Source organism: Undibacterium sp. (assembly GCF_030683615.1).
Lineage (GTDB): Bacteria > Pseudomonadota > Gammaproteobacteria > Burkholderiales > Burkholderiaceae_D > Undibacterium > Undibacterium umbellatum.
Genome location: NZ_JAUXQE010000033.1, coordinates 113336 through 157131, shown reverse-complemented (window position 1 = coordinate 157131; position 43796 = coordinate 113336). Strand labels below are relative to the sequence as shown.

Below are 43796 nucleotides of genomic sequence, written 5' to 3'. Positions count from 1 at the left end.
CAATTCGTTTCGAGATAAATGGACGCTTGCCTCAGCATATGTCCATTTTTTTGCTTCAATAAATGGACGTAGGGCGATGCGTCTATTTGCTCCCCCCGTCTATGGCTTGTCCCTGTCCATTTTTCACCAACTTATTCGTACTAAACTGCATATCACCATGGTTGCTGGTTTGTTCGCTGGCCTGGTGTTTTATTTTTGGCGGCATTCTTTCTTTCTGAATCTGGCATTACCCTTGCGTTTGCCTGCACAAAAGGCGGCTGCTTTGGCAGGTGCGCTGATGGCACTGGTTTATGTTGCCCTGGCTGGTTTTGGTTTGCCCGCCCAAAGAACCCTGATCATGCTCAGTGTGGTTGCAGTGGCTGTGTGGACTGGGCGTATCAGCAGTTTTTCTGCAGTCTTGAGTCTCGCACTTGGTCTGGTTGTGCTGGCCGATCCCTGGGCGGTTTTATCGCCGGGATTCTGGTTATCTTTTTCTGCTGTCGCGATTATCGTATTTGCCACAAGCGGGGATGAGCGTCCCAAACCACCGGAAGGGCATACCCAAGGATTACTCTACACCTTGCGCTTAGCATCCTTGATGCAATATGCCGTGACGATAGGCATGATTCCACTCACCATGTTTTTATTTGGGCAAATGTCACTCATCAGCCCTTTGGCGAACGCGGTTGCGATACCCCTGGTCAGCCTGGTGGTCACGCCGCTGACATTGATAGGGAGTGTCATGCCAGATCCCTTGTCGGCGTGGCTGCTGCAAATTTCACATGTTCTTGTGGATTTCCTGGCACGCTTCCTGACTTACTTCAGTGCCTTGCCCTATGCCGTGTGGACTGCACCCATACCTTCATTCTGGCTGTTTGTCCTCGCCATGCTGGGGGTGTTATGGTTATTGGCACCCAAAGCATGGCCTTTGCGTGGTCTGGGCCTTATCTGCTGCTTACCTTTGTTGTTACAAGCGGCAAAAAGGCCGTCAGAAGGCGAATTGCATGTCACCGCGCTGGATGTAGGGCAGGGCATGGCCCTGTTGCTGGAAACCGCACATCATCGGCTGCTGTACGATAGTGGTCAGGGTTTTGGGCTGGAAGCGGATAGCGGTAACCGGGTGATTTTGCCGTATTTGCATGCGCGCGGGATTAATGAGCTGGATGTCATGATGATTTCCCATAATGATAGCGATCATTCTGGTGGTGCCTTAAGCATACTCAAGAATTTGCCAGTTGAGCTATTGAGCAGTTCCCTGAGCCTGGACAGCCCCATCGTTCAAGCCGCAAAACAGCACCGGCGCTGCGTGGTTGGCCAATCATGGCAGTGGGACGGCGTGCATTTTGAAGTGTTGCAACCGGTCGCCGCCAGTTATGAAAGCACGAAATGGAAACCAAATGCCCGTAGTTGCGTGCTAAAAGCGTCAACCAGAATGCATACCATCTTGCTGGCGGGCGATATCGAGGCAATACAGGAAGATGAGTTGGTGAATACCATCCCGCAAAAGCTGAAGGCTGATGTGTTGCTGGCTCCACACCATGGCAGCGGTACATCTTCCACTGCACCTTTCCTGAAGATTGTGCAGCCTGAACTAGCTATCTTTCAAGTCGGCTACCTGAATCGCTATCATCATCCCAAGCCAGAAGTCTTCCAACGCTATGCTGATTTTGGAATAAAACGTCTAAGAACAGATGAATCAGGTGCAATCAGCATACAATTTGGCGCATCATTGAAAACTTCACAATTCAGACAGGAAAATGCGCGTTATTGGTTTGGCCGGTAATGCTATACCCTTAGCTATGAACGAGACTACCGTAAAACCCATCATCCATTTTGTCCACGGCAATAGCTTCCCTTCCGGGACATATCGTATGTTCCTTGATCATTTACGCGCTGACTATGAAGTTCACGCGACCGACATGGTCGGTCATGATCCGGCCTATCCTGTGACAGATGGCTGGCGGAATCTCGTCCAGGAATTGATTGATACCCTGCAGGCAAACTATCAGCAACCTGTGATTTTACTGGGGCATTCGTTGGGTGGAATATTGTCCCTGATGGCCGCCAGGGCCAGGCCAGACCTGGTGCGTGGCGTGGTGGTACTGGATTCGCCTGTAGTGTCTGGCTGGCGGGCGATGCTCTTGCGTATATTTAAGTCCCTTAGACTGGATAAAAAGTTTTCGCCTGCGCGGTTTTCAGAAAGGCGCCGTCATCTCTGGGCAAACGAAGAGGCGGCTTATCAGCACTTCGCCTCCAAAGAAATGTTTGCCATCTGGCCACCAGAAGTCTTGCGTGACTACATGAAAGCAGGGCTTAAACCACATACTGAGGGCGTCACCCTGCGCTTTACCCGCGAAGTGGAAACGGCAATCTACCGTACTCTGCCACATGGTCTCGGTCGGTTGAATAAACGCCCACCTAATGTGCCAGTCGGTTTTGTTGGCGGGACTGAGTCTATCGAATGCCGGCAGGCAGGCCCTCATGCGACAAAGAAATTAATGGGTGATAATTATGTCCTTATTCCTGGCGGTCACCTGATCCCCATGGAAGTGCCCGGCCATACAGCCGCTGCCGTGCTGAGCATGCTGGAGCGCATGAAGCTGAGCTCCAGGTAAATTTCATACAAACCTTATCGCGACAAAATACATGAATCAAATCAAGCCTTTATTGAAATTTTCCACCTCAGTGGCAGCATTGCTTTTCACAGCCAGCGTCTTTGCCCAGGAGTCCTTGCCATCCTGGAACGAATTTACCCAGGTACGCCAGACTGGCAAGACTACTTTGCTAGTGGATATTGATAATGATAGTCTCTTGTTCAAGAAGGATGACGGTTTTTATACCAGCGGCAACAGAATAGGGCAGAGCTTTACCAAAGGGGATGCAGCGCAGGCGCTGACTTATGGCTGGCGACTGGGTCAGGAATTGTATACGGCTTCTGATATCAAGCTGATGCCAAACCAGATTTCCAGAATTGACCACCCATACGCTGGCTGGTTGTTTGCAGGCATCTATCGCGAAAAGAATGAAGCCAATGGCAAAAGCCAGCGCCTTGGGCTAGATATAGGATGCATGGGTCCATGCGCCGGTGGTGAATGGACACAGACGCATTTGCACAGATTGCTGAAGCAACCCCTGCCACAGGGCTGGAGCACGCAGTTGCGTAATGAGTGGGGCGCAGTCCTGTCGGGCGAATATTCGCCAGGCCGTTTTTTAGCTATGTCCAATGTGGATATTTCCCCACGCCTGAAGGGTCGTTTCGGCAATATCTTTACTGATGCCAGTGCTGAGTTGACGCTGCGTGCGGGCAGTCTGAATGCATTGCCTGAACAGCCAGCCAGTTATGGTTTCTTGCGTACAGAACTCAAGGCTGTTGCCTACAATGCAAGCATACAGGGCGGCTATTTTAATAATCAAACTACCGCAGTCAAGCCCAAAAGCCTGGTTGGGGAGTTTGAAATTGGCTATTTTTGGCGTAGTGAAAACTACGGTGCATCAGCATCGTTCATTCGTCGCAGCAATGAAATCAAGGAATTGAGCAACGGTCAGGGTGCGCAGAATTTTGCAAGATTGCAAATTATTTATGCAATGTAAGCCAGACAGTTCCTGAAATTTCCCAGGATTTGCAGGCGGGAATTTTCGCACATCACGGCTTAGTGATGTATAATTCGAATTTCCCGCTTGTGCCGTTCGGCACCTTCTGCAATGACTAAGTTTGTATTCGTTACGGGGGGCGTAGTCTCCTCTTTAGGCAAAGGCATTGCTGCTGCCTCTCTCGCTGCGATCCTTGAATCGCGCGGTCTCAAAGTCACTATGCTCAAACTTGATCCCTACATCAATGTGGATCCAGGTACCATGAGCCCATTCCAGCATGGCGAAGTTTTCGTGACCGATGACGGCGCTGAAACTGATCTGGATCTGGGTCACTATGAGCGTTTCATCACGGCCAAAATGAAAAAGGTGAATAATTTCACCACTGGCCAGATCTATGAATCCGTTATCCGCAAAGAACGCCGTGGCGAATACCTGGGCAAGACTGTGCAAGTTATCCCGCACATCACCAATGAAATCCAGGAATTCATCCATCGTGGCGCAGCTGGTGCTGACGTTGCCCTGGTTGAAATCGGCGGTACGGTTGGTGATATTGAGTCCCTGCCTTTCCTTGAGGCTGCCCGCCAACTGAGCTTGCGTGCTGGCCGTAATGCGGCAGCTTTCGTGCATCTTACCCTGGTGCCTTATGTTGCTGCTGCAGGCGAACTGAAAACCAAGCCCACTCAGCACAGTGTGCAGAAGCTGCGTGAAATCGGTATTTTCCCTGACGCCTTGTTGTGCCGAGCTGACCGTCCTATCCCTGATGATGAACGCGCCAAGATTTCCCTGTTCGCCAATGTGGCTGAAGAAGCCGTGATCTCTGTATGGGATGCGGATACCATCTATAAGATTCCACAGATGTTGCACGATCAGGGTTTGGATAAAATCGTCTGCGATAAACTGGGTCTGTCACCAAAACCAGCTGATCTGGCCATGTGGGACAAATTGATCTATGCGCTGGAAAACCCGAAAGAAGAAGTCACTATCGGTATGGTCGGTAAATATGTCGACCTGACAGAGTCTTATAAGTCTTTGACAGAAGCCTTGCGTCATGCCGGTATCCACACTGAAAGCCGTGTGAATATTGAGTACGTTGATTCTGAAGAAATCGAAGCGCACGGCACCAAGTCGCTGGAAAAATACGATGCCATCCTGGTGCCAGGTGGTTTTGGCAAACGCGGCGTAGAAGGCAAGATTCTGGCAGCCCGCTATGCCCGTGAAAATAAAATACCTTACCTGGGCATTTGCCTGGGTATGCAAGTTGCCCTGATTGAATATGCCCGTAACAAGGCAGGCCTGACCATGGCGAACTCGACAGAATTTGATGCAGAGACAGAGCAGCCTGTGGTTGCCCTGATCAATGAATGGCAGAACCATGATGGTAAAGTCGAAACGCGGGATGAAAATTCTGACCTTGGCGGTACTATGCGCCTGGGTGCACAAACTTGTGCGGTTATTTCCGGTACGTTGGCTTCAGAGATTTATGGCAATGTCGTGACTGAACGTCATCGTCATCGCTATGAAGCCAATAATCATTATCTGGGCCGCGTTGAGGCAGCAGGTCTGATTGTATCTGCCCGTACGCCAACAGAAGATTTGTGCGAAATCATGGAATTGTCACGTGATGTGCATCCTTGGTATCTGGGTGTGCAGTACCACCCTGAATTCAAATCGACACCGCGTGATGGCCATCCCTTGTTTATTTCTTTTGCCAGAGCGGCGATAGACCATAAAAAGGCGCAGGGTAACAAGGCATGAGATGTAAGGGATTTGATGCAGATACCCAGTCGGGTAGTTTGAATGCTGGTTTGTCTGTTATCTGCAAATTCTGATTAAAAAGGCGAGCCACTTTTGCGGCTCGCCTTTTTTGCAAGTTGGTATGTAGTTGCCTGAGGGAATGTTGTTGACATGCCCCCGGTGACTGTACCGACAGGGGATAAGCCAGGCTTTTTGAGCCTGCGTTTGCATGATTTGATCTGTGGTGAAGGTTTTTTTGCTTATCAGCGTAAAAAGCCGCAAGAATAAAGTTTTGTCCGGCTCGAAGTGTCGCCGTAATGGGGTATTATCTGCACCATCATTTTGGCTGTATCAAAGTCATTACAGCAGCCAGCTTTATTTATCTGCAGGCATATCCGGCCAGCAGATGTTTTGCAAATCAGATTCGTATTATTTGTTAGATATTTTGTTCGATATTTTGATTGTTTAGGAGAATTGAATGAGTGCCATCGTTGATATTATCGGTCGTGAAGTTCTGGATTCGCGCGGTAACCCAACTGTTGAATGTGATGTCTTGCTGGAATCCGGTGTCATGGGCCGTGCTGCCGTGCCTTCTGGTGCATCCACTGGTTCCCGCGAAGCGATAGAGCTGCGTGATGGCGATAAGTCCCGCTATCTGGGTAAGGGCGTCCTGAAAGCCTGCGAACATATCAATACTGAAATCGCAGAAGCCATCATGGGCCTGGATGCGAATGAGCAGGCATTCCTGGATCGTACCCTGATCGATCTGGACGGTACTGAAAACAAGAGCCGCCTCGGTGCAAATGCCATGCTGGCCGTTTCAATGGCTGTCGCCAAAGCAGCTGCTGAAGAAGCTGGCCTGCCGCTGTACCGTTATTTCGGCGGTTCAGGCGCAATGCAATTGCCAGTACCGATGATGAACGTCATCAACGGTGGCGCGCATGCTGACAATAATCTGGATATTCAAGAGTTCATGATCATCCCGGTTGGCGCTCCATCTTTCCGTGAAGCGGTTCGCTACGGCGCAGAAGTCTTCCATGCACTGAAAAAAATCCTGCATGACAAAGGTTTGACGACAGCGGTTGGTGATGAAGGTGGTTTTGCTCCTTCCGTAGATAATCACGAATCTGCGATCAAACTGATCATTCAGGCGATAGAAGCTGCTGGCTACGAGCCAGGTACGCAAATCGCTCTGGGCCTGGATTGCGCTGCCAGCGAATTCTACAAAGACGGCAAATACCACCTCGAAGGTGAAGGCCTGACTTTGTCTTCCGCTGACTTCACCAATCTGCTGGCAACCTGGGTTGACAAATATCCTATCATCTCCATCGAAGATGGCATGGCTGAAGGCGACTGGGATGGCTGGGCTATCCTGACTGAAAAACTGGGTAAGAAAGTCCAGATCGTTGGCGACGACTTGTTCGTCACCAACACCAAGATCCTGAAAGAAGGCATACAAAAAGGTATCGCCAACTCCATCCTGATCAAAATCAACCAGATCGGTACTTTGACTGAGACTTTTGCTGCGATCGAAATGGCAAAACGTGCTGGTTATACAGCCGTTATTTCTCATCGTTCCGGTGAAACAGAAGACAGTACTATCGCTGATATCGCCGTTGGTACTAATGCCCTACAGATCAAGACGGGGTCTTTGTCCCGTTCTGACCGTATGGCAAAATACAACCAATTGCTGCGTATTGAAGAAGATTTAGGCGAAATTGCCAGCTATCCTGGTCGCGACGCCTTCTATAATTTGAAGTAATCTGGTATTGTGGTAGCAAAAAGGGGAACGATGTTCCCCTTTTTCTTGTTAGTTTCTTCTTTTGATATTCATTGTTTCAATAGCCCGTGCGTTTGATTGCTCTCTCCTTTGTTGCATTGCTGATGTTGATCCAATACCCGCTGTGGTTGGGTAAGGGGGGCTGGTTGCGTGTGTGGGAGTTGGACAGGCAAGTCGCTCTAGTGAAAAGCAATAATGAAAAATTGAAAGAACGTAACGGCAAACTTGAATCCGAAGTGCAGGATTTAAAAAACGGAACCGATGCTGTGGAAGAGCGCGCCCGCTTCGAATTAGGCATGATCAAGAAAAACGAAATCTTCGTACAAATTCTGGATGCAAATTCTCCCGCGCCCACGTCCGCTGAGCGCGCATCTCCAGCAGTCAAGCCATAAACAACTGCTGCCCGGCAAGCTTCTCGTTTCGCTTAGTTTCGCTTACTCAGTATTGCCATCAGGTCCCCTCTGAATTGATTTGGCAAACAATGAACATACTTTTGTATCCCCCATAGTCTTCGCTTTATGGGCGACAAGGCATATTTATAGTGTTAGAATCTTCAACTTTTCGGCTTTACACTTTGTAACAAACTTGCAGTGTTTGCATGCTTTGAGCATGTTTTTGCACTTTACGTTTGCTATGACAGTCGTGCTTTTTTTGCACAAACCTTCCATTTGCACATGAAAAATAATAAATTTCCATTTTTTGCTTCTCTTCTGCTCTCGACTTTGCTGAGCGCGTGCGGTGGAGGTAGTGGTGGCTCTGCCAGTAACGCCAATACAAATACTGCTGGTTCTGCAGTATCAATGAGTAATGACGCGAGGCAATTTAATGGTGTCGTCGCAAAGGGGCGAATAGCCGGCGGACGTGTTCTTGCCTATAACCTTGATCAGGCAGGAAATAAATCTGCAACGTCTTTTGCCAGCACCATCACTGGCGGTGATGGTGCTTATTCCATTTCACTGCCAGGTAATATCAGCAGCTTTATCATCGAGGTAAGTGCTGCTCCCGGTGCTTTGATGTATGACGAAGCGACTCAGTCAGATTTGCCATTTCCAGAAGGGCTTATATTACGCAGTGTGGTCAAGCAGGGAGCCAATCCTGAGCCTGTTTATTGGGGGAGTGTGACGCCACTGACAGAGTTGATCGTCCAACTGGCTGAAAATGCAGGCGGCCTGACAGCCACAAATATAGACCGTACCAGGGCTGGCGTGCAGGCGATGCTGGGCTTTGATCCACAAAGGGTGTCGGCCATCCATACAACTGCAGATACTTCTCTGAACACTCATGTAGATGAGAAAATCCAAGGGCTCAGCTTGACCGCTATCTCACAGCTGGCTTTGGATAAGGCCTTTGCATGTGATGCCAATACACAAGGTGCGCGAGTTGTTTGCGTGGTCAGGCAAATTGCCAATGCTGGCAAGCTGGAAGGTGGCACACTTAATTTGCGCGATGATGTCCGCCTTGCTTTGCGGGCTAGCCTTGAAAAAGTGGCTGGCGATGAAAATCTCAATAAATCCGGTAAAAGTTCGGTAGCAGGCGTCAGCACATTTACCAATAGCAGCTTGCCTGCTCCAGTACCTGAAGCTGACAAGATAGCAGTGACCAAGCAATTGTTTGGCAGCTTGCGTAGCAACATCTATGCAGTGTCCAATGCGCAAAAAAATGGCGGCCTGGATTTGCGTCTAAACGCAGTCAAGACAGATTTTGAAAAAGCAATTGCACCATTGGATAAAGACTTGCTGGTTTGGTCCAAGACCATTACTGAAGGTATAGACCAATTCAATAAATACAGAAATGGGCAGACTCGTGAAACTGCTGTAAATGGCCTGTTCTATGGACAGACTGCTTTATGGAGTGGTTATCAGAATATAGGCAATCTGGGCGATTGTACTGTCATGCGTGATGCCGTAAACGTGGCAATTACACCTGCACAAGCAGCAGGCATAGAATGCCGTTTTTCACGTTTCATCTTGCCGGGTACTTATAAGTATAATTATAAATACCAGGTTGAATGGGTGGAGCTGGTAGACCGTATCTGGCTGGAGCCGATTGCAAATGATGGAAGCCGTTTTAACTATAAATCTGAACTTGTTCAGCAAAAAGCAGTTTTCGTCTGGAACGAAGAGAAAAATGATTTTCTCAGAAGACCAGTTAAACCTGCAGATGCCGTCACCATGAATGGCAATGCAAATGCAACATATACAGGCCAGATGAGTTTTGCCATGGAGGGCAATAAGCCGTATGCCTTTACGGTTGAAGGTAAGATGCCGCCGCGAACCAATAGCGCAGGTCAGCTGATTTCGGATTTTGAGAGCTGGAGTCTTCGCACTGACCGTAATCAAACCGTCGATGGCAATTTCCGCTATGACTTCAGTGGTGAATTAAAATCCTATGTAAAAGATCAGGTGAGTTCACGTCTGGCATTGGACAAAGGGTCGTATGCGATTGTTGCCTTGAATTACAAAGGTAATCTGCAAAAAAATGGTATCAAAGAATTCAAGCTGGCGATTACTGCTGAAGCTGCCAATAGCAAAGTGCGTGGCGAAATAAAAATCGGCAATGCATCTTCTGATAAAAATGGCTTGAGCTATCAGCCGAACCGCATTGATTTTGTCGGTAGCATCAGCAGTGCAACTGGTTTGGCAAACGTGCTGGAAATTTTCAATGGCCAATTAACGGTAGAGCGTTTTGCCTACAATAATTTTGATAGCAGCAAGCCTGAGTCCGCAAACAATTTTGTTCGCAAAGCGGTAGCGCTGTCTGGTGTAGTGCAGGTGCCAGAACGCCCACCATTGAAATTGAATGTCACAGCCAGTAACGATGCTTTTGGCAGCAATAGTATTCTTGCACAATATATGGACGGCAGCAGTGTCATTAATGCACAAATGAGTGAAAGCCTGAGCAAACCTAGAATAGTACGTGTCAGTAGTTCATCCGGTGTTTCTTTCGATGTATTCGGCAGCAATGAAGTTGCTGACATCCTTCAGAATGGCAGCAAGGTAGGCTGGCTGGATATCAAGGCGGGCCGTATCAGCTATGTTGATGGCAGCTTTGAAACCATCAGGTAATTTGTAAATTGATTGACGGCCCGCTGCATGCCAGCGGGCTATTTTTTTGAGTAGCCCATGTTTTCATCCCGCCTCATATTTTCCCTATTCTGCGCATCACTAAGCCAACAGGCATATGCTTTGGATGTGCTTGCCCCACAAAAGAGTGATGAGGGCTGGCAGGTATTTTCCAATCTGGATTTGTGGGAAGCATCCGACTTCATGCCCACCCGCAAAATCGAGGGCGACTGGAATACAGATTTTTCTCCCAAGGATGGTCCGAATGTCAGTCTGCGGCGTTTGCGGGCAGAACTGGGTGTAGGATACAAAGAGTGGCGCTTGAATCTGGAAGCCCGCCAGGAAGGCATGCTCAAAGCCAGTGCATGTACCCTGGCTTTTGTGAAAGCATATAAGCAAGCTGGTTTGCCACAACAAGCTGTTAATTATCAACTGGATGCACAACTGGAAAGCTGGTCAGGCTTTGGTCTGAGGGCAGGACGCTGGTTCGCTTTTGGTGGCGAATATCAGCCTCGCTTCTTTGCTAGTGCCGTGTATTACATGAAGCCGCAATACCGCTCTACACAGGCAACCGGCGCGGCCAGTTATGTCGATAACCAGCACTACAATTTTTCTGCAACTGAACTGGATGTGAATAGCCGCTACCAATACCTGTTCCAGCAATTTGAACCTGAGGCCAGGGGCTATAGTTCCAGCCTTGCCATGGATTGGCAAATCAATCCGGCATGGCGGGTGCAATATCAGTTGGAGGATGCATTCAACCGCTTTGTTTGGCAAAATTTGCCCGAGCTGCAGCAAAGCCTGAGCTCTGCGGTTGTGCAATATGACAGCAAGGGTTATTTGAATTATCATCCTTTGCTACAAGGTGTAAACCGTCAAAGAACCCGCTCAGTCTCCGTGCCACAAACGCATACAGCGCGCATAGCTTACCAAAACCAGCAATGGGAATTTGCTGCGCAAGTCCGGCATTTTTATGGCGTCAATCTGCCGGTGTTGAGTGTCGCCAATCATTCTGCCTACGGCCGCTTTGATGCCAGCTTTGATACGCGTTATAAATCAGTTGGTATAGGCTGGAGCAATCAGTTCGTGGGTATGCATTTGCAGACGGATAATTTGAACTTGAGTAGAGCTAAAGTATTGGGTCTGGGTGTGCAGACACGCTATCAATTCTAAATGCCAATTCTAAACCCCCACATATTTCTGCCAGGTCTCGGGTGACTGCGTCAGGCTTTCGCTATTGCCATGCCAGACTATCTTGCCTCGTTCCATGATGCTGTGCTGGTCGGCAAGGGGCATGAGTTTTTCTACATATTTATCAATGACCAGCGTGGTTTGCCCCTGGTCACGCAGTTTTCTGAGACAAGCCCAGATTTCTTCGCGCACCAGTGGTGACAAACCTTCAGTCGCTTCATCCAGTATCAGTAAATGCGGGTTGGTCATCAAGGCGCGTGAGATGGCCAGCATTTGCTGTTCGCCACCAGATAACTGGTTACCCATATTGCCTGCACGCTCGGCCAGACGTGGGAACAGCTGATAAATCTCTTTCAGGCTCCACGGCGATTTGCTTTGATTGCGGTTGGCAGCAAAGGCGATCAGGTTTTCCTTGACGGTCAGGTTAGGGAAAATCTGCCTGCCTTCCGGCACCAGGGCTATGCCCATCCTGGCGATTTTATCTGTAGTCATTTTTTCTATGCGCTGGCCCATGAAGCTGATATGGCCGCTATGTGCAGGTGTCAGGCCCAGTATTGAGCGCAAGGTCGTGGTTTTGCCCGCGCCATTACGCCCCAGCAGGCTGGCGACTTCACCCTGGCGTATCTGCAGGTCTATGCCAAACAACACCTGACTGTGGCCGTATGCAGTGGCGATATGCTCGACTTCCAGTATGGTCTTCATGCGACCTCCTTGATTGGCGCACTAACTTCATCACCGAGATAGGCTTTCTTCACTTCTGGATTCTGGCGTATTTGTTCTGCCGTGCCAGTTGCGATGATGGACCCCGCTACCAAAACAGAAATACGGTCAGCCAGCTTGAAGACGGCATCCATATCATGCTCGATCAAGATCACCGCAGCCTTGCCACGCAGGGCCGCAATCAATTCCATCATCTTGCCTGATTCTTCATGTCCGGTTCCTGCCATGGGTTCGTCGAGCAAGAGCAGTTGGGGTTGTGTCGCCAGAGTTAATCCCAGTTCCAGTTGGCGTTGCTCGCCATGCGCGAGTTCACAAGCTTTGCTATTTACTACTTCTGCCAGGCCTATGTCGTTGGCGAGTTGCCGGGCTTGCTCAAAAAGTGCTTGCTCATCTATCGCCTTGCGCCAGAAACGCATGCTGCTGCCAGAACGTGCCTGTATTGCCAGACTCAGATTGTCGATGACAGTAAATGACGGGAAGATATTTGTGATCTGGTAAGAGCGTGCCAGTCCAAGTTTGACGCGTTCATGCATGCTGACGCCAGTAACATCCTCACCATTGAAAATAATCTGTCCCTGGTTTGGTGCAATAGCACCGGATATTTGGTGTATCAGCGTCGTCTTGCCTGCACCATTCGGGCCTATGATGGCGTGGATTTCTCCAGGTAATACATCCAGGCTCAGATTGTTGGTTGCGACCAGACCACCATAGCGTTTGACCAGGCCTTTTAGCTGTAACACGCTCATGCCTGATCCCCTTGAGTTTTTTTCGCGGACATGAATTTTTGTGGCAGGCTGGCCAATCCATTTGGCAAGAGCATGACGACCAGCAGCAGGATAATGCCCAGATATAACTGCCAGTGTATGGTGTAGCCAGACAGGATCTCTTCCAGCATCAACATGAATACCGCACCCAGGATGCCACCTGACAGGTAACCTACACCACCGAGTATCACCATCACCATCAGGCTGCCGGATTGCGTCCAGTGCAAAAGATTGGGACTGACCAACATGTTCTGGTTTGCCAGCAGGGCACCTGCCAGACTGGCGACGCTGCCGGCAATTGCGAAGCACAGCAGTTTGTAGCGAAATACCGGATAACCTATGGCTTCCATGCGGGTTTCATTTTCCTTGATGGCTTGTATCACTCGCCCAAAGTGCGAGTTGATCAGCCGGTAAAGCACAAAAAGAAATGTAGTGCAGATGGCCAACACCAGATAATAAAAATTGCTGTCATTAGCCATGTCCAGCCCGGTCGCCGAACGTTGCGCCAGGCTCAGTCCATCATCACCGCCATAATTTTTCAGTGATACAAACAAGAAGTACAGCATCTGTGCGAATGCCAGCGTGATCATGATGAAATATACGCCGCGCGTCCTGAGTGAGACACTACCTGTCGCCAGTGCCAGCAAAAAGCCCGTCAGCATCGCCGCCGGCCAACTGATCCAGGCGGAACTGATTCCATGTTGCATCAGTATGCCCACCACATAAGCACCGCTACCAAAGAAGGCAGCATGCCCCAGACTGATCATGCCGCCAAAACCCAGTATCAAATTCAGGCTGCTGGCCACCAAGGCAAAAATCATCAGCCGACTTAGCAAGCCTATGTAAAATTCCTGGGCGAAGTAAGTCGCCAGCAGGGGGAAGACAATCAGCGCGCACAAGATGCCAATGCTGGACTTGCGCGATATGCTGTGATGTAGGCTGCTCTGCATGATTGACCTTTTTATTGTTTAGCCGCGTGCAGGGAACAGGCCCTGTGGTTTATAGAACAGCACGGCTGCCATCAATACATAAATCAGTATCGATGCCAGGGCAGGGCCAAGATTGGCTGCTATTTCCAGTGGCATCAACAGCTTCAGCGCACCGGGCAGCAAGGTTTTGCTCAGGGTATCGACCAGGCCTACCAGCAAGGCACCTACCAGCGCGCCGCGTATCGAGCCTATGCCACCAATGACAATGACCACAAACGCCAGTATCAAGATACTTTCACCCATGCCCACCTGTACCGCCAGTATGGAGCCTAACAATGCACCTGCGATGGCGCACAAGGCTGCACCAAAGGCAAACAACAGGGTGAACACCAGCTTGATATTGATGCCCATGGTGACTGCCATTTCCCGGTTCGATGCACCCGCCCGCACCAGCATGCCTATGCGGGTTTTGGTGACCACAAAATACAGCAATCCAGCGACAGCCAAACCGGTGGCAATGATAAAAAGACGGAAAGATGAATAAAAGAAATCAGGCAGCAATTCCAGTGGTTGTGACAACTGTGGCGGAATATTCAGCATCAGTGGCTGCGCACCCCATATCATGCGCGCACCTTCATTGAAGATCAGTATCAAGGCAAAAGTTGCCAGCACATGGGATAAATGATCGCGCTGGTATAAATGCCGGAAGACCACTACTTCCAATATTACGCCCAGCAGTGCGGTCGCTATCACCGCAGCCAGCAGGCCTAGCCAGAAAGAACCTGTCATGCCGGTAAAGCTGGCGGCGAAATAAGCACCTGCCATGTAGAGGGAGCCGTGGGCCAGGTTGATGAAATCCATGATGCCAAAGATCAGCGTCAGGCCTGCTGCCAGCAGGAAAAGCATGAGGCCAAACTGCAAGCCGTTTAAACCGTGCTCCAAGAGTAACGTGATATTCATCCCCTGATCCCTAAATGCTGATGGTGGTGCAGATGTGAAATTACTTTAGGCCTAAAATATACTATAAGCGGCGCAATTGAAAATATTTTCTTTGAGGAAAACTGGATTTTGATGCAAAAAAACACTTTACCTAAAAATAGTTTAGGTTTAAAGTAGTTTGGTGTTTTCGGGGTTGCTGTATCTACATTGTGTACCAAAGCCGGAGAAGAAATGAATTCAACTGTGCTACCAGGGTCTGCCCATCTGGATACCTTTGCTTTTGAGCACTTGCCGCCACGCGAGCAATGGCCTGAACTGATTTTTTCTTTGCCTGAGTTGCAATACCCTGAACGCCTGAATTGTGTTGCCGACTTGCTCGACAAGATGTGTGCGACTGGCCATGCAGACAGTATCGCCATCCGCAGCCAGACAGAAAGCTGGACTTATTCCCATCTGCTGGCTACCGTCAATCGTATTGCCCATGTCTTGCTGGAAGATATGCATTTGCAGCCCGGTAACAGGGTCTTGTTACGCGGTGCTAATAATCCCATGATGGCTGCCAGTGTACTGGCTGTCATCAAAGCGGGTTGCATAGCCGTGCCTACCATGCCCTTGCTACGCGCCAAAGAATTGGGCGTGATCGCGAATAAAGCTGAAATTGCGGCTGCACTCTGCTCAGAAAATCTGCGTGAAGAGATGGAACTGGCAGTACAAGCTAATCCCATATTGACGCAGGTGATGTACTTCAATCATCAGGGCGATGATGGCCTGGAAGCGCTCATGGCTGGTAAATCGCTTGAATTTGCTGCTGCCGATACTCTCGCCGAAGATGTCTGCCTGATCAGTTTTACTTCCGGCACGACCGGCATGCCCAAGGGCACCATGCATTTTCACAGGGATGTGCTGGCTATCTGCGATTGCTTTCCTCGCTCTACCTTACAGTCTGCACAAAGCGATATTTTCATAGGCACACCACCACTGGCGTTTACGTTTGGTCTGGGTGGCTTGCTGCTGTTTCCTTTGCGCGTCGGTGCGACAGCGGTCTTGCTGGAAAAACTGACACCAGAATCCTTGCTGAAAGCCATAGACGAATTCAAGGCTACGGTATGTTTTACTGCACCAACCTTTTATCGCCAGATGGCCACGCTGGCAAAGAATTTTGATTTATCCAGCCTCAAGAAAACTGTTTCTGCCGGTGAAGCCTTGCCCGCTGCGACCCGTGAAGCCTGGCGTCAGGCGACTGGCCTCGTCATGATAGATGGCATAGGCGCGACCGAGATGCTGCATATCTTTATTTCTGCGGCAGGCGATGAGGCGCGGGCAGGGGCAACCGGCAAGCCCATCCCTGGCTACCAGGCTTGTATATTTGATGAGCATGGTGACATGGCTGGCCCCGGTGTGGTTGGTCGCCTGGCAGTCAAGGGGCCGACTGGTTGCCGTTATCTGGCAGATGACAGGCAAAAAAATTATGTCCACCAGGGCTGGAACCTGACAGGCGATGCCTATGAGATGGATGCCGACGGTTACTTCTGGTATCGCGCCCGCACTGACGACATGATTATTTCTGCTGGCTATAACATTGCAGGCCCTGAGGTGGAAGAAGCCTTGCTAAAGCATCCAGCAGTGTCTGAATGTGCAGTCATAGGCCTGGCTGATGAAGAGCGCGGCCAGATCGTCAAGGCCTTTGTCGTATTGAAAGGTGATGCACAGGCATCAGCAGAACTGAGCAAGGAAATCCAGGATTTCGTCAAGAATAGTATTGCCCCTTACAAGTATCCGCGCGCCATAGAATTCATGGCGAGCTTGCCGAGAACTGAAACTGGCAAACTGCAACGCTATAAATTGCGTACACCTGCTGCCAGCTAAATATTAAATATCAAGTATCAGATACAAAAGATTCGCCCATGCCCATTAACCCGAAGGAGACGTCCGTGAAAAAGACCTTGCTGTGTTTATTGTTGTCCGGTATTGCTGCGACCAATGCGAATTGTGCTTTCGCTGCGGACAAAGTCAAAGTAGGCATGGTCACCACCTTGTCTGGTGCGGGAGCTGGCCTGGGTGTTGATATACGCGATGGATTTTCCTTGGCCATGAAGCATCTGGACAATAAATTCGGTAATTTGCCAGTCGAAGTCATTGCGGGTGATGATCAGCAAAATCCTGACGCAACCAAGCAACTGGTGGACAAGCTCATCAAGAAAGACAAGGTCGATTTGATGACCGGCATCGTATTTTCCAATCTGATGCTGGCAGTCGGACCAACAATTTTCGGTGCCAAGGTGCATTACATCAGTGCCAATGCTGGCCCGTCTCAATATGCGGGTGAGCAATGTAATCCTTATTTCTTTAATGTGGCCTGGCAGAACGACAGCCTGCATGAGGCTGTTGGCAAGCAAGTCAATGATAAGGGCTTTAAGAATGTCGCTCTGGTGGCACCCAATTATCCAGCGGGCAAAGATGCGTTGACAGGTTTTAAACGCTACTACAAAGGCAAGGTTGCTGAAGAAATCTATACCAAATTGGGGCAGCTTGATTATGCGACGGAGTTGGCGCAGATACGTGGCCTGAAACCAGATGCCGTCTATATCTTCCTGCCAGGTGGAATGGGTATCAATTTCATCAAGCAATTTGTGGATGCTGGTTTATCCAAGAGTACGCAACTCTTCGGGCCAGGCTTCTCTGCTGATGAGGACATCATCAAAGCAGTAGGCGCGCCCATGCTGGGCATGTTCAATGCATCGCAGTGGGGGCATGATATGGATAATCCGCAAAACAAACGTTTTGTAGCTGACTTCCAGAAAGAATATGGCCGTTTGCCATCACTGTATGCATCACAAGGCTATGACGCTGCCATGCTGATGGATAGTGCTGTGCGCGGGGTCAAGGGCAAGATAGAAGACAAGGATGCTTTGGGTAAAGCCATCAAGGCTGCCAACTTCAAGTCTGTGCGAGGTGACTTCAAGTTCAACAGCAATCACTATCCTGTACAAAATTATTATGCCCGCATTGTCAGCAAGGATGCACAGGGCAGGGTGACCAACAAAACTTTGAGCCCGGTGTTCACTAATCATCCCGATGCCTATGTAGCCTCTTGCAAAATGCAATAAAGCATCGCTCGGCTCGTGAATTGCTCAAAGTAAATATTTATTCTTCAAGGTATTTTAATGAACATCCTATGCATAGGCGGTGGTCCGGCTGGCCTGTACTTCAGCCTGCTGATGAAAAAGCAAAACCCTGCGCACCAGATCTCCATCGTCGAACGCAATCGTGCTTACGATACCTTTGGCTGGGGCGTGGTGTTTTCTGACCAGACCCTGGGTAATCTGGTGAATGCAGATGAACAGACCACCCGTTCCATCTTGCAGTCCTTTAATCACTGGGATGATATCGACACGCATTTCAAGGGACAGGTTGTTACCTCCGGTGGTCACGGTTTTTGCGGCATAGGCCGTAAGCGTTTGCTGAATATCCTGCAAGAGCGTTGTGAAGAACTGGATGTCAAGCTGGTGTTTGAAACCGACGTTACAGACGACCAGACATTGGCGCTGGAATATGATGCCGACCTTGTTATTGCTTGCGATGGCTTGAACAGCCGCGTGCGCACCCGTTACGAGCAAAGCTATCAACCCGATATTGATACACGCAAATGCCGTTTTGTCTGGCTGGGTACCAAAAAACTGTTCTCGGCTTTTACCTTTGCCTTTGAAGAAACCGAGCATGGCTGGTTCCAGGCGCATGCCTATCAATACGACGGCGATACCGCGACCTTTATCGTCGAGACGCCGGAGGAGACCTGGCTCAAGGCTGGCATAGATAAAATGAGTCAGGAAGAAGCCATCGCGTTTTGTGAAAACCTGTTCGCTAAATACCTGGATGGCAATGCCCTGATGTCAAATGCCACGCATTTGCGCGGTTCTGCCAACTGGATCAAGTTCCCGCGCATTATCTGCAAGAACTGGGTGCACTGGAATCAATTGAATAATAAGCGTGTACCCGTGGTCTTGATGGGTGATGCTGCCCATACTGCACATTTCTCGATAGGCTCAGGCACCAAGCTGGCTTTGGAAGATGCAATAGAGCTGGCACGCAGTTTTGAGAAGCATGGTGAGCAAGGTATGGGTGCCGTGCTGGAAGCTTATCAGGACTTGCGTTCAATAGAAGTCTTGAAGATACAAAGCGCCGCCCGCAATTCCATGGAATGGTTTGAAAATGTTCAGCGTTATACCGCCATGGAAGCACCACAGTTTGCCTATTCCATGCTGACACGCAGCCAGCGTTTGTCGCATGAGAACCTGCGGGTAAGGGATGCGACCTATGTACGTAGTTTTGAACACTGGATAGCAGAACAGGCGTATGCTAAAGCTGGCTTGCCAGTACCCAAAACAAAAGTAGCGATTCCACCCATGCTGACGCCTTACAAGCTGCGCGATGTCGTGTTGAAAAATCGCATAGTCGTCTCACCGATGGCGCAATACTCAGCGGTCGATGGTGTGGCTGGTGATTATCATCTGGTGCACCTGGGTAGCCGGGCCATGGGCGGTGCGGGCCTGGTGTTTGCCGAGATGACTTGTGTTTCTGCCGATGCTCGCATCACGCCAGCTTGCCCTGGCCTGTATGCACCTGAACATACACAAGCCTGGAAGCGCATCGTCGATTTTGTCCACACCAATACTGATGCCAGGATCGCTGTGCAGCTAGGCCATGCCGGGGCCAAAGGTTCCACCTGCGTAGCCTGGGAGGGAACAGATCAGCCATTGAAAGAAGGTAACTGGCCGCTGGTGTCAGCGTCAGAGCAGCAATACCTGCCGGGCATTTCGCAAGTTGCGCACGCTGCCACAGCGGCAGATATGCAGCGGATAAAAAATGATTTTATCCAATCGACCAGAGCAGCAGCAGAGGCAGGCTTTGACTGGCTGGAGCTGCATTGCGCCCACGGTTACCTCTTATCAAGCTTCATTTCGCCACTGACCAATCAGCGTGAAGATGAATACGGTGGTTCACTGGAAAGCCGTTGCCGTTATCCGCTGGAAGTGTTTGCCGCCATACGTGCAGTCTGGCCTGCTGATAAACCCATCTCCGTGCGTATATCTGCACATGACTGGGTGGAGGGCGGGATTACGCCTGATGATGCAGTCGCCATCGCCAGGCTGTTCAAGGTAGCAGGTGCCGACATGATAGATTGCTCATCCGGACAGGTCAGCAAACAGGAAAAACCTGTCTATGGCCGCATGTTCCAGACTCCGTTTGCGGACCGCATACGCAACGAAGCGCAAATACCCACCATCGCCGTCGGTGCGATTTTTGAAGCGGATCATGCAAACAGTATCATCGCCGCTGGCCGAGCTGACTTGTGTGCCATCGCCAGACCACACCTGGCTGATCCTGCCTGGACCTTGCATGAAGCAGCCAAACTGGGCTTCACTGACATGTCCTGGCCCAAGCAATATGTCGCCGGAAAAATGCAACTGGAACGCAATCTCGAACGTGATCGGCAAGTCGCCGCAGCCAGCGCCGGTCTGACGCCGCAGCAAGTTGCTGCCAAATTGCTGGAAGGATGAGCATGACAGCGTATCAGGAACGTTTGCAAGGCAGGCATGCGCTGGTTACTGGTGGCAGCAAAGGTATAGGCCTGGCGATAGCGCAAGCCTTGCTCAGCGAAGGTGCGATAGTAACACTGGCAGGCCGTAGTGAAGCGACCTTGCAGGAGGCTGTGGCTTCGCTGATCCATGCCAAAGTGCAGTATGTCGTCATGGATGTTAGCGATGTGCAATCAGTGCAGGCAGCTTTTCAATTATCGCAAGACAGGGATGGTCGTATCGACATCCTCATCAATAATGCTGGACAAGCCAGTTCAGCTTCTTTTCTGAAAACTGATGCCAACTTGTGGCAAAGCATGCTGGACGTGAACCTGAACGGCAGCTTCATTTGCATGCAACAGGCTTTGCCAGCGATGCTGGAAGCGGGCTGGGGCCGTATCGTCAATGTGGTCAGCACGGCGGGTTTGAAGGGATATGCCTATGTCTCTGCCTATTGCGCTGCCAAACATGGCGTAATAGGCCTGACGCGGGCAGTGGCGCTGGAAGTCGCGGCGAAAGGCGTGACCGTGAATGCGGTTTGCCCTGGTTACACCGAAACCGATATCGTGAAAGAGGCAGTTGCCAAGATCGTCGCCAAGACTGGCCGTACTGAAGAACAGGCGAAAGCTGAACTGGCTGCGGGCAATCCGCAAAAACGCCTGGTACAGCCGCAAGAAGTGGCAGATGCAGTGCTGTGGCTATGCATGGATGGCGCATCGGCGATGAATGGGCAGTCTATAGCCGTAGCTGGTGGCGAAGTCATGTGATGAAATCAGAGCAACAAACAAGATCAGGTATGAAAGAAGACAGCAACCCAGTGTTCGACATGGAAACCCGCCTGACGCAAGATGACCATCAGTCCTTGCGACTGTGGTTGCGCATGTTGTCTTGCACCGTGATGATAGAAGGTGAAATTCGCAGCCGCTTGCGCAGCGAATTCGGTATCACCTTGCCACGCTTTGACCTCATGGCACAACTTGAGCGGCACCCAGAAGGCTTGCGTATGGGGGAGTTATCCAAGCGGATGATGGTCACCGGCGGCAATATCACTGGCATTACCGATCAGCTGGAACAAGAAAAACTGGTTACCCGTGTCGCTGATCTTAAGGATAGACGTGCTTACAGCGTCAAGCTGACCCCTGCTGGTCGCCGTGCCTTCAAACGTATGGCAGCGGTACATGAAGCATGGATAGCCGATATGTTTTCTGGTTTGCAGACTGAACAGAAAAGCAAATTATTTGAATTGTTGTCGCAAGTGAAAACGCATTTGCACGAACCTTTGCACGAATCTGGCACTGACAACAATATAGACAACAACCCTGAGCAGGAAAAAGCTATATGAAATACCTACCCGGACAGCCCCAGGATTTACCTGGCAATCGCCAGCAACTGGCAAACTATGCAGCACAGCATTTTACCTATGCAGTCGATGCTGGCGTTGCCACCATCACCCTGAACCGGCCTGAGCGCAAAAACCCGCTGACCTTCGATTCTTATGCAGAGTTGCGCGACTTGTTCCGTACTTTGTCGTATGGTGATGATGTCAAGGCCATCGTTATTACCGGTGCTGGTGAAAACTTTTGTTCTGGCGGTGATGTGCATGAAATCATAGGCCCACTGACCAAGCTCGATATGCGAGGTCTGCTGAGTTTTACCCGCATGACGGGTGATCTCGTCAAGGCCATGCGCGCTTGCCCGCAGCCGATTATTGCAGCGATTGATGGTGTCTGTGCCGGTGCAGGTGCCATCTTGGCGCTGGCCTCTGATATCCGCATAGGCACAGCACGTAGCAAGACTGCTTTCCTGTTCACCCGGGTTGGTCTGGCTGGTTGCGATATGGGTGCCTGCTCCATTTTGCCGCGCATCATAGGACAGGGGCGAGCATCAGATTTGCTGTATACAGGGCGCTCGATGTCAGGCGAAGAAGCAGAGCGCTGGGGGTTTTTCAATCGACTGGCAGCGCCGGAAGATGTGCTGGCAGAAGCGCAGGACTATGCGAAAAACCTGGCCGAAGGCCCGAATTTTGCTCATGGCATGACCAAGAAAATGCTGCAGCAGGAATGGAACATGGGCGTCGATGAAGCCATAGAAGCGGAAGCACAGGCCCAGGCTATCTGCATGATGACCAATGATTTTCATCGTGCCTACCATGCCTTCGTTGCCAAGCAAAAACCTGTCTTTGAAGGGGATTGAGCATGACGCATATTATGACTGACACTAGCTATTTGGACTGGCCCTTCTTTGATGAAAAGCACCGTGAATTGCAACGCACGCTGGATACATGGTCTGCAGAAAACCTGCCTGATCATCATGCTGCGGATGTTGATCAGGCTTGCCGCAATCTCGTCAAGCAGCTAGGCGCGGCTGGCTGGCTCAAGAATGCCATAGGCGGCAGTGCCTATGGCGGCAATGCTGACGTCATTGATACCCGTGCCATCTGCCTGATACGCGAAACCTTGGCCCGTCATTCGGGTCTGGCAGATTTTGCCTTTGCCATGCAAGGGCTGGGTTCAGGAGCGATCAGCCTGCATGGCACAGATGCGCAAAAGCAAACTTATCTGAGCAAGGTAGCCAAAGGCGAGGCGATTGCTGCTTTTGCCCTGTCCGAGCCTGAAGCAGGTTCAGATGTGGCAGCCATGCAATGTGCGGCAGAATTTGTCGCCGATGCTGATGGTGGTCACTATATATTGAATGGTGAGAAAACCTGGATTTCCAACGGCGGCATTGCCGACTTTTATGTATTGTTCGCCCGCACTGGCGAAGCGCCGGGTGCGCGTGGCATCACTGCCTTTATCGTTGATGCTAACTTGCCTGGCTTTGAGATTGCCGAACGTATCGATGTGATTGCTCCACATCCGCTGGCGCGCCTGAAGTTTACTAATTGCCGCATCCCGGCAACACAGCGTTTGGGTGAGGCAGGGCAGGGCTTCAAGGTAGCAATGGCGACGCTGGATATCTTCCGTACCTCCGTGGCTGGTGCTGCGCTTGGCTTTGCCCGTCGTGCCATGGATGAAGCCATGCACAGAGTAACGGCGCGCAAGATGTTTGGCCAGACTCTGGCTGATTTTCAAATGACGCAGGCCAAACTGGCACAGATGGCTACGACCATAGATAGCTCGGCTCTGTTGATTTACCGCGCAGCCTGGCAAAGAGACCAGGGCCGGAAGGTCACCAAAGAAGCCGCCATGGCCAAACTGACTGCGACTGAAGGTGCACAGCAAGTGATAGATGCAGCGGTGCAGATGTTTGGTGGCCTGGGTGTGGTTTCAGAAGTGCCGGTGGAGCGCCTTTACCGTGAAATCCGTTCTCTGCGTATTTATGAAGGGGCGACGGAAGTGCAGCAACTGATCATAGGCCGTGAATTGCTGAAAGAGTTCGCTTCCGCATGATTTTTACGGCTGAGTTGCCCATACGCTTTGCTCACTGCGACCCGGCAGGCATCGTGTTTTATCCGCGCTATTTTGAAATGATGAATGGTGTGGTGGAAGACTGGTGCGCACAAGGCCTGACTTGCAGTTTTCATGAAATGCATATTGCACGTGGCATAGGTTTGCCTACCGTGCATCTGGAAACGGATTTCATCAAGCCGGCAGAATTGGGTGAAAGCTTGCTGGCAGAATTGATCTTAACGAAGCTGGGCAAGAGTTCAGTTGAACTGCAAATTTGCTTTAGCGGGCCACAACAGGATGTTCGCTTGAAAGCCAGGCTGGTTCTGGTCATGATGGATTTGAAATTGCGCAAGGCGGTAGCCATACCTGATGAACTGCGTACTGCCATGCTGAAGTATTGCAATATTAGATAGATATAATGGACTTTTCAGACTTTAGGAGCTGAATAGTCATCAATGAAAGGATAGATGATGGACATTTTGCAACCTCCGGGCTGGGCCAGGCCACGTGGCTATTCAAATGGCATTTCTGCAAGTGGCCGTACTGTTTGCGTCAGCGGCATGGTGGGTTGGGATGCGCAATGCGCCTTTCAGACCGATGATTTTGCAGGCCAGGTAAGACAGGCCTTGCAGAATATCGTTGAAGTATTGACAGAGGCAAATGCCAAACCTGAGCACATAGTGCGCATGACCTGGTACGTCATCGATAAAAAAGAATATGTAGGAGCCTATAAAGAAGTGGGCGAAGCCTATCGCGATATTATAGGTCGCCATTACCCAACCATGACAGCCGTGCAGGTGGCAGGCTTGATTGAAGACAGAGCCAGGGTAGAGATAGAAGTCACTGCCATCGTACCGGAGTAAATATGCAGACCAGTATTGCAGTTGTAGGTATTGTCGGTGCGGGTGCCATGGGGCGCGGTATAGCCCAGATTGCGGCACAGGCAGATTTTACTGTGCTCTTGTTTGATGTACAGGCAGATGCCGCCAGCAAAGCCAGTCAGCTGATTGCTGAACAATGGCAAAAAATGCTGAGCAAGGAAAAACTCAGTGCAGAACAATATCAGCGTGCTGTGGAAAACCTGCAAGTTGTTAATAGCGTCCAGGAGTTGGCAAAGTGCGATCTGGTGGTTGAGGCAATTGTTGAAAAGCTGGATGTCAAACGTGCTTTGTTCCAGCAACTGGATGCCATCGTCAGCGACACTTGCATACTGGCGACTAATACTTCGTCTTTGTCAGTGACCGCTATTGCGGCGGGCACAAAAATACCTGAGCGTGTCGCAGGCCTGCATTTCTTCAATCCTGTCCCCCTGATGAAGGTGGTTGAGGTCATTGATGGGTTGCTGACCGACTCTGCGGTTGCAGAGCAACTTATGACTTTCTCCACACAAATCGGGCATTTGCCGGTACGTGCCAAGGATACACCGGGTTTTATCGTCAATCATGCAGGCCGTGGCTATGGCACGGAAGCCCTGCGGATATTGCAAGAGAATGTCGCCAGCTTCCGCCAGATAGACCAGATCATGCGTGAGGCGGCGGGTTTCAAACTGGGACCGTTTGAATTGCTGGACCTGACCGGGCTGGATATATCTCATCCAGTCATGGAAGCGATTTATCATCAGTATTATGAAGAGCCACGCTATCGTCCCAGCGTCATCACGGCACAGCGAGTACATGCAGGTGTGCTGGGACGTAAGACTGGACGTGGATTTTATAACTATACTGGCAATCAGGATGTGCCAGCGGTTCCTGAACAGCAGTCTGCGTGGGTGGGGCCAGTATGGATCAACCAGGAAAACGCTGACGCGGTGCCAGCGCTGCTTGCCTTGTTTGAGCGTTGCGGCGTTACTATCGAAAATGGTGAGCAGCCATCTGCAGAGGCGCTGTGTATAGTCAGCCCATACGGTGAAGATGTCAGCACCTGTGTGGCGAGAGCCGGGCTGGATGCCCGCCGTACTCTTGGCATAGATGCCTTGACTGTTTGCCAGGGACATCTGAGCCTGATGATGAATCCCGCTACAGATGCAAACCTTGCAGCACAATGCCAGTCCCTGCTGCAAAAAAGCGGGCAGGGCGTCAGCCTGATACAGGACAGTGCCGGTTTCGTGGTTCAGCGCATTCTGGCGACCATTATCAATATCGCTAGCGACATAGCCCAGCAAGGAATATGCAGCCCGCAAGACCTGGACAAGGCAGTGGTATTAGGCCTCGCTTATCCAGCAGGGCCACTGGCTTGGGGCGACAAACTCGGCACTTCGCGTATACTATTGGTTTTGCGGAACTTGTATGCCAGTACTGGCGACCCGCGCTATCGACCCAGCCCCTGGCTGGTACGCAGGGCGCAACTGGGTTTATCCTTGCTGCATTTGCCACAATAGTGGACTGTAAAAGTGGAAATCGGAGTGCTTGTCATGTGCGCGACGATCATGGCTGCGTTGCAAATACTCGCGATAGTCCCGCTATCGCTGTGTTTTGCGCCTTGCCCTGATGCGCCGGGCACATGCCCTTCACTCTCGATTCCACTGTTACAGTCCACTAGGTAACAGGATAAGGCTGCATAAAACCAGACATGTCACTTCGTAATGTAGAAAAGTGGCATGTAAATAAATATATAACGGTACATATTCAAATCAGGAGAAACAGATGGCCAAGGCTGTATTTAGTTGGGAAGATCCCTTGTTATTGTCCTCGCAACTCAGCGATGAAGAACGCATGGTGCAGGATGCCGCACGTGTCTATTGCGAAGAAAAGCTGACGCCGCGGGTACTGGAAGCTTTCCGTCATGAGAAAACAGATCCAGCCATTTTCCGTGAGATGGGTGAGCTTGGTTTGCTGGGTTCCATGATCCCTACGCAATACGGCGGTGCTGGTTTGAACTATGTTTGCTATGGCCTGGTGGCGCGTGAAGTGGAGCGTGTTGATTCTGGTTACCGTTCCATGATGAGCGTACAAAGCTCGCTGGTCATGGTGCCTATCAATGAATTTGGTAGCGAAGCACAAAAACAAAAATACCTGCCCAAGCTGGCAACGGGTGAATGGATAGGCTGCTTTGGCCTGACCGAGCCTAATCACGGCTCTGACCCAGGCAGCATGGTGACCCGTGCCAAGACTGTGCCGGGTGGTTATTCCCTCAGTGGTGCGAAGATGTGGATCACGAATAGCCCTATCGCTGATGTCTTTGTGGTTTGGGCAAAAACGGATGATGGCCGTATCCGTGGCTTTATCCTGGAAAAAGGCTGGAAAGGCCTGACAGCACCGGCCATCCATGGCAAGGTCGGCTTGCGTGCTTCCATCACTGGCGAAATCGTCATGGATGAAGTATTTGTACCAGAAGAAAACCTGATGCCACACGTAGAAGGCCTGAAAGGCCCGTTCACCTGCCTGAACTCAGCACGCTACGGTATCGCCTGGGGGGCATTGGGTGCGGCAGAATTTTGCTGGCATACGGCACGTCAATACACCATGGACCGCCTGCAATTTGGCCGCCCACTGGCTGCAAATCAGCTGGTACAGAAAAAACTGGCAGACATGCAGACTGAAATCACGCTGGCCCTGCAAGGTTGTTTGCGTCTCGGCCGCATGAAGGATGAAGGTACGGCTGCAGTTGAAATCACGTCCATCATGAAGCGGAATTCCTGTGGCAAATCTCTGGATATCGCCCGCACTGCACGCGATATGCTGGGCGGTAATGGTATTTCTGATGAATTTGGCATTGCCCGCCATCTGGTGAACCTGGAAGTCGTCAACACCTATGAAGGTACGCATGATATCCATGCGCTGATACTGGGCCGCGCCCAGACTGGTATCGCTGCTTTCTAAAATCGCAGCGTTCTCAGCTGCTTGCAAAAAAAAGCCGCTTTGTCTTCAAGGCAAGCGGCCTTTGTTTTATGGCATGGCTTAATTTGCCCCCCTGATTTTTTACCGCATTTTCTCCCGTTTATTCTTCGAATTTCTACAAAATTTGCGCCATCACAAGACGTGCTCAATTTTTTCATTGATGATTGCCAAAAAGTGATAAGGCTGGATCCGGGTTTCACATGCGCTATCGGGTGATTAACGTGAAGAGATTTTTGGTGAAAATACGATGAAATTTCCAGTGACGCAACGCTTCTGGACCTGGTTTACCCGACCTTTGTTATTGGTCGGCTTATTGTTGACCATCCCCGCCTTCTATTTGGTGCTGGGTGGCACCACTGACGTGGCCGAGCTGGCGGGGCGCACTCTGTATGCGGCTGCAGCATTGTTGATGCTTGTTGATACTGGTCTCCAATGGCAAAAAAATAGAAGTCAAAAACGGCGTAGTGGCAAGCTAATACTGGATGGCATGATCATCACTGGCTGCTTGCTGAGTGTTATTTTTACTGGCGAAGCATCGGGTACGTTCGAATGGGTGTTGCGACTAGCGCTGGTAGCCGTCATTCTGCTGCGTCTTGCCACTCTGGTTTTGCAACATATGAAACCCAGTCATCTGGTGCAAATGATCGTGCTGGCTTTGCTGATGCTTTGTTCTGCAGGTGCAGGGTTTTACTGGCTGGAGCCCAATGTACATAGCTATGCGAATGGTGTCTGGCTGGCTTTTACTACGATAGCTACAGTGGGCTATGGAGATATTGTTCCTTCTACCCCTGCATCCAAGATATTTGCCGTCTTCATCGTATTGCTTGGTTACGCCATGTTTTCTATAGTAACGGCGAATATTGCAGCTTTGTTTGTGGAGGAGGAAGAGGCTAATCTGGAAAAGCAGTTGCATGCAGATATCCGTCACTTGAGCAGGGAAGTGGCTGCTCTCAGGGATGAGTTGCGCAGCCGTGATCGTCTTTTCCTCGAAAGGGAAAAAGCAAGGGAGCCTAGGCAGGGTGCGCAAACAGAGTAATTAGTCTGGCAGCCCGAGGTCAAATGAATTTTCTACTCAGTAAATGCCCGGCTGATAATATGATCAAGTAGGGTGTTGCTTATCTCGCTACCCAGACTTCCATATACTCGACCGCATTCAGCATCCATACGGCTGTGAGTAAACGCGATGGCAACATCTTTTTCAGCATATTCGCTCATCAGGAAAGCCTGGGCTGTCAGCACCAGTTTCTGGGTAATGCGACGGGCATTCTTTTCTCTGAATTCTGTTAATGCCAGGTCTTTTTTTAATTCCTGCACCATTTGCCTGACCTGCTCAGATGTCGAACTGTTCCAAAATTGCAGCAATAATTGCAAGCCCTCTGGGTCTCTATCCATGGCGCGCAGCACATCCAGGCACATGACATTTCCAGAGCCTTCCCAGATAGAGTTGACCGGTGCTTCGCGGTACAGCCTTGCCATGGGGCCAGTCTCGACATAGCCATTGCCTCCCCAGACTTCCATGCATTCACCAGTAAATTCCAGTGCGCGTTTGCATATCCAGAATTTTGCGGCAGGCGTCATGATGCGTTTCCAGGCGCGTTGCAAGTTGTCATCTGGTGCGTCAATTGCAGCAGCCAAGTGCAACATGAGGCGTGTCGCTGCTTCGCTTTCCAGCGCGAGGTCAGCCAACACATTGCGCATCAAAGGTTGATCCACCAACTTCTTGCCGAAAGCTGTGCGGTGACGCGCATGGTGGATGGCTTGCACTAGCGCCTGCCTCATCAGGCCCGCGCTACCGATGACGCAATCCAGCCGGGTCAGGTTGGCCATTTCTATGATGGTTGGTATACCCCGGCCTTCATTGCCTATCATGACGCCGTAGGCATTATGGAATTCCACTTCGCTGCTGGAGTTTGATTTGTTGCCCAGTTTGTCTTTTAGTCTTTGTACCAGGATCGCATTCTTGCTGCCGTCAGGACACCAGCGAGGCACGAAAAAACAGGATAAACCAGTCTCAGTCTTGGCCAGGACCAGATGGGCATCGCACATGGGGGCTGAGAAAAACCATTTGTGACCTGTCAGTGCATAAGCCTGGCCTCGTCCCTCAGCACCCAGCGCCACGGCAGTGGTGGTATTGGTGCGCACATCCGATCCGCCCTGCTTTTCTGTCATGCCCATGCCTATCAAGATGGATTTTTTCTGTGCTATCGGCAGGTCACGTGGATCATGTTCCAGCGAGTACAGCTTGTCTTTGAGTTCCGCGAAGAGGAATACTTCGTTTTTTAGCACCGGGATGGATGCAAAAGTCATGGTGCTGGGACATAGGGAGCCAGATTCCACCTGCGATTGCATGAAATAGCCAGCAGCACGGGCGACATGTGCACCCAAGCGCGGCTGACTCCATGGGCTGGCATGCAGACCTTGCTTGCGCAACATGCCCAGTAACTGATGCCAGCTGGGATGGAAATCTACCCGGTCTATGCGCTTGCCCTGTCTGTCATGGGTATGCAATTCTGGCAAATGCGTATTGGACAGTGCGGCAGCTTCCAGCACTGCGCTGCTTCCTAATTCTTGTCCGGACGTTTTCAGTGTATTTTGATACCAGTCAGCCTGATACTGCGCCAGACTTGTCATTAGAACGGTATCACTAGTGAAAATATTGTAATCTTGCAGGTCTGCGACCTGATTGCTTATTTCGTGGGTTTGCCACTGCATATGAGCCTCATAGATATGGGGTAAGCTAAATAAGTAAGCCAGGTGAATAGTGTAGTCTGATGAAGTAATCAAGATGTTCGCCTTTTAGCATCCTCCTAAGTACCTGAACTTATAAAACAAGAAACACCATGAGCGAGTCTGCCAGCCCTTTGAAATTACGCCGCAAGCCAGTGCAGCAACGCTCGAAAATGACACAATTGGCAATTCTTGATGCCTTTGTTCGGCTTTTGGTCGAAAAAAGCTATGCCGATCTGACCATGCGCGATATCGCCCTGGTTGCTGGCGTGGGCCTGGGCACCTTGTATGAATATTTCCCCGGCAAGAAATCAATAGCGGCTCATTGCATACATGAGCGCATGAAGAATATTGGAGCCCAGATGCGCATCTGGGTAGGGTTGCAACATGGTCAGCCCTTGCAAGATATCGTAACGGATCTGCTGGAGCGCATTATTCTTTTGCATGCAGACAAAACTGAAGAGTGGTCTGCTCTGATTTTCCTGGAGCGGCAAATTTCCAACATGGAAGCCTATAGCGCCCTGTACGGGCAAGTTGTCGATATCTGGGAGTCAGCTTTTGCCGCAAGCTCGGACCGTGCGGCTTATCCAGATACCAGCCCGGCGATAGTCCATGCGGCTGTCTATGGGGTCTTGTACCAGACGCTGATGTTGTCCCCGCAAAGCCTGCAAGCGCCTGAATTTCTTGCCCAGATGAAAAACTTGGTGTTGGGATATCTGCAAATCACTGATCAGAGCGCCCGAATAAGGTAAAATCGCGGGATGTCCTATCAAGTCCTCGCCCGAAAATATCGCCCCAAGAGTTTTGAAACTCTGGTGGGGCAAGAGCACGTGGTCCGTGCCTTATCGCATGCGCTAGAGCAGCAGCGGCTGCATCACGCCTATTTGTTTACCGGTACACGCGGTGTCGGCAAGACGACGCTGTCACGCATACTTGCCAAATCCTTTAATTGCGAGACGGGCATTACTGCCCATCCTTGCGGTGTTTGCGAAGCATGTATGGCGATTGATGCCGGGCGCTTTGTTGACTATATAGAAATGGATGCCGCCTCTAACCGTGGCGTCGATGAAATGGCCTCGCTGCTCGAGCAGGCAATTTATGCGCCGTCCAATGCACGCTTTAAAGTCTATATGATAGACGAGGTGCACATGCTGACCAACCACGCTTTCAACGCCATGTTGAAAACGCTGGAAGAGCCGCCTGAGCACGTCAAATTCATTTTGGCAACCACTGACCCGCAAAAAATCCCGGTCACGGTCTTGTCACGCTGCCTGCAATTCAATCTCAAGCAAATGCCACCTGGTCATATTGTTGGCCATCTGGAAAATATTCTGGGACAAGAGCAAATCGATTTTGAGTTGCCAGCCTTGCGTTTGCTGGCTCAGGGCGCACATGGCTCCATGCGCGATGCCTTGTCGCTGACAGACCAGGCAATTGCCTATGCCGCTGGTAAAGTCAGCTTGGATGCAGTGCAAGGCATGTTGGGTGCGCTTGACCAGTCTTACCTGATACGCCTGCTGGATGCCTTGCTGGCCCAGGATGGCAAGGCCTTGCTTGACGTTGCCGATGAAATGGCATCGCGCAGCCTTTCGTATAAAGCTGCCCTGCAAGATCTGGGCAGTTTGCTGCACCAGATCGCCGTGGCGCAAATGGTGCCTGCAGCAGTGGCAGAAGATATTCCTGAACGCGAACAGGTATTGCGTCTGGCGCAGAGTTTCGCCAAGGAAGAAGTGCAACTGTTTTATCAAATTGCCGTGCATGGTCGCAATGAGCTGGCGCTGGCTCCTGATGAATATGCTGGTTTTAGCATGACGCTGTTGCGCATGCTGGCATTCAAACCTGTCAGTGGCGAACAATGGGCGCAGCCACCTGCCAGTACACCACCGGCTGGTGGGCGTCCGACGTTGCCAGTGAATAGTACGAGCAATGTGCCGCCTGCACAAAGTTCTGCTCGTTCCGGCCCTGTTGTCAGTCCTGCAGCGCCCAGTAATAGTAGTGGCGCTGCCTCTGCAGTAAGTGCAACGTCGGCAGTGTTGCCTGCTCGTTCTCCGGCAGAAGCATCTAAACCAGCGGCGCAGGAAAATACTGAGGCACGAGTCAGTACACCTGCTGCTGGCACACGTGTCAGCCCGGTCATGGCTGCCCTGGCTGCCGCGCGCGCAAATACCAAGAATGGCACACAAGCTGGGAAGCCCGCTTCTGCCGAAGTTGAGCCTGCAGCCAAAGCTGCAATTGCTCCTGTCGCCCCAGTAGCTCCAGTCTCACCCATAGCGCCTGTTCGTCCTGTTGCTCCGCCGACTGTCAAAGTAGCGCCATCATCGGCGCAACCAGTGGCCAAGCCTGTCCAGCCAGTATCTGCACCCGCACCTTTGATCGCAGAACAGGATATGCAATCCATGGGCATGGATGATATGCCACCGCCCTGGGATGAAGAAATGTTCTTCGATGCAGAGCCTGCAAAACCGGCAATGCCACCGAGAGTGATGACTCCTGCCACACATCAGGAGCAAGCCGCACCAGTTGAAGTGGGCGTGCTTGCTGACACAGTTGCAACTGCTGACCAGGAACCGCAAGCTGTCGTTGCAGAAGTACTCAAGCCCAGAGAATCCATCACCCTGAATGTCGATCGCCTGATCGCAAGTGCCCCAGTCCCTGAGTTGAGCTGGGATGGTCATTGGCCTGCACTGGCAGCCAGCTTGCCAGTACGCGGCGTAGCGCAGCAAATGACGCAGCAAAGTGAACTGGTCAGTTGCAAGCAGGATGGTAATGCTCATGTTTTCCGTTTGCGTCTTCCTCTTGCGACCCTTTTGTCTTCTGGCAGTGTTGAAAAACTCAGCGCAGCCCTGACTGAGCGGTTTGAAAAAAACATACGGGTAGAAACCGAGATAGGTGCGGTTGAGCATACTGCCAACGCACAGGCTGTAGCTGAGCGTGAAGTGCGCCAGCAGCAGGCAGAAAAATCCATACAAAGCGACAGTTTCGTGCAGACTTTAATGCGCGAATTTGGTGCCACTATCGTCACGGGTAGCATACGGCCAGTCTGATGTCAGCGGCGTATAAGAATGCGTGACCATCCTTTAATCAATATCCCATTTTTATTTTCGGAGAAATTTTTATGATGAAAAATCAATTAGCTGGCCTGATGAAACAAGCCCAGGCAATGCAGGACAATATGAAAAAAGCCCAGGATCAATTGGGTCTGGTAGAGGTAGAAGGCCAGGCTGGTGCTGGTCTGGTCAAGATTATCATGACCTGCAAGAACGATGTCAAACGCGTTACCATCGATCCATCTCTGCTGGGCGATGACAAGGACATGCTGGAAGACCTGGTTGCTGCTGCATTCAATGATGCGGTACGCAAGGCAGAAGCCACTTCACAAGAAAAAATGTCAGCTTTGACAGCTGGCATGCCATTGCCGCCTGGCTTCAAGATGCCATTCTGAGTGTGAAAAAACTCGGTAGTCTGGAAGCCTTGTCTGAGGCTCTGCGGCGCTTGCCCGGCGTCGGGCCAAAGTCTGCCCAGCGCATGGCTTATCACTTGCTGCAACATGACAGGGAAGGCGCTGCCATCCTTGGCATGGCCTTGACCCATGCGGTTGAGCGCATACAGCATTGCGCATCCTGTAATACCTTCAGCGAGAGCGAAGTCTGCGAAACCTGTCTGGATGCAGTGCGCGATACCAGTCTGCTATGCGTGGTGGAAACGCCCTCAGACCAGATGATGATAGAGCAGACCATGACTTACAAGGGCCTGTACTTTGTCCTCATGGGACGGCTCTCACCACTTGATGGCATAGGCCCGAAAGACATTCATCTGGAAAAACTCGTTGCCAGGGCCACCGACGGTAAAGTGCAGGAAGTGGTGCTGGCCACCAATTTCACTAATGAAGGTGAGGCAACCGCGCATTACATCAGCGAGACACTGAAATCACGTGGTTTGCGGGTGAGTCGTCTGGCACGCGGCGTGCCAGTCGGTGGAGAGCTCGAATATGTGGATGCTGGCACCATTGCCCGCGCCATGCTGGATAGACGGACTACTTAATACAGTCACTGAGATAATAATATAAGCCATCATGTTTCTGATCCCCGCCGAACAAAAAAGCAAATTGCACTTGCAATGGTCAGACCTGATAAGGGGATTGGCTGGGAGTTCCAGACATGCGATGGAAGTCTGGACTTTGCTTGATAAACATTATTCGGAACCACAGCGCAGTTTTCATAATCTCTCGCATATCCAGTCCATGCTCAAGCATGCAGAAGAGCGGCGGGCTGACATACAGAATTTCTCTGTCGTGTCCCTGGCCATCTGGTTTCATGACATGGTGTATGACACCCATGCCAACAATAATGAGTTGAAAAGTGCAGAGCTGGCAGGCGAATTGATGATGCGCATGGAAATTAATCCCATCATCATCATGCATGTGCAGCAATGCATACTTGCGACGGCCAGGCATGAGGTAGCCGATTTTAAAAACCGCGCTGCTGATATTCCCTTATTCCTTGATATTGCCCTGACTATCCTGGGTGCACCTAAGGACGTCTATCAGCAATATAGCCGTGCCATACGCAATGAATTCCGCTGGCTGGAAGCGCCTGCCTACAGAGCTGGGCGTTTAAAAGTGCTAAAGCGCTTTGCTGACCGTGAACACTTATATTTTCATCCCATCATGGCGGCGCAATTCGATGCGCAGGCACGCGCCAATATCGCATGGGAAATCAAGAAACTCACTTTTGTCTGAGTTGATCCTGTAACTCTTTTCTGGACGTATTTTTACTCTTATGCAGTCACAAGCTAAAGCACACGGCCCTTTGGCGGGAATCAAGGTTCTGGAATTGGGTACGCTAATTGCGGGGCCTTTTTGCTCGCGCATGCTGGCAGAGTTTGGCGCTGAAGTCATCAAGGTCGAATCGCCCGATGGTGGTGACCCTCTGCGTCAGTGGCGCGTATTGAAGGATGGCACTTCCTTGTGGTGGAGTGTGCAAGCACGCAATAAGAAAAGCATCACCCTGAATATGAAACAGGAACAGGCACGTGAAATAGCCAGGCGCCTTGCCCTGGATGCCGACATCATCATAGAGAATTACAGACCCGGCGTGCTGGAAAAATGGGAGCTGGGATATGATGATTTGAAAGCGATCAATCCCGCCACTATCATGGTGCGCCTTTCCGGTTATGGCCAGACAGGGCCTTTGAAAGATTTGCCCGGCTTTGGTGCCATCGGTGAATCCATGGGCGGTTTGCGTTATGTCTCAGGCCATGCTGACCGGCCACCTGTGCGCGTCGGCATATCAATTGGTGATTCAGTCGCGGCCCTGCATGGCGTTATCGGTGCCATGATGGCCTTGCGGCACCGTGATGTCACTGGTGGGCGCTGGAATGGCAAGCAGGGTGACGCATGTGTCGCTGGCCAGGGGCAAATGGTGGATGTAGCTTTATATGAGTCGGTATTCAATCTAATGGAATCGCTGGTGCCAGAATTTGATCATGCCGGTGTCGTGCGTGAGCGCACTGGCGGTGCCTTGCCCGGCATCGTGCCGTCGAATACGTATACTACGGCAGAAGGTGAAAATATTGTCATTGCAGGCAATGGTGACGCGATTTTTCACAGACTCATGAAAGCCATAGACCGGGATGATCTGGCGCAAGATCCGGGCCTTGTTCGCAACGATGGCCGTGTCCCGCGTACGGCAGAAATTGATGCGGCAATTCAGGCCTGGTGTTCCGGTCGCGAAATAGATACGGCCTTGCAAATACTCAAGGCTGCAGATGTGCCGGTAGGGAAAATCTACTCTGTACGTGACATGATGAATGACCCGCAATTCCTGGCGCGCCAGATGTTTGAGCAGCATGCCTTTGAAGATGGTACACCAGTCAAGCTGCCAGCCATCACGCCAAAGATGTCAGAAACACCGGGGCAGACGCAGTGGCTGGGGCCGCGCCTTGGTCAACATAATCAGGAAGTGTTGAGTGCGTTGGGTTATAGTGATGCGGAGATAACGCAAATGACTGCGGACAAGGTAATTTAAATAAGTAATTTAAAGGTGAACTATGAATCGACAGATGTTGAAACAATTCCTGATTGCCCTGGCGCTGTTCCTGCTGGGTTACTTCACCTTTAATCACTAAAACTTTGAAATGACTGACCAAGCCCTCAATGCCTGGTCAGCCATGTTTGATCAGTGTAAGGTTTTCAGATAATCCCTGATCCCCGCCAGCAGCATTTCGACCGACATCGCTGTCAGTATTAAACCCATCAGGCGCTCAAATGCAGTCATGGCGCGTATGCCCAGGACTTTTTGCATGCGTTCCGCACTCAATAATACCACTAGCCAGACGACCGCAACGGCAGTCAGCGCTGCCAGATGTACGATCATGTCTTGCCTGCTGTCTGATGAAAACAGCAAGACCGTCGCTAGTGCAGAAGGCCCAGCCAGAGCAGGTATGGCTAGTGGCACTATGAAGGGCTCGTGACCATCTTCCACATCACCAAAAATACCACCTTCCTGCGGGAAGACCATGCGCAGAGCTATCAGGAACAGGATCACGCCACCACCTATGCGCAAAGATGCCTCGGTCAATTGCAGCGCGGTCAGGAAGTGTTTGCCAAAGAACATGAACAGCAAAAGCAAGCCAAAGGCAATAGCACATTCGCGTACCACCACGCGCCAACGCCTTTCAGGCGCGACATGGGACAGGGAGCTGACAAAGATGGGGACGTTCCCGAAAGGGTCGGTGACCAATATCAGCAACATCAGGGATTGAAAAAAATCTTGAGTCATGAAGACCTTTTGTAAAAATTGATGCTTTGAAAAAGCGACTTCAAATTAATGCCAGTGTAGCCTTGACGGCGGCTTCTATACCTGTCGCTGCTTCAGCAATATTTTCTGCCAGCATGTATGCTGGTGTGCTGACTACTTTTCTCTCTGTGTCGACGACAAATTCCTTCACTGGGCAATTGATGTGCTGTCCACCCATGGCAGTTACTGCAGCGGCTGTGTCCGTATCTGTGCCGATGGTGACCACAACACCTCTGCCATATACAAACGGCAGCATGGCTGGTGCTATGCATATATAGCAGGCAGGTTTGCCAGCGTCGGCGATGGCTTTGGCAAAGCGCAAAACGTCTGGCTGTATCTGGCAGTCAGCCCCCTTGCTGGCAAAGTCGGACAGATTCTTGGCTGCACCAAAACCACCCGGGAAAAATACTGCGGCATAGTCTTCAGGATTGGCCAGCGCGATATCCTTGATCTTGCCACGGGCGATACGGGCAGATTCGACTAATACATTGCGGTTTTCACCTGCGGCGACCTGGCCAGTAAGATGATTGACAACATGGGCTTGCGGGATGTCAGGTGCCAGGAATTCTGGTACTGCGCCAGCTCTGACCAGAGCCAGCATGGTCAGGACACTCTCGTGAATTTCAGCGCCATCGAAGACGCCACAACCGGAAAGAACGACGGCTACTTTCATGATGTACCTTTATATTTGTTGGAGAAGGACAGAAAGCAGCTAATTTTCCCGCTGAAGCCTGTAGGCTGTCAACAAAGTCCGCCAGTTTCTGGAAAAATAGAGCCCCGCTACCAGCGCACTAAGCAAAAAAACATTTATTATTAGCCAGAAAAAGGCGAACGCTCGTTTTATTATCCCGAGCCTAGCTCATTCAGGCATATTCCTGAAAGCCAGAGTAAGACTATGTCAGTAATTAAGACGGAAGGTAAAGAACGTCCCGATACTCCTTGTGTTGCCGTTTGCTCAACGACATTTGATGACGTTTGTCGTGGTTGTGGTCGCACCGTGGCAGAGGTGGCGGAATGGGTGTTCATGACCGCAGAACAAAAAGATGTAGTCTGGATTCGGATATTGGCTGAGGGTTATCCAAGACGCAATACCTGATTGCAGCAAACAATAGCGGCAAAAAAATAATGGAGACTATGTATGTCGCAAGAAAAAAAATCAGGACGCCGCCGTTTCATCCTGGGTGGTTTGGGACTGACAGGTGCCTTGATGGTGGGTTGGGGCGTCATGCCACCTCGCCAGCGTCTGAACGCTAGTAAACCCTTGCCAGTATCAAATGGCGAAGTCGCCATGAATGGCTGGATCAAAATTGCGCAAGATGGTACCGTCAGCGTCGCCATGCACAGGAGCGAAATGGGGCAGGGCATACATACTGCCTTGCAAATGCTGGTGGCTGAAGAGTTGGATGTGCCCATGAGCATGGTCAAACCCATGTATGTGCCTGCGGATAAAATTTACGGCAGCATGGCGGCATTGGCAGATGGCCTGCCATTTCATCCAGACGATCAAGGCAGTGTGAAGCGCGTAGCACAATGGGTGACCTTGAAATTCGCCCGCGAACTGGGTTTGCAGATGACAGGTGGCTCATCCAGCGTCAAAGATGCATGGCAGCCCATGCGTGAAGCAGGTGCCACTGCTCGTGCCATGCTGGTCGCTGCAGCAGCAAAGAAATGGAACGTGGCCGTAGCAGAATGCACGACAAAGGATGGTGTAGTCCGCCATTCGTCCGGCAAGCATGCCAGCTATGGTGAGTTGGCTGCCGATGCTGTCAACAGCAAGCCTGGCGATATACGACTCAAGCGTCCGCAAGATTTTAAAATCATAGGTAAGTCACAACCGCGTACTGATGCTGCCCCTAAAGGGGATGGTAGTGCCCAGTTTGGCATTGATGCCAGGCCAGAAGGTATGTTGTACGCTGCAATCAAGCAAAGCCCCACCATAGGTGGGCGCATCAAGTCTTTTGATGCCGCAGCAGTCAAATCCATGCAGGGTGTGGTGCAGGTCATTGATTTTTCCATGGAAGGGGCGGTGGCCGGTCTTGCTGTGGTCGCTCAGTCTTATTGGCAAGCCAAACAGGCGTTGGATAAATTACCAGTCATCTGGGATGACGGTGAGCATGCGCAACTGTCGACGGAAAGCATTTTTAAGGACTTTGCCAGCATGCTAGATAGCGAATCTGGCTTTGCTTATTACAAGGCCGGGGATGTCGAGGCGACACTGACTGGCACGGGAATAGCCAAAACTATAGAAGCAGAATACCGTGCCCCTTTCCTGGCGCACGCTGCAATGGAACCTATTAATTGCACTGCACAGCTCAAGGACGGAAAGCTGCAAATCTGGGTTTCTACTCAGGTGCCCGGCGTGGCCACCGATGTAGCTGCCAAAGTCGCCAAACTTAAATCTGAAGATGTCACTCTGCACATGGCCTATCTGGGCGGTGGCTTTGGTCGCAGGCTGGAAGTGGACATGGTCGCGCAAGCGGCACGTATCGCCATGGAAACCAAGGGTGCACCCGTCAAACTGATCTGGAGCCGCGAAGAAGATACTACGCATGACATGTATCGGCCAGCGGCCCTGGCGCGCTTCAAGGCAGGGTTGGATAGTGCCGGTAAATTGCTGGCCTACGATAATAAGTCTGTGTCAGGTTCAATTACGCATCAGGTCTTGAAGCGCACATTTGGTCTCGCTGGTGCTGGCCCGGATAAAACTACGGCGGAAGGCGAGTTTGATATGCCGTATGAGATTCCACATCAGCGTATCGCACATGTCATCGTCCCCAGTCCCGTTGCGCTTGGTTTCTGGCGCTCAGTTGGCCATTCACATAATGCTTTTTTCAAAGAGAGTTTTATTGATGAAATTGCTCATGCAGCCAATCAGGATAGCCTGACATTTCGCCGTGCTTTGCTGAAAGATCATCCACGTCATCTTGCAGTGCTGGATGCAGCAGTACAAAAAGCAGGCAAACCAGCAGAAGGCAGGGCGCATGGCCTGGCATTGCATGAATCTTTCGGTAGTATTGTTGCCCAGGTCGCAGAAGTCTCGGTGCAGGAAGGGCAAATCCGGGTGCATAAAGTGGTTTGTGCTGTGGATTGCGGCATAGCGGTTAATCCCAACATCATTGCCCAGCAAATGGAGAGTGCTGTGGTCTTTGGCCTGAGTGCTGCCTTGTATGGCGAAATTACGATCAAGGATGGCAAGGTCGTGCAGAGTAATTTTAATGACTACCAGGTCTTGCGCATGAATGAAGCACCGGCAGTAGAAACCATTATCATCAAGAGTGCCGAACTACCCCAGGGAGTAGGCGAGCCAGGTGTGCCACCCATTGCTCCGGCTGTTGCCAATGCCTTATTTTCTCTGACTGGCAAGCGTCTGCGTAGTTTGCCCTTGAAATTGAGTTGAAATATACTGGTGGTAGTATGTCTGCATTCAAGACAGAATTTATACATATTAAATGCTTTTTTTATGTAAATATATTGTCTTGATAGCATTTTTTGTTACTATTCGATACAGAATGCGGCCCCAGTGGCATTTGCAGGATTTATACTGCGTCAGCTTCATATAGTAGTGTGCAGCGCATTGTTTGCTTATCCAGTTTTTATTTTTTTAGAATTTTGCCATGTCCAATTTTTCAGTTCCTGTATCTGCAGCCAAGGCTCGTCAGTCTGAGCGCGGCTTTACCTTGATAGAGATCATGGTGGTCGTGACCATCATTGCCATTCTTGGTGCGTTTATGGTCCCGAGGCTTACTGGTTTTACCCATGAAGCCAGGGTGACTGCTGCCAAGCAGGATATCTCCACCATCATGGGTGCGCTGAAAATGTACAAGCTGCACAATCAGCGTTATCCAACCACAGAACAAGGTTTGCAAGCCCTGATCGAAAAGCCGACATCCGGCCCAGCTGCAAATGCCTGGATAACTGGCGGCTATATAGAAAAATTGCGTAATGATCCCTGGGGTAAGTCGTATCAATTTCTGTCACCAGGTATACGGGGTGATGTTGATGTATTTTCGCTGGGTGCAGATGGACAGCCAGGTGGTAGCGGCGAAGACGCCGACATCGGTTCCTGGGATTTATAAGAAGCACGGATGAAGATCATGCGTGGGCAGCGAGGATTTACCTTGCTGGAGTTGCTGGTGGTATTGACTATTTTTGGTCTCATACTCGGTGCTGTCAGTATTAATGCCATGCCGGGTGAGCAACAACGCCTGGAAAATGACGCCAGAAGAATCTCCCTGTTACTGCAATTGGCGCGTGATGAAGCCATCGTCCGCAATCTGCCGGTGGCTTTTGAAGTGGATCAGAGTGGTTACCGCTTCCTGGTCAGGGAAGACAGGATCTGGTCACCCGTAAAGGATGAGATGTTGCGCGAGAGGAGTTTCCAGAGCGCGCCTGTGCAATTGTCCATGCAGCCACAAACCGCTGATACCTCTACCATACGTATACTGTTTGGACGCGAACCGGTAGACAAACCCTTTGTATTGACCATCAAGTCTGCTGACAAGCATGTCAGCGTCAGGGCGGATGGCATTGGTCATTTTTTTGTAGAGTAAGATGCAACATCTGCGTTCACAATCCGGGTTTACATTGCTTGAAGTGCTGGTGGCTTTGGTCATCGTTGGCACTGCTCTGGGGGCTAGTCTGCGTGCAGTCGGCAGCCTGACCCAAAACAGCAGTAGCTTGAGGGCGTCCATGATGGCGACCTGGTCAGCAGAAAATCGCCTGTCACAAATCCGTCTTGCTCATGAATGGCCTGCCTTCGGTGAGCGCACTTTTGCCTGCCCGCAGGGGGATTTGCACCTGATGTGCGAAGAGCATGTGATTGCCACCCCCAATCCTTCTTTCAGAAGGGTTGAAGTTTTCGTGTATGAAGCAGATAGCCCTGAGCGTCGCATCATCAAGCTGACCCAGGTGGTGCCGAATGCGCTTTAAGTTGATGGCTGGCCGCAACAGGCACGCACGCCGATTGTCTGCAGCCGGTTTCACCCTCATAGAATTGCTGGTCGCCATCAGTATTTTGGCAATCATTGCTGTGCTGGGCTGGCGTGGCCTGGACAGTATCGTACGCGCCCGTGTGCTGCTGACCGCAGAAATGGAGCAGACACGCGGCATGCAGTTGTCTTTTGCGCAGTTGGAGAATGATTGCGCGCATCTGGTGGATGCAACCAATTTTCCGGGGCGGGAAGTGTTGAGTGCTGTTGGTGTCCGACTGGTGCTGGTACGCAATGTTTTTGAAGAGAACCAGCCTACCCGCCTGCAAGTCGTGGTCTACCGGGTGCAGGATGGTGTACTCAAGCGCCGAGAAATGCTGCCTACACGCGAATTGGCCGTGCTTGATCAGGATTGGCAAAATGCCCTGGCGGATGCTGAGGTCAGCCCCGCCATCGCATTGCAAAGCCAGGTAACAGGTTTTGATATGCGTACCTGGAAAGAGGGAGAAAACGGCTGGCGCAATGGAGGTAGCGAGGTAGCTGGCAAAGATAACCCTGCCATTGTAGCGCCGGGCATACCATCAAAAAATGGCAAGCTGACAGGTTTGGAAATTGCCATACAAATAAGCGGCCGTGAATTGCCAGTGACCAAAGTGTTTTTGCTGGGTGCTGTATGAGGACGAGAAATGTTCCCCGGCGCCAACGAGGTGTGGCTGTCATTACAGCCTTGTTGTTAACCACATTGGCCATCACTATCGTTGCCAGCCTGTTCTGGCAGCAGCAGGTGCAAGTCAGGTCGATAGAAAATCAGCGCATGCAGTTGCAAAAAAAATGGATTTTGCGGGGCGCAATAGACTGGGCCAGGTTGATCTTGCGTGAAGATGCCAAGCAGACTGTGGCAATTGATCATCTTGGTGAGCCATGGGCAGTAAAGCTGGCAGATACCAGGCTGGATCAATATGTAGAAAATGCCAGAACCGAAAATGATGAAAGTGATGCTACTTTGTCTGGTCAGGTCATTGATGCACAGGCTATGTATAACCTGAATAATCTGGCGACAGACGGCAATGTAGATCAGCGTGAAGTGGATGTTTTCAGCCGCTTGCTGGTGAACTTGCGCTTTGATGGGCAACTGGCGCAAGCCGTGGCAGATATGGTAGCCAGGACGCAAAGCAAGGCAGTTGCCGGTCCAAACCCAGGTTCTTCTGGCGGTGAAACAGGTGCTGGAAAAGCCCCGGATTTGTCTGTTCCTGAAGTACAATTCCTGCGTTTTACGCAAATTGATGATTTGCTGGCAATTAATGGATTTTCGCCAGACATGGTGGAGCGTTTGAAGGCTTTCGTGACGGTTTTGCCACGCAAGACTTCGATTAATGTCAATACTACCTTTGCTGAAGTGCTGGCGGCCAGAGTAAATGGCTTGAGCATGGGGGACGCGGCAGCCATGATTGCCAGTCGAGATCGTGCTTACTTTCGCACCACCAGTGAATTCAAGTCGCGCTTTGAGGATAAGTTGAAAGCATTGACAGACAAGGATATCGTTGTTGCAACCAATTTCTTTATTGTCAATGGTAAAGTCAAAATGAATCGCTCGGCGCTGGATGTCAGTGCATTAATAGAACGCGCCGATAGCATGGGATCAACGGCGTCGGCAACAACAGTGCTTTGGGTACGGGAAAATTAAATAGAAAATGGCAAGCACACTGTATATCTCTTTGCCCTCCAGAGTGGCGGCACAAAATCGACCTGATTGGTCTGCTCAGGCGCTGGCCTTTGCCTTGATTTCAACTGAGGGGCGCCTGCAACAGCAAGGCCAGTCCAGTTTGCATGAATTGAAGTCTCTGGCCCTTGCTG

General features: G+C 50.9%; 41 protein-coding genes (1 of these 41 cut by a window edge). 34 read left to right on the top strand and 7 right to left on the bottom strand.

The features are described 5' to 3' along the window. Window positions 1-76 precede the first annotated feature (76 nt). From Q8K39_RS17095 to Q8K39_RS17060, 8 genes are all read left to right on the top strand, one after another. Window positions 77-1762 carry a DNA internalization-related competence protein ComEC/Rec2 gene (locus Q8K39_RS17095; protein WP_305262043.1) on the top strand — a complete coding sequence of 562 codons (1686 nt, stop codon included), beginning with the start codon at window positions 77-79 and terminating at the stop codon, window positions 1760-1762. Window positions 1763-1778: 16 nt separating this feature from the next. Beyond that, the gene (locus Q8K39_RS17090; RefSeq protein WP_305262041.1) at window positions 1779-2594 is read left to right on the top strand and encodes an alpha/beta fold hydrolase; all 816 of its coding nucleotides are present in this window, start codon (window positions 1779-1781) and stop codon (window positions 2592-2594) included. Between the two features lie 31 nt (window positions 2595-2625). Beyond that, window positions 2626-3570: a lipid A deacylase LpxR family protein gene (locus Q8K39_RS17085; protein ID WP_305262039.1), complete on the top strand. Its 945-nt coding sequence runs from the start codon at window positions 2626-2628 to the stop codon at window positions 3568-3570. Between the two features lie 111 nt (window positions 3571-3681). Continuing rightward, a complete protein-coding gene (locus Q8K39_RS17080; protein ID WP_305262037.1) occupies window positions 3682-5325 on the top strand; it encodes a CTP synthase in 1644 nt (547 codons plus the stop codon). A gap of 457 nt (window positions 5326-5782) precedes the next feature. Beyond that, window positions 5783-7066, top strand: a complete 1284-nt coding sequence (gene eno / locus Q8K39_RS17075) for a phosphopyruvate hydratase (RefSeq protein ID WP_305262035.1) — start codon at window positions 5783-5785, stop codon at window positions 7064-7066. Window positions 7067-7152: 86 nt separating this feature from the next. Further along, entirely contained in the window at window positions 7153-7476 is a 324-nt protein-coding gene (ftsB, locus tag Q8K39_RS17070; protein ID WP_305262033.1) for a cell division protein FtsB, read from the top strand. Between the two features lie 408 nt (window positions 7477-7884). Beyond that, window positions 7885-10149 (top strand): hypothetical protein, encoded by a 2265-nt coding sequence (locus Q8K39_RS17065; protein ID WP_305262030.1) that lies wholly within the window; start codon window positions 7885-7887, stop codon window positions 10147-10149. A gap of 57 nt (window positions 10150-10206) precedes the next feature. Beyond that, entirely contained in the window at window positions 10207-11319 is a 1113-nt protein-coding gene (locus tag Q8K39_RS17060; protein WP_305262028.1) for a hypothetical protein, read from the top strand. A 9-nt stretch (window positions 11320-11328) separates the two neighbouring features. Here Q8K39_RS17060 and Q8K39_RS17055 read toward each other — a convergent pair whose 3' ends face one another. Genes Q8K39_RS17055 through Q8K39_RS17040 form a run of 4 tightly spaced genes read right to left on the bottom strand, consistent with a single transcriptional unit; the run spans window position 11329 to window position 14710 of the window. Further along, the gene (locus tag Q8K39_RS17055; RefSeq protein ID WP_305262026.1) at window positions 11329-12039 is read right to left on the bottom strand and encodes an ABC transporter ATP-binding protein; all 711 of its coding nucleotides are present in this window, start codon (window positions 12037-12039) and stop codon (window positions 11329-11331) included. Beyond that, window positions 12036-12803: an ABC transporter ATP-binding protein gene (locus Q8K39_RS17050; RefSeq protein WP_305262024.1), complete on the bottom strand. Its 768-nt coding sequence runs from the start codon at window positions 12801-12803 to the stop codon at window positions 12036-12038. The genes Q8K39_RS17055 and Q8K39_RS17050 overlap by 4 nt, the downstream gene beginning before the upstream one ends. Next, a complete protein-coding gene (locus Q8K39_RS17045; RefSeq protein ID WP_305262022.1) occupies window positions 12800-13771 on the bottom strand; it encodes a branched-chain amino acid ABC transporter permease in 972 nt (323 codons plus the stop codon). The genes Q8K39_RS17050 and Q8K39_RS17045 overlap by 4 nt, the downstream gene beginning before the upstream one ends. An 18-nt stretch (window positions 13772-13789) precedes the next feature. Then, window positions 13790-14710, bottom strand: a complete 921-nt coding sequence (locus Q8K39_RS17040; RefSeq protein ID WP_305262021.1) for a branched-chain amino acid ABC transporter permease — start codon at window positions 14708-14710, stop codon at window positions 13790-13792. Between the two features lie 210 nt (window positions 14711-14920). On the opposite strand from Q8K39_RS17040, the gene Q8K39_RS17035 reads away from it, so the two are divergent. From Q8K39_RS17035 to Q8K39_RS16980, 12 genes are all read left to right on the top strand, one after another. Further along, entirely contained in the window at window positions 14921-16555 is a 1635-nt protein-coding gene (locus Q8K39_RS17035; protein ID WP_305262019.1) for an AMP-binding protein, read from the top strand. Between the two features lie 38 nt (window positions 16556-16593). Continuing rightward, a complete protein-coding gene (locus Q8K39_RS17030; protein ID WP_370868631.1) occupies window positions 16594-17796 on the top strand; it encodes an ABC transporter substrate-binding protein in 1203 nt (400 codons plus the stop codon). 57 nt (window positions 17797-17853) lie between these two features. Then, window positions 17854-20247, top strand: a complete 2394-nt coding sequence (locus Q8K39_RS17025; RefSeq protein ID WP_305262017.1) for a bifunctional salicylyl-CoA 5-hydroxylase/oxidoreductase — start codon at window positions 17854-17856, stop codon at window positions 20245-20247. Window positions 20248-20249: 2 nt separating this feature from the next. Beyond that, the gene (locus Q8K39_RS17020) at window positions 20250-21032 is read left to right on the top strand and encodes an SDR family NAD(P)-dependent oxidoreductase (protein ID WP_305262016.1); all 783 of its coding nucleotides are present in this window, start codon (window positions 20250-20252) and stop codon (window positions 21030-21032) included. 29 nt (window positions 21033-21061) lie between these two features. Next, on the top strand, window positions 21062-21607 hold the full coding sequence (locus Q8K39_RS17015) for a MarR family winged helix-turn-helix transcriptional regulator (RefSeq protein ID WP_305262015.1): 546 nt from the start codon (window positions 21062-21064) through the stop codon (window positions 21605-21607). After that, the gene (locus tag Q8K39_RS17010; RefSeq protein ID WP_305262014.1) at window positions 21604-22458 is read left to right on the top strand and encodes an enoyl-CoA hydratase family protein; all 855 of its coding nucleotides are present in this window, start codon (window positions 21604-21606) and stop codon (window positions 22456-22458) included. The genes Q8K39_RS17015 and Q8K39_RS17010 overlap by 4 nt, the downstream gene beginning before the upstream one ends. Before the next feature lie 14 nt (window positions 22459-22472). Next, window positions 22473-23654: an acyl-CoA dehydrogenase family protein gene (locus tag Q8K39_RS17005; RefSeq protein WP_305262055.1), complete on the top strand. Its 1182-nt coding sequence runs from the start codon at window positions 22473-22475 to the stop codon at window positions 23652-23654. After that, window positions 23651-24067, top strand: a complete 417-nt coding sequence (locus Q8K39_RS17000; RefSeq protein WP_305262012.1) for a thioesterase family protein — start codon at window positions 23651-23653, stop codon at window positions 24065-24067. Before Q8K39_RS17005 ends, Q8K39_RS17000 begins: the two co-directional genes overlap by 4 nt. Before the next feature lie 57 nt (window positions 24068-24124). Beyond that, window positions 24125-24517, top strand: coding sequence for a RidA family protein (locus Q8K39_RS16995; RefSeq protein WP_162041041.1), 393 nt, complete (start codon window positions 24125-24127; stop codon window positions 24515-24517). A gap of 2 nt (window positions 24518-24519) precedes the next feature. Continuing rightward, a complete protein-coding gene (locus tag Q8K39_RS16990) occupies window positions 24520-26031 on the top strand; it encodes a 3-hydroxyacyl-CoA dehydrogenase (RefSeq protein WP_305262011.1) in 1512 nt (503 codons plus the stop codon). A 265-nt stretch (window positions 26032-26296) separates the two neighbouring features. Next, entirely contained in the window at window positions 26297-27472 is a 1176-nt protein-coding gene (locus Q8K39_RS16985) for an acyl-CoA dehydrogenase (RefSeq protein ID WP_305262009.1), read from the top strand. Between the two features lie 265 nt (window positions 27473-27737). After that, a complete protein-coding gene (locus Q8K39_RS16980; protein ID WP_305262007.1) occupies window positions 27738-28526 on the top strand; it encodes a potassium channel family protein in 789 nt (262 codons plus the stop codon). Between the two features lie 32 nt (window positions 28527-28558). On the opposite strand, the gene Q8K39_RS16975 is transcribed toward Q8K39_RS16980, so the two are convergent. Continuing rightward, complete coding sequence (locus tag Q8K39_RS16975) at window positions 28559-30202, bottom strand: isovaleryl-CoA dehydrogenase (RefSeq protein WP_305262005.1); 1644 nt, start codon at window positions 30200-30202, stop codon at window positions 28559-28561. Between the two features lie 128 nt (window positions 30203-30330). Between Q8K39_RS16975 and Q8K39_RS16970 the strand changes: the two genes are divergently transcribed. The 6 genes from Q8K39_RS16970 (at window position 30331) to Q8K39_RS16945 (ending at window position 36243) form a co-directional block, all read left to right on the top strand. Next, window positions 30331-30969: a TetR/AcrR family transcriptional regulator gene (locus Q8K39_RS16970; RefSeq protein WP_186954614.1), complete on the top strand. Its 639-nt coding sequence runs from the start codon at window positions 30331-30333 to the stop codon at window positions 30967-30969. Window positions 30970-30978: 9 nt separating this feature from the next. Continuing rightward, window positions 30979-33261: a DNA polymerase III subunit gamma/tau gene (locus Q8K39_RS16965; protein WP_305262003.1), complete on the top strand. Its 2283-nt coding sequence runs from the start codon at window positions 30979-30981 to the stop codon at window positions 33259-33261. A 71-nt stretch (window positions 33262-33332) separates the two neighbouring features. Further along, complete coding sequence (locus Q8K39_RS16960; RefSeq protein WP_186954616.1) at window positions 33333-33659, top strand: YbaB/EbfC family nucleoid-associated protein; 327 nt, start codon at window positions 33333-33335, stop codon at window positions 33657-33659. Between the two features lie 2 nt (window positions 33660-33661). Next, the gene (gene recR / locus Q8K39_RS16955; protein WP_305262000.1) at window positions 33662-34258 is read left to right on the top strand and encodes a recombination mediator RecR; all 597 of its coding nucleotides are present in this window, start codon (window positions 33662-33664) and stop codon (window positions 34256-34258) included. A 31-nt stretch (window positions 34259-34289) separates the two neighbouring features. Then, entirely contained in the window at window positions 34290-34955 is a 666-nt protein-coding gene (locus Q8K39_RS16950; protein WP_305261998.1) for a hypothetical protein, read from the top strand. A gap of 40 nt (window positions 34956-34995) precedes the next feature. Then, window positions 34996-36243, top strand: a complete 1248-nt coding sequence (locus Q8K39_RS16945; protein ID WP_186954619.1) for a CaiB/BaiF CoA-transferase family protein — start codon at window positions 34996-34998, stop codon at window positions 36241-36243. A gap of 150 nt (window positions 36244-36393) precedes the next feature. Here the strand turns inward: Q8K39_RS16945 and Q8K39_RS16940 are convergent, their stop codons facing one another. Then, the gene (locus Q8K39_RS16940; protein ID WP_305261996.1) at window positions 36394-36996 is read right to left on the bottom strand and encodes a MarC family protein; all 603 of its coding nucleotides are present in this window, start codon (window positions 36994-36996) and stop codon (window positions 36394-36396) included. A gap of 40 nt (window positions 36997-37036) precedes the next feature. Then, window positions 37037-37687 carry an isoprenoid biosynthesis glyoxalase ElbB gene (gene elbB, locus Q8K39_RS16935; protein ID WP_305261994.1) on the bottom strand — a complete coding sequence of 217 codons (651 nt, stop codon included), beginning with the start codon at window positions 37685-37687 and terminating at the stop codon, window positions 37037-37039. Window positions 37688-37909: 222 nt separating this feature from the next. Here elbB and Q8K39_RS16930 point away from each other — a divergent pair, with 222 nt between their 5' ends. The 8 genes from Q8K39_RS16930 to gspL all read left to right on the top strand — a co-directional run. Then, window positions 37910-38110: a DUF1289 domain-containing protein gene (locus Q8K39_RS16930; protein ID WP_186954622.1), complete on the top strand. Its 201-nt coding sequence runs from the start codon at window positions 37910-37912 to the stop codon at window positions 38108-38110. A gap of 42 nt (window positions 38111-38152) precedes the next feature. Further along, window positions 38153-40411, top strand: coding sequence for a xanthine dehydrogenase family protein molybdopterin-binding subunit (locus Q8K39_RS16925; RefSeq protein ID WP_305261992.1), 2259 nt, complete (start codon window positions 38153-38155; stop codon window positions 40409-40411). Window positions 40412-40628: 217 nt separating this feature from the next. Continuing rightward, window positions 40629-41090 carry a type II secretion system major pseudopilin GspG gene (gene gspG, locus Q8K39_RS16920; RefSeq protein WP_186954624.1) on the top strand — a complete coding sequence of 154 codons (462 nt, stop codon included), beginning with the start codon at window positions 40629-40631 and terminating at the stop codon, window positions 41088-41090. A gap of 9 nt (window positions 41091-41099) precedes the next feature. After that, complete coding sequence (gene gspH / locus Q8K39_RS16915) at window positions 41100-41564, top strand: type II secretion system minor pseudopilin GspH (RefSeq protein ID WP_186954625.1); 465 nt, start codon at window positions 41100-41102, stop codon at window positions 41562-41564. A gap of 1 nt (window position 41565) precedes the next feature. Then, window positions 41566-41943: a type II secretion system minor pseudopilin GspI gene (gene gspI / locus Q8K39_RS16910; RefSeq protein WP_305261988.1), complete on the top strand. Its 378-nt coding sequence runs from the start codon at window positions 41566-41568 to the stop codon at window positions 41941-41943. Continuing rightward, window positions 41933-42619 carry a type II secretion system protein J gene (locus Q8K39_RS16905; RefSeq protein WP_305261986.1) on the top strand — a complete coding sequence of 229 codons (687 nt, stop codon included), beginning with the start codon at window positions 41933-41935 and terminating at the stop codon, window positions 42617-42619. The genes gspI and Q8K39_RS16905 overlap by 11 nt, the downstream gene beginning before the upstream one ends. 32 nt (window positions 42620-42651) lie before the next feature. Next, window positions 42652-43626 (top strand): type II secretion system minor pseudopilin GspK, encoded by a 975-nt coding sequence (gene gspK, locus Q8K39_RS16900; protein WP_305261984.1) that lies wholly within the window; start codon window positions 42652-42654, stop codon window positions 43624-43626. A gap of 7 nt (window positions 43627-43633) precedes the next feature. After that, window positions 43634-43796, top strand: partial view of a type II secretion system protein GspL gene (gspL, locus tag Q8K39_RS16895; protein ID WP_305261982.1) — the 5' end (the start) only. It continues 1085 nt past the right edge of the window; the window shows 163 of its 1248 coding nt (coding positions 1-163); it begins with the start codon at window positions 43634-43636; the stop codon falls past the right edge of the window.

Coding starts and splice junctions, on each gene's coding strand:
- Q8K39_RS17015 (WP_305262015.1), top strand. CDS start 21,062: ATGAAAGAAGACAGCAACCCAGTGTTCGACATGGAAACCCGCCTGACG.
- eno (WP_305262035.1), top strand. CDS start 5,783: ATGAGTGCCATCGTTGATATTATCGGTCGTGAAGTTCTGGATTCGCGC.
- gspG (WP_186954624.1), top strand. CDS start 40,629: ATGTCCAATTTTTCAGTTCCTGTATCTGCAGCCAAGGCTCGTCAGTCT.
- Q8K39_RS16980 (WP_305262007.1), top strand. CDS start 27,738: ATGAAATTTCCAGTGACGCAACGCTTCTGGACCTGGTTTACCCGACCT.
- Q8K39_RS16950 (WP_305261998.1), top strand. CDS start 34,290: ATGTTTCTGATCCCCGCCGAACAAAAAAGCAAATTGCACTTGCAATGG.
- Q8K39_RS17020 (WP_305262016.1), top strand. CDS start 20,250: ATGACAGCGTATCAGGAACGTTTGCAAGGCAGGCATGCGCTGGTTACT.
- Q8K39_RS17090 (WP_305262041.1), top strand. CDS start 1,779: ATGAACGAGACTACCGTAAAACCCATCATCCATTTTGTCCACGGCAAT.
- Q8K39_RS17010 (WP_305262014.1), top strand. CDS start 21,604: ATGAAATACCTACCCGGACAGCCCCAGGATTTACCTGGCAATCGCCAG.
- Q8K39_RS16995 (WP_162041041.1), top strand. CDS start 24,125: ATGGACATTTTGCAACCTCCGGGCTGGGCCAGGCCACGTGGCTATTCA.
- Q8K39_RS17080 (WP_305262037.1), top strand. CDS start 3,682: ATGACTAAGTTTGTATTCGTTACGGGGGGCGTAGTCTCCTCTTTAGGC.
- gspI (WP_305261988.1), top strand. CDS start 41,566: ATGCAACATCTGCGTTCACAATCCGGGTTTACATTGCTTGAAGTGCTG.
- gspH (WP_186954625.1), top strand. CDS start 41,100: ATGAAGATCATGCGTGGGCAGCGAGGATTTACCTTGCTGGAGTTGCTG.
- Q8K39_RS17040 (WP_305262021.1), bottom strand. CDS start 14,710: ATGAATATCACGTTACTCTTGGAGCACGGTTTAAACGGCTTGCAGTTT.
- Q8K39_RS17065 (WP_305262030.1), top strand. CDS start 7,885: ATGAGTAATGACGCGAGGCAATTTAATGGTGTCGTCGCAAAGGGGCGA.
- Q8K39_RS16985 (WP_305262009.1), top strand. CDS start 26,297: ATGGCCAAGGCTGTATTTAGTTGGGAAGATCCCTTGTTATTGTCCTCG.
- Q8K39_RS16975 (WP_305262005.1), bottom strand. CDS start 30,202: ATGCAGTGGCAAACCCACGAAATAAGCAATCAGGTCGCAGACCTGCAA.
- Q8K39_RS16940 (WP_305261996.1), bottom strand. CDS start 36,996: ATGACTCAAGATTTTTTTCAATCCCTGATGTTGCTGATATTGGTCACC.
- Q8K39_RS17025 (WP_305262017.1), top strand. CDS start 17,854: ATGAACATCCTATGCATAGGCGGTGGTCCGGCTGGCCTGTACTTCAGC.
- Q8K39_RS17095 (WP_305262043.1), top strand. CDS start 77: ATGCGTCTATTTGCTCCCCCCGTCTATGGCTTGTCCCTGTCCATTTTT.
- Q8K39_RS16930 (WP_186954622.1), top strand. CDS start 37,910: ATGTCAGTAATTAAGACGGAAGGTAAAGAACGTCCCGATACTCCTTGT.
- Q8K39_RS17035 (WP_305262019.1), top strand. CDS start 14,921: ATGAATTCAACTGTGCTACCAGGGTCTGCCCATCTGGATACCTTTGCT.
- Q8K39_RS17030 (WP_370868631.1), top strand. CDS start 16,594: ATGCCCATTAACCCGAAGGAGACGTCCGTGAAAAAGACCTTGCTGTGT.
- Q8K39_RS16970 (WP_186954614.1), top strand. CDS start 30,331: ATGAGCGAGTCTGCCAGCCCTTTGAAATTACGCCGCAAGCCAGTGCAG.
- Q8K39_RS16965 (WP_305262003.1), top strand. CDS start 30,979: ATGTCCTATCAAGTCCTCGCCCGAAAATATCGCCCCAAGAGTTTTGAA.
- Q8K39_RS17055 (WP_305262026.1), bottom strand. CDS start 12,039: ATGAAGACCATACTGGAAGTCGAGCATATCGCCACTGCATACGGCCAC.
- Q8K39_RS16905 (WP_305261986.1), top strand. CDS start 41,933: ATGCGCTTTAAGTTGATGGCTGGCCGCAACAGGCACGCACGCCGATTG.
- Q8K39_RS17005 (WP_305262055.1), top strand. CDS start 22,473: ATGACTGACACTAGCTATTTGGACTGGCCCTTCTTTGATGAAAAGCAC.
- Q8K39_RS17060 (WP_305262028.1), top strand. CDS start 10,207: ATGTTTTCATCCCGCCTCATATTTTCCCTATTCTGCGCATCACTAAGC.
- Q8K39_RS16945 (WP_186954619.1), top strand. CDS start 34,996: ATGCAGTCACAAGCTAAAGCACACGGCCCTTTGGCGGGAATCAAGGTT.
- Q8K39_RS17050 (WP_305262024.1), bottom strand. CDS start 12,803: ATGAGCGTGTTACAGCTAAAAGGCCTGGTCAAACGCTATGGTGGTCTG.
- Q8K39_RS17045 (WP_305262022.1), bottom strand. CDS start 13,771: ATGCAGAGCAGCCTACATCACAGCATATCGCGCAAGTCCAGCATTGGC.
- Q8K39_RS16925 (WP_305261992.1), top strand. CDS start 38,153: ATGTCGCAAGAAAAAAAATCAGGACGCCGCCGTTTCATCCTGGGTGGT.
- Q8K39_RS17000 (WP_305262012.1), top strand. CDS start 23,651: ATGATTTTTACGGCTGAGTTGCCCATACGCTTTGCTCACTGCGACCCG.
- elbB (WP_305261994.1), bottom strand. CDS start 37,687: ATGAAAGTAGCCGTCGTTCTTTCCGGTTGTGGCGTCTTCGATGGCGCT.
- Q8K39_RS16990 (WP_305262011.1), top strand. CDS start 24,520: ATGCAGACCAGTATTGCAGTTGTAGGTATTGTCGGTGCGGGTGCCATG.
- Q8K39_RS17085 (WP_305262039.1), top strand. CDS start 2,626: ATGAATCAAATCAAGCCTTTATTGAAATTTTCCACCTCAGTGGCAGCA.
- Q8K39_RS16960 (WP_186954616.1), top strand. CDS start 33,333: ATGATGAAAAATCAATTAGCTGGCCTGATGAAACAAGCCCAGGCAATG.